Source organism: Rhizobium sp. AN5 (assembly GCF_900215255.1).
Classification (GTDB): Bacteria; Pseudomonadota; Alphaproteobacteria; order Rhizobiales; family Rhizobiaceae; genus Agrobacterium; species Agrobacterium tumefaciens.
The window spans coordinates 2,330,001-2,387,671 of record NZ_OCMJ01000004.1; the positions used below are offsets into that span (position 1 = coordinate 2,330,001).

At 58.7% G+C, this 57,671-nt stretch carries 49 protein-coding genes and 1 riboswitch (2 of these 50 cut by a window edge); of the genes, 30 read left to right on the forward strand and 19 right to left on the reverse strand.

Going from position 1 to position 57,671, the window contains the following annotated elements:
* The 4 genes from CRP02_RS24125 to CRP02_RS24140 form a co-directional block, all read left to right on the forward strand.
* Positions 1–232: the final stretch of a TetR family transcriptional regulator gene (locus tag CRP02_RS24125; RefSeq protein ID WP_097172496.1), read on the forward strand. It extends 428 nt beyond the left edge of the window; only the last 232 of its 660 coding nucleotides appear in the window; its start codon lies beyond the left edge, outside the window; its stop codon occupies positions 230–232.
* Between the two features lie 198 nt (positions 233–430).
* Positions 431–1,633 carry an efflux RND transporter periplasmic adaptor subunit gene (locus CRP02_RS24130; RefSeq protein ID WP_097172497.1) on the forward strand — a complete coding sequence of 401 codons (1,203 nt, stop codon included), beginning with the start codon at positions 431–433 and terminating at the stop codon, positions 1,631–1,633.
* 53 nt (positions 1,634–1,686) lie between these two features.
* The gene (locus CRP02_RS24135) at positions 1,687–4,776 is read left to right on the forward strand and encodes an efflux RND transporter permease subunit (protein WP_097100884.1); all 3,090 of its coding nucleotides are present in this window, start codon (positions 1,687–1,689) and stop codon (positions 4,774–4,776) included.
* Positions 4,777–4,925: 149 nt separating this feature from the next.
* Positions 4,926–6,368, forward strand: a complete 1,443-nt coding sequence (locus CRP02_RS24140; RefSeq protein ID WP_097172498.1) for an efflux transporter outer membrane subunit — start codon at positions 4,926–4,928, stop codon at positions 6,366–6,368.
* A 112-nt stretch (positions 6,369–6,480) separates the two neighbouring features.
* On the opposite strand, the gene efp is transcribed toward CRP02_RS24140, so the two are convergent.
* Positions 6,481–7,050 carry an elongation factor P gene (gene efp, locus CRP02_RS24145; RefSeq protein ID WP_003516849.1) on the reverse strand — a complete coding sequence of 190 codons (570 nt, stop codon included), beginning with the start codon at positions 7,048–7,050 and terminating at the stop codon, positions 6,481–6,483.
* A gap of 250 nt (positions 7,051–7,300) precedes the next feature.
* Here efp and epmA point away from each other — a divergent pair, with 250 nt between their 5' ends.
* From epmA to CRP02_RS24160, 3 genes are all read left to right on the forward strand, one after another.
* Positions 7,301–8,365: an EF-P lysine aminoacylase EpmA gene (gene epmA / locus CRP02_RS24150; RefSeq protein ID WP_097172499.1), complete on the forward strand. Its 1,065-nt coding sequence runs from the start codon at positions 7,301–7,303 to the stop codon at positions 8,363–8,365.
* Entirely contained in the window at positions 8,362–9,426 is a 1,065-nt protein-coding gene (locus CRP02_RS24155; protein ID WP_097172500.1) for a lysine-2,3-aminomutase-like protein, read from the forward strand. The genes epmA and CRP02_RS24155 overlap by 4 nt, the downstream gene beginning before the upstream one ends.
* A 378-nt stretch (positions 9,427–9,804) precedes the next feature.
* Positions 9,805–9,993, forward strand: coding sequence for a hypothetical protein (locus CRP02_RS24160; RefSeq protein WP_003516843.1), 189 nt, complete (start codon positions 9,805–9,807; stop codon positions 9,991–9,993).
* 311 nt (positions 9,994–10,304) lie between these two features.
* On the opposite strand, the gene CRP02_RS24165 is transcribed toward CRP02_RS24160, so the two are convergent.
* Both CRP02_RS24165 and CRP02_RS24170 read right to left on the reverse strand, forming a co-directional pair.
* Positions 10,305–10,541 carry an Lrp/AsnC ligand binding domain-containing protein gene (locus tag CRP02_RS24165; protein WP_003516842.1) on the reverse strand — a complete coding sequence of 79 codons (237 nt, stop codon included), beginning with the start codon at positions 10,539–10,541 and terminating at the stop codon, positions 10,305–10,307.
* A gap of 119 nt (positions 10,542–10,660) precedes the next feature.
* Positions 10,661–11,569: a LysR family transcriptional regulator gene (locus tag CRP02_RS24170; RefSeq protein WP_097172501.1), complete on the reverse strand. Its 909-nt coding sequence runs from the start codon at positions 11,567–11,569 to the stop codon at positions 10,661–10,663.
* 130 nt (positions 11,570–11,699) lie between these two features.
* Here CRP02_RS24170 and CRP02_RS24175 point away from each other — a divergent pair, with 130 nt between their 5' ends.
* From CRP02_RS24175 to modC, 4 genes are all read left to right on the forward strand, one after another.
* Complete coding sequence (locus tag CRP02_RS24175) at positions 11,700–12,983, forward strand: NAD(P)/FAD-dependent oxidoreductase (protein WP_097172502.1); 1,284 nt, start codon at positions 11,700–11,702, stop codon at positions 12,981–12,983.
* Positions 12,984–13,113: 130 nt separating this feature from the next.
* Complete coding sequence (gene modA / locus CRP02_RS24180; RefSeq protein WP_097172503.1) at positions 13,114–13,905, forward strand: molybdate ABC transporter substrate-binding protein; 792 nt, start codon at positions 13,114–13,116, stop codon at positions 13,903–13,905.
* Between the two features lie 56 nt (positions 13,906–13,961).
* Positions 13,962–14,669, forward strand: coding sequence for a molybdate ABC transporter permease subunit (gene modB / locus CRP02_RS24185; protein ID WP_025594485.1), 708 nt, complete (start codon positions 13,962–13,964; stop codon positions 14,667–14,669).
* The gene (gene modC / locus CRP02_RS24190; protein WP_097172504.1) at positions 14,666–15,742 is read left to right on the forward strand and encodes a molybdenum ABC transporter ATP-binding protein; all 1,077 of its coding nucleotides are present in this window, start codon (positions 14,666–14,668) and stop codon (positions 15,740–15,742) included. The genes modB and modC overlap by 4 nt, the downstream gene beginning before the upstream one ends.
* Here the strand turns inward: modC and CRP02_RS24195 are convergent.
* The 6 genes from CRP02_RS24195 to thiC form a co-directional block, all read right to left on the reverse strand.
* Positions 15,711–16,109 (reverse strand): winged helix-turn-helix domain-containing protein, encoded by a 399-nt coding sequence (locus CRP02_RS24195; RefSeq protein WP_097172505.1) that lies wholly within the window; start codon positions 16,107–16,109, stop codon positions 15,711–15,713. The two genes, modC and CRP02_RS24195, sit on opposite strands and share 32 nt — an antisense overlap.
* A gap of 3 nt (positions 16,110–16,112) precedes the next feature.
* Positions 16,113–17,117 carry a P1 family peptidase gene (locus CRP02_RS24200; RefSeq protein WP_097172506.1) on the reverse strand — a complete coding sequence of 335 codons (1,005 nt, stop codon included), beginning with the start codon at positions 17,115–17,117 and terminating at the stop codon, positions 16,113–16,115.
* A gap of 61 nt (positions 17,118–17,178) precedes the next feature.
* Entirely contained in the window at positions 17,179–17,952 is a 774-nt protein-coding gene (locus CRP02_RS24205) for a thiazole synthase (protein ID WP_097172507.1), read from the reverse strand.
* A 4-nt stretch (positions 17,953–17,956) separates the two neighbouring features.
* A complete protein-coding gene (gene thiS / locus CRP02_RS24210; RefSeq protein ID WP_003516823.1) occupies positions 17,957–18,154 on the reverse strand; it encodes a sulfur carrier protein ThiS in 198 nt (65 codons plus the stop codon).
* Positions 18,123–19,127 (reverse strand): glycine oxidase ThiO, encoded by a 1,005-nt coding sequence (gene thiO, locus CRP02_RS24215; RefSeq protein ID WP_102026112.1) that lies wholly within the window; start codon positions 19,125–19,127, stop codon positions 18,123–18,125. The genes thiS and thiO overlap by 32 nt, the downstream gene beginning before the upstream one ends.
* Before the next feature lies 1 nt (position 19,128).
* On the reverse strand, positions 19,129–20,952 hold the full coding sequence (gene thiC, locus CRP02_RS24220; protein WP_097103071.1) for a phosphomethylpyrimidine synthase ThiC: 1,824 nt from the start codon (positions 20,950–20,952) through the stop codon (positions 19,129–19,131).
* Between the two features lie 94 nt (positions 20,953–21,046).
* Positions 21,047–21,158, reverse strand: a riboswitch (TPP riboswitch).
* Between the two features lie 180 nt (positions 21,159–21,338).
* Here thiC and CRP02_RS24225 point away from each other — a divergent pair.
* The 5 genes from CRP02_RS24225 to CRP02_RS24245 are packed head-to-tail and all read left to right on the forward strand — an operon-like array spanning position 21,339 to position 27,127.
* Positions 21,339–21,590 (forward strand): acyl carrier protein, encoded by a 252-nt coding sequence (locus tag CRP02_RS24225; protein ID WP_003492279.1) that lies wholly within the window; start codon positions 21,339–21,341, stop codon positions 21,588–21,590.
* Complete coding sequence (locus CRP02_RS24230) at positions 21,590–22,771, forward strand: acyl-CoA dehydrogenase family protein (RefSeq protein WP_097172508.1); 1,182 nt, start codon at positions 21,590–21,592, stop codon at positions 22,769–22,771. Before CRP02_RS24225 ends, CRP02_RS24230 begins: the two co-directional genes overlap by 1 nt.
* 4 nt (positions 22,772–22,775) lie before the next feature.
* On the forward strand, positions 22,776–23,684 hold the full coding sequence (locus tag CRP02_RS24235) for an amino acid--[acyl-carrier-protein] ligase (RefSeq protein WP_097172509.1): 909 nt from the start codon (positions 22,776–22,778) through the stop codon (positions 23,682–23,684).
* A gap of 6 nt (positions 23,685–23,690) precedes the next feature.
* Positions 23,691–24,674 carry a DUF1839 family protein gene (locus CRP02_RS24240; protein ID WP_097172510.1) on the forward strand — a complete coding sequence of 328 codons (984 nt, stop codon included), beginning with the start codon at positions 23,691–23,693 and terminating at the stop codon, positions 24,672–24,674.
* Positions 24,671–27,127 (forward strand): glycoside hydrolase family 2 protein, encoded by a 2,457-nt coding sequence (locus CRP02_RS24245; RefSeq protein WP_097172511.1) that lies wholly within the window; start codon positions 24,671–24,673, stop codon positions 27,125–27,127. Before CRP02_RS24240 ends, CRP02_RS24245 begins: the two co-directional genes overlap by 4 nt.
* Here CRP02_RS24245 and CRP02_RS24250 read toward each other — a convergent pair.
* Positions 27,098–28,915, reverse strand: a complete 1,818-nt coding sequence (locus CRP02_RS24250; RefSeq protein ID WP_097172512.1) for an alpha/beta fold hydrolase — start codon at positions 28,913–28,915, stop codon at positions 27,098–27,100. The genes CRP02_RS24245 and CRP02_RS24250 overlap by 30 nt on opposite strands.
* Positions 28,916–29,262: 347 nt before the next feature.
* Between CRP02_RS24250 and CRP02_RS24255 the strand changes: the two genes are divergently transcribed.
* The 4 genes from CRP02_RS24255 to CRP02_RS24270 all read left to right on the forward strand — a co-directional run bounded on the left by CRP02_RS24255 (position 29,263) and on the right by CRP02_RS24270 (position 35,433).
* Entirely contained in the window at positions 29,263–31,980 is a 2,718-nt protein-coding gene (locus CRP02_RS24255) for an ABC transporter ATP-binding protein (protein ID WP_003516808.1), read from the forward strand.
* Between the two features lie 43 nt (positions 31,981–32,023).
* Positions 32,024–32,479: a cyclic nucleotide-binding domain-containing protein gene (locus CRP02_RS24260; protein ID WP_003516807.1), complete on the forward strand. Its 456-nt coding sequence runs from the start codon at positions 32,024–32,026 to the stop codon at positions 32,477–32,479.
* Between the two features lie 188 nt (positions 32,480–32,667).
* Positions 32,668–33,528, forward strand: coding sequence for an MBL fold metallo-hydrolase (locus tag CRP02_RS24265; RefSeq protein ID WP_097172513.1), 861 nt, complete (start codon positions 32,668–32,670; stop codon positions 33,526–33,528).
* Positions 33,529–33,738: 210 nt separating this feature from the next.
* Positions 33,739–35,433: an adenylate/guanylate cyclase domain-containing protein gene (locus tag CRP02_RS24270; RefSeq protein ID WP_097172514.1), complete on the forward strand. Its 1,695-nt coding sequence runs from the start codon at positions 33,739–33,741 to the stop codon at positions 35,431–35,433.
* A 36-nt stretch (positions 35,434–35,469) separates the two neighbouring features.
* On the opposite strand, the gene CRP02_RS24275 is transcribed toward CRP02_RS24270, so the two are convergent.
* Together CRP02_RS24275 and CRP02_RS24280 are read right to left on the reverse strand one after the other, a co-directional pair.
* On the reverse strand, positions 35,470–35,952 hold the full coding sequence (locus CRP02_RS24275) for a class I SAM-dependent methyltransferase (RefSeq protein WP_003516804.1): 483 nt from the start codon (positions 35,950–35,952) through the stop codon (positions 35,470–35,472).
* A 79-nt stretch (positions 35,953–36,031) separates the two neighbouring features.
* Positions 36,032–37,372 carry a nucleotide sugar dehydrogenase gene (locus tag CRP02_RS24280; protein ID WP_174002390.1) on the reverse strand — a complete coding sequence of 447 codons (1,341 nt, stop codon included), beginning with the start codon at positions 37,370–37,372 and terminating at the stop codon, positions 36,032–36,034.
* A 127-nt stretch (positions 37,373–37,499) separates the two neighbouring features.
* Here CRP02_RS24280 and CRP02_RS24285 point away from each other — a divergent pair, with 127 nt between their 5' ends.
* A complete protein-coding gene (locus tag CRP02_RS24285) occupies positions 37,500–38,597 on the forward strand; it encodes a glycosyltransferase family 4 protein (RefSeq protein ID WP_097172515.1) in 1,098 nt (365 codons plus the stop codon).
* Positions 38,594–39,337 (forward strand): polysaccharide deacetylase family protein, encoded by a 744-nt coding sequence (locus CRP02_RS24290; RefSeq protein ID WP_097172516.1) that lies wholly within the window; start codon positions 38,594–38,596, stop codon positions 39,335–39,337. The genes CRP02_RS24285 and CRP02_RS24290 overlap by 4 nt, the downstream gene beginning before the upstream one ends.
* On the opposite strand, the gene CRP02_RS24295 is transcribed toward CRP02_RS24290, so the two are convergent.
* Positions 39,329–40,291 carry a glycosyltransferase family 32 protein gene (locus CRP02_RS24295; protein ID WP_179784119.1) on the reverse strand — a complete coding sequence of 321 codons (963 nt, stop codon included), beginning with the start codon at positions 40,289–40,291 and terminating at the stop codon, positions 39,329–39,331. The two genes, CRP02_RS24290 and CRP02_RS24295, sit on opposite strands and share 9 nt — an antisense overlap.
* A gap of 213 nt (positions 40,292–40,504) precedes the next feature.
* On the opposite strand from CRP02_RS24295, the gene CRP02_RS24300 reads away from it, so the two are divergent.
* The 7 genes from CRP02_RS24300 (at position 40,505) to CRP02_RS24330 (ending at position 50,187) form a co-directional block, all read left to right on the forward strand.
* Complete coding sequence (locus tag CRP02_RS24300; protein ID WP_097172517.1) at positions 40,505–42,397, forward strand: ABC transporter ATP-binding protein; 1,893 nt, start codon at positions 40,505–40,507, stop codon at positions 42,395–42,397.
* Positions 42,394–44,295 carry an ABC transporter substrate-binding protein gene (locus tag CRP02_RS24305; protein ID WP_097172518.1) on the forward strand — a complete coding sequence of 634 codons (1,902 nt, stop codon included), beginning with the start codon at positions 42,394–42,396 and terminating at the stop codon, positions 44,293–44,295. Before CRP02_RS24300 ends, CRP02_RS24305 begins: the two co-directional genes overlap by 4 nt.
* Before the next feature lies 1 nt (position 44,296).
* Positions 44,297–45,295 carry an ABC transporter permease gene (locus tag CRP02_RS24310; RefSeq protein ID WP_003516797.1) on the forward strand — a complete coding sequence of 333 codons (999 nt, stop codon included), beginning with the start codon at positions 44,297–44,299 and terminating at the stop codon, positions 45,293–45,295.
* Positions 45,292–46,467 carry an ABC transporter permease gene (locus tag CRP02_RS24315; RefSeq protein WP_097172519.1) on the forward strand — a complete coding sequence of 392 codons (1,176 nt, stop codon included), beginning with the start codon at positions 45,292–45,294 and terminating at the stop codon, positions 46,465–46,467. Before CRP02_RS24310 ends, CRP02_RS24315 begins: the two co-directional genes overlap by 4 nt.
* Before the next feature lie 72 nt (positions 46,468–46,539).
* Positions 46,540–47,748, forward strand: coding sequence for a glycosyltransferase family protein (locus tag CRP02_RS24320; protein ID WP_003516795.1), 1,209 nt, complete (start codon positions 46,540–46,542; stop codon positions 47,746–47,748).
* Positions 47,749–47,791: 43 nt separating this feature from the next.
* The gene (locus CRP02_RS24325) at positions 47,792–49,039 is read left to right on the forward strand and encodes a glycosyltransferase family 4 protein (protein WP_179784120.1); all 1,248 of its coding nucleotides are present in this window, start codon (positions 47,792–47,794) and stop codon (positions 49,037–49,039) included.
* Positions 49,036–50,187 (forward strand): glycosyltransferase family protein, encoded by a 1,152-nt coding sequence (locus tag CRP02_RS24330; RefSeq protein WP_097172520.1) that lies wholly within the window; start codon positions 49,036–49,038, stop codon positions 50,185–50,187. The genes CRP02_RS24325 and CRP02_RS24330 overlap by 4 nt, the downstream gene beginning before the upstream one ends.
* Here the strand turns inward: CRP02_RS24330 and CRP02_RS24335 are convergent.
* From CRP02_RS24335 to CRP02_RS24360, 6 genes are all read right to left on the reverse strand, one after another.
* Positions 50,153–50,893 (reverse strand): copper homeostasis protein CutC, encoded by a 741-nt coding sequence (locus tag CRP02_RS24335; protein WP_097172521.1) that lies wholly within the window; start codon positions 50,891–50,893, stop codon positions 50,153–50,155. The two genes, CRP02_RS24330 and CRP02_RS24335, sit on opposite strands and share 35 nt — an antisense overlap.
* Before the next feature lie 79 nt (positions 50,894–50,972).
* Positions 50,973–52,178: an MFS transporter gene (locus CRP02_RS24340; RefSeq protein WP_097100908.1), complete on the reverse strand. Its 1,206-nt coding sequence runs from the start codon at positions 52,176–52,178 to the stop codon at positions 50,973–50,975.
* A gap of 63 nt (positions 52,179–52,241) precedes the next feature.
* Positions 52,242–53,675 (reverse strand): M81 family metallopeptidase, encoded by a 1,434-nt coding sequence (locus tag CRP02_RS24345; RefSeq protein WP_097172522.1) that lies wholly within the window; start codon positions 53,673–53,675, stop codon positions 52,242–52,244.
* A gap of 12 nt (positions 53,676–53,687) precedes the next feature.
* A complete protein-coding gene (locus CRP02_RS24350; RefSeq protein ID WP_097172523.1) occupies positions 53,688–55,607 on the reverse strand; it encodes a beta-N-acetylhexosaminidase in 1,920 nt (639 codons plus the stop codon).
* A gap of 42 nt (positions 55,608–55,649) precedes the next feature.
* Positions 55,650–56,432: an SDR family oxidoreductase gene (locus CRP02_RS24355; RefSeq protein WP_097172524.1), complete on the reverse strand. Its 783-nt coding sequence runs from the start codon at positions 56,430–56,432 to the stop codon at positions 55,650–55,652.
* Positions 56,433–56,548: 116 nt separating this feature from the next.
* The gene (locus CRP02_RS24360) at positions 56,549–57,412 is read right to left on the reverse strand and encodes a MurR/RpiR family transcriptional regulator (protein ID WP_097172525.1); all 864 of its coding nucleotides are present in this window, start codon (positions 57,410–57,412) and stop codon (positions 56,549–56,551) included.
* Between the two features lie 243 nt (positions 57,413–57,655).
* Here CRP02_RS24360 and CRP02_RS24365 point away from each other — a divergent pair, with 243 nt between their 5' ends.
* Positions 57,656–57,671, forward strand: partial view of a hypothetical protein gene (locus CRP02_RS24365; protein ID WP_097172526.1) — the 5' portion only. The gene runs 470 nt beyond the window's last position; only the first 16 of its 486 coding nucleotides appear in the window; it begins with the start codon at positions 57,656–57,658; its stop codon lies beyond the right edge, outside the window.

Consider the following 57,671-nt stretch of genomic DNA (forward strand, 5'->3'; position numbering starts at 1 on the left):
TTACAAATCCGTCATCGCAAACCTGGTGGCCGACATTATTCGCGATGGCGTGGATAAGGGAATTTACGCCCCCGCCGACATCCCGCCTCTGGCGGAAACCGTTCTCCACGCACTCACGAGCGTCATCCATCCCGTCCTCATCGCACGGGAAGATATCGGCAATTTAGCAACACGTTGCGATCAACTGGTTGATTTAATCGAGGCAGGATTGCGCAATCCGCTTGCTAAGTGACGATTCTCAACTTACGTCACCTTCTCGCAATTGCTTGCGAAGCGTGAAAGCCTGCGCTTCTATGCGAATGGCGGTCCGAGCAGATTGAACGAATAAGGTCCACACAGGGCCTTCATCCATCGTCCCTGCACCCGGACCAGCATCCGCCGAGCGACACTGCGCTTATAGTTGAATGCGACCGATACGCAGGGAAGAACAATGAGCCGACGTATTTTACCCCTATTTGCTTCTCTGTGCATGACCGCAGTTCTCGCGGGATGCAGCGATGGCAGCGAAAGCAGCCAGACCGCCGGCCAGGGCGCCGCGCGTCCCCCGTCTCCGGTCAGCATCATCGTGATGAAGACCAGTGAATATCCCCTGACCACCGTTCTTCCCGGCCGCGCCAGCGCGTTCCAGACGGCGGAAATCCGACCGCGCGTCACTGGCATCATCCGCGAAATTCCCTTCAAGGAAGGCAGTGAGGTCAAGCAGGGCGATATTCTCTACCAGATTGAGGACAACACCTATCTGGCAGAAGTGGCGCAGGCCAAGGCAAGCGTGGCGAAAGCCGAAGCAAGCGTTCCGAGCGCCCAGGCGAACCTTGCCCGCTACGAGCGGCTGGTCAACAGCGGCGCAACGCAGATCGAATATGAAAACGCCAAGGTGACGCTGCTGCAGGCCGAGGCCGACGTGGCCCAGACCAAGGCTGCGCTGGAAACGGCTGAGATCAACCTCGATCTCACCAAGGTCCGCGCGCCTTTCGACGGCATCACCAGCACAACCGCTTTCAGCATCGGCAACGTGGTGACGGCGAACCAGACGACGGCTTTGACGACGCTGCGCCGCATCGATCCGATCTACATCGATCTGATGGAATCCAGCATCAATCTTCTACGTCTGAAAAAGGCGATCTCGTCGGGCCAGCTCGGCGGCGATACCAAGGAAACCGGAATTCACCTTACGCTGGAAGACGGCACCGAATACAAGCATGACGGCAAGATCGACATGTCGGACATGGCGGTGAGCGAAACCACGGGCACCTTCTCCATTCGTGCTCTCTTCGATAACCCGGACGATCTTCTGCTTCCCGGCACCTATGTTCGCGCAACGCTGACCATCGGTAAGGAAACGGGTTTCCGCATCCCGCAGCGCGCAGCGAGCCGGAACGCCAATGGCGAACTGACCGCAAAATTTGTCACCGCGGAAAACAAGGTGGAAACGCGCACCTTCGCGTCCAGCCAGCAGTCGGGCAATGCCTGGCTGGTGACGGAAAACGTCAAGGATGGCGACAAGCTCATCGTTGACGGCTTCCAGTGGATTGCCGACGGCGCGACGGTCGCGCCCGTGGAAGTGACCATCGACGATCGCGGTATCGTCGTTCTGCCGCAGCAAGCTCCGCCTGCCGCCGCCCCCTCGAAATAAACATGAGCGCGAAACCCTCGGTCGAAGCTCGTAAAAGGTAAGGCAGGACTGCCATGGCCCATTTCTTTATCAGGCGCCCCGTTTTTGCATGGGTTATCGCCATCGTCATCATGCTGGGCGGCGCTCTGGCAATTGTGACGCTCTCCATCTCGCAATATCCCGATATTGCCCCGACGACGGTCCGCGTCAGCGCAACCTATAATGGCGCTAGCGCGGAGACGGTCGAAAAATCGGTGACGACCATCATTGAGGACGGCATGACCGGCCTCGACGACCTCACCTATATGACCTCGTCTTCCTCGACCGGCAGCGCCGAAGTGACACTGACCTTCGGCAACAGCATCCTGCCTGACATCGCGCAGGTTCAGGTGCAGAACAAGCTGCAGCTCGTGCAGTCGCAATTGCCCGACACCGTGCAGCAGCGCGGTATTCAGGTCAGCCGCTCCACATCGAGCATTCTGATGGTGGGTGCGCTGATCTCGACGGACGGTAAGCGCAATTCGGCCGATCTCGGCGACGTGTTCTCCTCGCGCGTTGAAGACCAGATCAAGCGCCTTGAAGGCGTGGGCAGCATCAACGTCTTCGGTTCCGAATATGCGATGCGCATCTGGCTCGATCCGTTCAAGCTCAACAAATACCAGCTGACCACGGCTGACGTTACCGGCGCCATCGAAAGCCAGAACACCCAGGTTTCGGTCGGCTCCCTCGGTGCCGTTCCCGCCGTCCAGGGCCAACAGCTCAATGTGACGGTGACGGCGCAGAGCCAGCTCACCACCGTCGCTGATTTCGAATCGGTCATCCTGAAGGTTGAGAAGGACGGTGCAACCGTTCGCCTGAGCGACGTGGCCCGCATCGAAATCGGCCAGGAAACCTATGGCGGTGATTCCCGTTCGAACGGCCGTCCTTCGGCCGGTTTCGCGGTCAACCTCGCCACGGGCGCCAACGCGCTCGACACCGCAGCGCGTGTCAAGTCCGCGCTTACCGCCGTTGAGGGCTCGCTGCCTGCAGGCGTCTCGATCGAATATCCCTACGACACGACACCCTTCGTGAAGCTGTCGATCGAGAAAGTGGTGCATACGCTGATCGAGGCGATCATTCTCGTCTTCGTCGTGCTGCTGGTCTTCCTGCAAAACCTGCGCGCCACCTTCATTCCGATGATCGCCGTGCCCGTCGTGCTCCTCGGCACGTTCGGCATCCTCGCAATAACCGGATATTCCATCAACACGCTGACCATGTTCGCCATGGTTCTGGCGATCGGCCTTCTCGTGGATGACGCCATCGTCGTTGTTGAAAACGTCGAGCGCATCATGTCGGAAGAGGGCCTGTCGCCGGTCGAGGCGACGGAAAAATCGATGGGCGAGATAACCGGTGCCATCATCGGCATCGCGCTCGTCCTGACCGCCGTGTTTATTCCCATGGCCTTCTTTGGCGGATCGACTGGTATCATCTATCGCCAGTTCTCGATCACGATCGTTTCGGCCATGCTGCTTTCGGCGGTGGTCGCCATCGTTCTGACGCCGGCGCTGTGCGCAACAATGCTGAAGCCCATCGACCATACCAAAAAGCAGCGTGGACCGGGTGCCTGGTTCAATCGCGGCTTCGGCAAGACGACGGACGGCTATGTTTCGTCGATCGGCTATCTGCTGAAGCGGCCCCTGCGTGTGACGATTCTTTTCCTGATCGTCGTCGGCGGCTGCGCCTGGTTCTTCACCAAACTGCCAAGCTCCTTCCTCCCACAGGAAGATCAGGGCGTGCTGCTGACGATCATCCAGACACCGACCGGTTCGAACATCGAACGCACCAATGAGGTGGTAAAACAGGTCGAAAGCTACTTCCGTGAAAAAGAAGCAGCCAACGTCGAATCGGTTTTCGGCGTGCTTGGATTCAGCTTCAGCGGTTCAGGTCAGAACAACGCGATCGTCTTCACCAGGCTCAAGGACTTTTCCGAGCGAACCGCACCCGATCAACACGCCGCCGCCATTGTGCAGCGGGCCATGGGTACGTTCTTCGGCTTCCGCGATGCACAGGTATTCCCGCTTTTGCCGCCTGCAATTCAGGGCATGGGCACGTCGAGCGGTTTCTCCATGTATCTCGTGGATAGCGGCCGCAACGGCACCGACGCTCTGACAGCCACCTCCAAGGACCTGATTGCGCTTGCAACAAGCAATCCGAAGATCAGCTCTCTGCGAAGCGACAGCCAGGACAACGAAACGCAGATGAAGATCATTCTCGATCAGGAAAAGATGGGGGCCATGGGCGTCGATCTCTCCTCCGTGAACCTCATGCTGTCGACGATCTTTGCCGGACGTGATGTCAACGACTTCACCCTGAACGGCGAACTCAAGCCGGTCTATGTTCAGGGCGATGCGCCCTATCGCATGCAGCCGGACGACCTGAAGTTCTGGTATGCCCGCAACACCAGCGGCGAAATGGTACCTTTCTCTTCCTTCAGCGAGGTGAAGTGGATCAACGCGCCACCGTCACTGGCACGCTACAACGGTACGGGCGCGATCTCGCTTGAAGGCACCGCCGGCGCAGGCGTTGCTTCCGGCGAAGCCATGGACGAGATGGAACGTCTGACGGCAAGCATGCCAGGCGGTTACACCGTGGCATGGCAGGGCATCTCCTATCAGGAACGCCTTTCCGGCTCGCAGGCGCCCATGCTGTACGCGCTGTCGGTTCTCATCGTGTTCCTTTGCCTGGCTGCCCTTTATGAAAGCTGGTCGATCCCGTTCTCGGTCATTCTGGCTGTCCCGGTGGGTGTCCTCGGCGCTTTGACTGCGGCCCATTTCTTCGGCCAGACGAACGACGTCTACTTCAAGGTGGGCCTGCTGACGACTATCGGCCTTGCCGCGAAAAACGCGATCCTGATCGTTGAATTCGCCAAGGAGAGGCAGGAGCACGGGTTAAGTCTGGTGGAGGCGGCACTGGAGGCGGCGAAGCTGCGCCTGCGTCCGATCATCATGACGTCGCTCGCCTTCATCCTCGGCGTCGTGCCTCTCGCGATCGCAACCGGAGCGGGTTCTGCTGCGCAAAATGCAATCGGTATCGGGGTGCTGGGTGGTATGCTTTCTGCAACACTGCTCGGAATTTTCTTCGTTCCGTCCTTTTTCGTCATCATTCGTCGCCTTTCAAGGCGTTAACAAAACAAAAATGGGCTGTGCCAACCGTTAATACGCTGCTAGAAATATGGCCGATTTGGCAAACGCACGTTTCTAGGGCATATCGACCGCACAGCCCATTTGTCAGCAAGCCGCGCTTGGTAAGCCAACCAGAGAATTGGGAAAATTATATGCTGTCTATTCGCGCTACTATTCCCCTGACAATGCTACTGCTTTCGGGCTGCGTTGTCGGACCCGACCACAAGACGCCGGAAATTCAATTGCCGGGAAAGTTCGCGGAAGCCGGAAAAACCAGTAATGGCGACATCAGCAGCGTTGCATGGTGGACGGCCTTTAACGACAACCGCCTGAACGGTTACGTCTCCACTGGCCTTGCGCAGAACCTCACCGTGATGCAGGCAATCGAGCGCATCAATCAGGCGCAGGCCCAGGTGATCGTGGACGGCGCCGGCGGCCTGCCGAGCCTGACGGGCAGTGGCAGCCACACGACCAGCGAGACCAAGGGCAGCTACCGTGACGTTCCCGTCACCAACGTGTCCAACGGCAGCCTTAGCGTTTCCTGGTTCCTCGACCTGTTCGGTCGCTATCGCCGTGCAACGGAAAGCGCCGATGCGTCGCTTGACGCCGCGTACTCCACCGTCGACGTTCAGCGCCTGACGCTGATTTCGTCAGTTGCCGCGGCCTATATCGACGTGCGCTATTATCAGGAGCGCCTGGCGATTGCCCGCCAGAACCTGGGTTCACGCCGCGAAACGCTCGATCTGACGAAGCTGCAGCTCGAAGCGGGTGCAGCCTCGCGTCTCGATGTCGTCCAGTCCGAAGGTCTGGTCAATTCAACGCTGTCGCAGATACCTGGCCTCGAAACCAGCTTCCGCAAGTCAGCCCACCGCATCGCGACCCTGCTCGGCATGCCGGCCTCGTCGCTCATCTCCGAGCTGCAGAAGGGCGCACGCCAGCCTGTTGCGCGCGCAGTTCCCCGCACCGGCATCCCGGCCGACCTGATCCGCAACCGTCCGGACATCCGCGTCGCTGAACGCAATCTCGCCGCTGCGGTCGCGACGATCGGTGTAACCGAGGCACAGCTTTATCCAAGCATCGAGCTTGGTGGCGCGATCACCCCGAGCTACAATTTCCTGAGTGGCGGCGGCAGGGGAACGGCCAATAGCTGGTCCTTCGGTCCGAGCCTCACTCTCCCGATCCTCGATGGTGGCAGACTGCGCGCCAATGTCGACATTGCGAACTCGCAAGCACGCGAGCAATATCTCGTCTGGAAGGCAACCGTTCTCAACGCGGTTGAAGAAGTCGAAAACGCCCTGGCCGCCATCAATCGCGACCAGCGTACCGTCGACGCGCTGAGAAAGACTGTCTCATCCTACCAAGAAGCGCTGCAGCTCTCGACAGCCAGCTATCGTGACGGTGCTTCGTCTCTGCTCGACGTTCTGGATGCCCAGCGGTCGGTCTCCGATGCGCAGGCAAACCTTGCAACGGCGATCCAGACGACCGCGCAGGATTATGTCTCGCTCAACGTGGCTCTCGGTGGCGGTTATGCCGTTGGCCAGCCTGCCCCGAAGAAGTCCGCCGGCCCAACCGTGGCCGCTGCAAAGGGCATGTAAGAAACGCCTCAAGGCAAATGAAAAGCCCGCGTCGAGACGCGGGCTTTTTTGTATTCCAGACACAAAAAAAGCACCGGTCGCCCGGTGCTTTTTGTTTAACCTGCCGTCAGACTCAGTTCTTGGCGCGCTCGACGTAGGAATTGTCTTCCGTCGCGATGACCACGCGGATACCGGCGTCGATATGCGGCGGCACCATGGTGCGGATGCCGTTGGAAAGAATTGCCGGCTTGTAGGAAGAAGAAGCCGTCTGACCCTTCACAACCGGTTCCGTTTCCACGATTTCCAGCGTGACGTGGCGCGGCAGTTCGACAGCCAGCGGATTGCCTTCGTGAATGGAAAGAACGCAGGTCATGCCTTCCTGCAGATAGGCCTTCTGGTCGCCCATCGTCTCGACATCGACAACGACCTGGTCGTAGTTTGCCGGGTTCATGAAGTGGAAGCCTTCGCCGTCTTCATAAAGGAACTGGAAGTTCAGGTCTTCGACGAAAGCGCGCTCGACCTGTTCGGTCGTGCGCCAGCGCTCGGAAACCTTCACGCCGTCAACGATGCGGCGCATGTCAACCTGCGTGACCGGCGTGCCCTTGCCCGGGTGAAAGTTCTGCGCGGTGAGAACAACGTAGAGCTTGCCGTCCACGTCGAGAACATTGCCCTTGCGGACGGATGAGGCGATAACCTTGACCATATGACTTCCTTGTAACTCGATGAAATGCGTCGTAAAGGACTGCGCGATAGCACCGGCCCGGCAGACGTTTTGTCTTTTTTCTGGGGCGCAACTACCTTAAATCCGCGCGAATTGCCAGCCTTCTACAGCAATTCGCGGAAGAGTGCCTAGCGGTTTTCCGCCCGGAATTGCTTTAAATGATGCGATCAGGCGTTTTGCGGGCCGTTTATCCGTAACAAGGCCAGCAGGTAAGACGGAAAAGAAAAAAGAGATGGGCTCAAGCAACGAGACAATGTCGCCCTGGTGGACGCCCGACGTCCATGCCGACCGCCGCGCCTTTCTGCTTGGGCGCAACGCGATCCAGTCGGAATTTCGCAGCTATTTCTCGCGCGCGGACTTTCTCGAGGTCGACACCGCCACATTGCAGATTTCTCCCGGCAACGAGGCACATCTGCACGCCTTCGCCACCCAGGGACTGACGCCGGCCGGCGACGCCGCCCCGCTTTATCTCCACACCTCGCCCGAATTCGCCTGCAAGAAATTGCTCGCGGCCGGTGAAGAACGCATTTTCTGTTTCGCCCATGTTTATCGAAACCGGGAAAGAGGCCCCCTGCACCACCCAGAATTCACGATGCTGGAATGGTATCGGGTCGGCGAAACCTACGAGACCCTGATGAAGGACAGCGCTAATCTTCTGGCGCTGGCGGCAGAAACCGCCAAAACAAACAATTTCACCTATCGTGGCCGCAGCGTCGATCCGTTCCTCGAACCGGAACGTCTGAGCGTCGCCGAAGCCTTCGATCGCTATGCGGGAATTGATCTTCTGGCGACGATTGACCGAAACGGCGAGACGGATAGCCAGCACCTTGCCGCAAGCCTCACCAATGCCGGAATTCGTGTGGCTAAGGACGACACCTGGGCGGATATGTTCAGCCGCGTTATCGTGGAGCGGGTGGAACCCGAACTGGGCTTCGGCCGCGCCACCATTCTCGATGAATACCCCACCAGCGAGGCTGCGCTTGCCCGCAAATCGCCTGGGGATGCGCGGGTGGCGGAACGGTTCGAGCTTTATGCGTGTGGCGTGGAACTTGCCAATGCCTTTGGCGAATTGACCGACGCTACTGAGCAGAGACGGCGTTTCGAAATGGAGATGGTTGAGAAGCAGCGGGTTTACGGCGAGACCTATCCTTTGGACGAGGATTTTCTGGCGGCGCTGGCGATCATGCCGCCGGCAAGTGGCATTGCACTCGGTTTCGACCGACTGGTGATGTTGGCAACCGGCGCGCCCCGCATCGATCTGGTCATGTGGGCACCCGTCGCGGAATACGGACGATGACAAGGCTTGAAACCATCAAGACACCTGAAGCACTTCTCGAGGCGGGGTTGATCAAGCCCGAGGCGCTCGAGGACCTGCGCGCGGTGACGCAGCGTTACGCGTTGGCCATCACACCGACAATGGCCGATCTGATGGACAGCCGCGACCCGCAGGACCCCATCGCGCGGCAATTCGTGCCGGACCTAGCCGAACTCGTCCACCTTCCCGAAGAACGGGACGATCCGATCGGCGACGGTGCACATAGCCCCGTCCATGGCATCGTCCACCGTTATCCGGACCGGGTGCTTTTGAAGGCGGTGCATGTCTGCCCCGTCTATTGCCGTTTCTGTTTCCGCCGCGAAATGGTCGGGCCGCAGGGCAACGGCATGATGAGCCCGGAAGAACTGGACGCCGCATTCGACTATATAAAAGCCAATCCGGCCATCTGGGAGGTCATCCTCACCGGCGGCGATCCGCTGGTGCTCTCGGCGCGGCGATTGTCCGACCTTATGACGCGGCTGAAAGACGTACCACACGTCAAGATCGTTCGCTTTCACACCCGCGTACCGGTCGTCGATCCCGAACGAATCGACGGGCCGCTGATCGAGGCATTGAAGGCCAGCGGCAAAACCACCTATGTGGCCCTGCACGCTAACCACGCACGCGAACTTGGGCAAGCAGCCAGAAGTGCTTGCGCGCGGCTGATCGATGCCGGCATTGCCATGGTCAGCCAGACCGTGCTTTTGAAGGGCATCAACGATGATCCGGCAATTCTCGCCGAACTGATGCGCGCCTTTGTCGAGAACCGTATCAAGCCCTATTACCTGCACCACCCCGACCTTGCGCCCGGCACCAGCCATTTCCGGCTGACGATAGAAGAAGGTCAGCGAATCGTTTCCGCCTTGCGCGGGCATGTCTCCGGTCTTTGTCAGCCGACCTACGTTCTCGACATTCCGGGCGGTCACGGCAAGGCCACGATCGGCCCGAATGCGGCCGAAAAAACCCGCGATGGCTGCTATTCTGTCTCCGACTTCAACGGAAACGATCATATTTACCCGCCGCCTGCATCCGGCGACGATTAAAAAAAGCATAAAAAGCCCGCCGTGCCGGGCTTTTCAAAGCGGCGTCGAACGAAAACAAAAATTTCACATTTCCGCCCCTCTCCTGTCATCATAAAGAAAAATATTCTACCTATAACAATCAGCATTGATTTTAATGGTGGTCTGGATTATCAGTGTGGAACTGGAGAGCGAGTCTCCTGATTCCGGACCAACACCAATACAGGGAGTGTGTCATGTCAAAATATATTCGCATCAACGCAATCCTTGGTCTTGAGTCCTGGAATGCTGGATTTAAATCCACGTGTTCCCGCTGCTGTCGAATGTGACCTGACGGTCTCAATTTTCTGAAAATCAGTTCGACAACATGCTGTGTTAATGAGCCACAGCGGGAGTATACCTATGCAAAAGCAAGTTATTGAATTCGCTGGCGAACCCGTCGGCATCGTCATACCGGACAACGACCGGCTGAAGTTCATCGCGGTGAAGTTCCACGTTCACGACCTGGACGAACAGAAGTTCGACAGCGCCGACGATGTGCGGATTGCAATTCGCAATCTCGTGCGCAGCCGGAACCTGGCCGCGGCCTGATGCGGGAAACCCATCACCCGCTCACGGACCTGTCAAAACCAAAGCGCGCCCAATATCGGATCCCAAATACCGGGTCGATGGCGCGCTTCTCTGTTGCCTGACAATTCGTCCGCTGGTCTGTCGTAAACCACGACGGGGTGTATCAATACGCCCTGCACTAAGTTGAAATAGCTTTTTCAAATCCGAATTAGAGTGCAAAAGCCACGCACGCTCGTGGAATTCACACCTCTCCTCATCCCTGTGACAAGCACAGGAATCCAGCCAGCCGAGATCCTTGGGCTGAAAAGACTCTCTCGCCGCCCAGACGCGCGTCAGAACGCGGTAAAGGTCAGCGTCGTCAACGAGCGGACGATGCCCGGAATATTGACGATGTTCTGGTTGATGAACTTGCCGATATCCTCTTCCTGCGGAAGATAGATCTTTAGCATCAGATCATATTCGCCGCTGGTGGAATAAAGCTCGGAAACCAGCTCCGTTTTATATATGGCATCGGCGACATCATAGGTCTTGCCGGGCTCGCATTGAAGCTGGACAAAAATGGGCTTCATGGACATCTCCCGTATTGGAACTTGCGGTGCGTGGCTCTCCGCCACACGTCATGGCGCACTATTGGCTTAGCTGCGCCGGTCTTGCAAGACCGCCTGCCGGTTTAGGCCGAAATGTCTCATCAACTGCTACCAGCCCCGATTGCGGCCTGAGAAACGATCCAGCTTCGAAAACTTTCAAGCGGAGCGTAACCGGCGCGATCCGGCATGCAGGCGAGATAATAGGCCTCTTCGCTCTCCACCTCGCCGGTAACCGCCGCGACAAGCCGGCCGCTTCGCAGCTCCTCCTCGATCATGAAGGACGGAATGAGCGACGCCCCGACCCCGGCACTCGCCGCCTCGGCAATCGTCGTGAACTGATCGAAAAGCATGCCATGCACATTGTCGAAAACCACATCATGGCTGCGAAACCATTGTTCCCAGGCATCCGGCCGCGTCGTCATGTGCAGCAGCGGCACATGCAGCAGATCGCCCGGCTGTGAAAGCCCGTAGCGCTCCCTGAAAGCGGGACTGCACACCGGAATGACTGTTTCATGCATCAGAAAAACGAGCTCAGTACCCGGCCAATGCGGCAAACCGAAATGGATCGCCGCATCGACGGTATCGGTACGGAAATCGAACAGCGACGAACGCGTTAGAAGATTGACCGAGACACCCGGATGTCGGGCGATGAAATCGGGAAGACGCGGCACCAGCCAGCGTGTGCCGAAGCTTGGCAGAACACCGAGATTGAGCGTGCCGCCATCGGGATTGGCGCGCAGATTGAGCGACGCGGTCGATATTCGCCGCAGGGCCTCCCGGATTTCCCGCGCATAACCCTCCCCCGCCCGGGTGAGCCGGATCGTCTGCCGCTCGCGCAGAAACAGCGCCACGCCAAGCTGCTCCTCAAGCGCAAGGATCTGCCGGCTGACCGCGCCTTGAGTGAGCCCAAGTTCTCTCGCCGCCGCGGTCACGCTGCCCGTGCGCGAGGCGGCTTCAAAGGCCGCAAGAAGCGAAAGCGAAGGTAAGAAGCGGCGAGGCGGTAGAACCATATTCCCTCACGGAATGAACTCTTGACGATATGTCGATATTCAACAGGTGAGACCGCTTGTAAAGTCTCATAAACAAGGGCTTGTCACTCATACGGAAAACAAATGAACTCGCCCGGAAAATGGTGGAACGATGTATAATGACCCCCGCTCGCACGGCCTCTGGGAAAAGACCGCGCCGCAGTCGCCCGCAACGCCTGCACTGCAAGGCGAGACGGTTGCCGATGTGGTGATTGTCGGCGGCGGTTTCACCGGACAATCCGCCGCCCTTCATCTTGCTGAAAAGGGCATGGATGTCGTTCTTCTCGAAGCCAGGGAAATCGGTTTTGGCGGCGCCGGCCGCAATGTCGGTCTCATCAACGGCGGCATGTGGGTCATGCCAAGGGAGTTGCCTGGCGTGCTGGGCGAAACCTACGGGGAACGGCTTCTCAGCCTTCTGGGTGATGCGCCGTTGCTGGTGCGCGAATTGGTGGAAAAACACGCGATTCCCTGCGAGATCGAAAAGAATGGCACATTGCATTGCGCCGTCGGTGAAAAAGGGCTCGCCGAAATTCGCGAGCGTTGTGAACAATGGGCAGCGAGGGGCGCTCCCGTCCGCCTTCTCGATGCCGATGAAACGGCAAGACGCACCGGCAGCACCGCCTATTCCGGCGCACTTTTTGATACGCGTGCCGGCACGCTTCAGCCGCTTGCCTATGTCCGTGGTCTGGCTGCCACCGCGCAAAAGGCAGGAGCACGGCTGCACACCGCCAGCCCCGTCGTAGCGACCGAACGTAGTGGCGAAAAATGGGTGGTAAAAACGCCGCAGGGATCGGTGACCGCCAACTGGATCGTCGTCGCCACCGAAGCCTACAGCACCGGGCCGTGGCAGATCGTCCGCGACGAACAGACCTACCTGCCCTACTTCAACTTCGCGACCAGACCGCTTAGCGACAATCTGCAAAAGAGTATCCTGCCGAACCGAGAAGGTTGCTGGGATACAAAGGAAATCCTCTCATCGTTCCGCATGGACAAAGCGGGTCGGCTGGTTTTCGGCAGCGTCGGCGCCTTGCGCAGCACGGGTGCCGCCATTCACCGGGCATGGGCCAAACGGTCGCTGAAGCGGCTTTTCCCGCAATTGGGCGAGACGGAATTCGAATGCGAATGGTACGGCCAGATCGGCATGACGGACAATGCCGTGCCGCGCTTCCATAAATTCGCGGAAAATGTCGTCGGTTTTTCCGGTTATAATGGCCGCGGCATCGCACCCGGTACTGCCTTCGGCAAGGTGATTGCGCAACATATTCTCGGTGATATCGCCGAAAACGACCTGCCTCTTCCCGTGACCGAACCAAAAGCGCAGGCCTTCCGGGCAGTGAAGGAAGCCTATTACGAGGTGGGGGCACAGATCGCCCATTTCGCCGGTGAACGCTTCTAATCAACAGGCCGAAAGCGGCCGGTCGTGGCGGCTTTTTTAAGCGGCATCGATATATTCTTGAAAATATAATGATTGCCCTATAGGCCTATCGATATATTCATCAGGATATCTCGAACCGGGGGAACACACCATGAGACTCTTACGCCGCACCTTCTTCAAAACCATCGCCGCAGCAACATCCTTCTGGGTGGCGGCATCCTTTGCGGTGGTTCCCGCCCATGCCGCCGAAAAAGTCACGGTGTTTGCTGCCGCGAGCATGAAAAACGCACTTGATGCGATCAATGCCGAATGGGCGAAGGAAAGCGGCAATGAAGCGACCGTGTCCTACGCCGCAAGCTCCGCGCTCGCCAAACAGATCGAGCAGGGTGCACCGGCGGATATCTTCATTTCCGCCGACCTCGCCTGGATGGATTATGTTGCCGAGAAGAAGCTGATCAACGTCGAAAGCCGCTCCAGTCTGCTTGGCAACCGCATCGTTCTCGTCGCCCCGGCCGACAAGGCCAAGCCGGTCGATATCAAAAAGGACTTCGATCTCGCCGGACTGGTGGGCGATGGCCGACTGGCCATGGGCGCGGTCGATTCCGTTCCCGCAGGCAAATACGGTAAGGCCGCGCTGGAAAAACTCGGCGTCTGGTCCTCGGTGGAGAAGAAAGTCGCGGGCGCGGAAAGCGTGCGCGCAGCGCTGCTGCTCGTGTCGCGCGGCGAAGCGCCCTATGGCATCGTCTACCAGACCGATGCGGCCGCCGATCCGGGCGTGAAGATCGTCGGCACCTTCCCGGAAGACAGCCACCCGCCGATCATCTACCCCGTCGCCATTCTCTCGGAAGCAAAATCTCCGGCGGCAAAATCCTATCTGGATTTCCTGAAGTCCGCCAAGGCTACGCCCTTCTTCGAAAAGCAAGGCTTTACCGTTTTGAAATAAACTGCGTTTCGCGGTCCCATCCCGTATGGGACCGCGAGAGATGACGATTGTAGGATATGGCTTTGCATTGGTGGACACTCAGCCCTGAAGAATGGACGGCGATCAGGCTCAGCCTGTGGGTATCCTCCATCGCCATGTTCGCCAGCCTGCCCTTCGGCATTGCGGTTGCCGTCGCGCTGGCGCGCGGGCGCTTCTGGGGCAAGTCGCTGCTCAATGGCATTGTCCACCTGCCGCTCATTCTGCCGCCCGTCGTCACCGGCTTTCTGCTGCTCGTCCTCTTCGGCCGCAGAGGCGCCATCGGCCAGTTTCTAGACAGCTGGTTCGGCATCGTCTTTTCCTTCCGCTGGACGGGGGCGGCGCTCGCATGCGCCGTCATGGCATTTCCGCTGATGGTGCGCTCCATCCGCCTCTCCATCGAAGCGGTGGACAGCAAGCTGGAAGAGGCGGCCGGAACCCTGGGTGCAAGCCCCCTATGGGTGTTCCTCACCGTCACGCTTCCCCTGATCCTGCCCGGCATCATCGCGGGCATGATCCTCGCTTTCGCCAAGGCCATGGGCGAATTCGGCGCGACCATCACCTTCGTTTCCAATATTCCCGGCGAGACGCAGACGCTGTCTGCCGCCATCTACACTTTCACGCAGGTTCCGGGCGGCGATGCAGGCGCATTGCGGCTGACCATCGTTTCCGTCGTGATTTCCATGTCGGCCTTGCTCGTCTCGGAGTTTCTGGCCCGCATCATCGGCAAACGGGTGAGCATGGAATGACGCTTTCTGTCTCCACCCGCCACCGCCTCGGCTCCTTCGAACTCAACGCGTCATTTACCTCTGATGGCAGCGTTACAGCGCTTTTCGGACGCTCTGGCTCCGGCAAAACCTCGATGATCCGCATCATCGCAGGTCTGCTGCGGCCAGATAGTGGTCAGGTATCGCTCGATGGCGAAGTGCTGGCCGATAGCGGAAAGCGCCTGTTCCTGCCGGCGCACAGGCGCCGTTTTGGTTATGTTTTTCAGGAAGCGCGGCTGTTTCCCCATCTCAGCGTCGCCCAGAACCTGAACTACGGCAAATGGTTCGCTACGGAAAAAGCGGAGCGGGCGAATGAAAACCGCGTCATTGACATGCTTGGCATCGGCCATCTTCTCCAGCGTCGTCCGAACAAGCTTTCCGGCGGTGAAAAACAGCGGGTCGCCATCGGCCGCGCACTCCTGTCATCGCCCAGACTACTGTTGATGGACGAACCTCTCGCCTCACTGGACGAGGAACGAAAGGCCGAGATCATCCCTTATCTGGAACGGCTGCGAGACGAGACGAAAATCCCGATCGTCTATGTCAGCCACTCCATCCAGGAGGTCGCCCGCCTTGCCGACCGCATAGTTGTTATGAAGGACGGCAAGGTGGAGGCACAGGGAAAAGCGGCCGATGTGCTGTCGCGGTCGGATTTCAGCGCACATCTGGAGCGACGAGAAGCGGGCAGCATCCTTTCGGGACACATCGAAAGCTTCGATGAAAGGCATGGGCTTGCTGCCGTAAGGCTCTGCTCGTCGCTCCTGCAGGTTCCAGCAAAAAGAGGAACGCGCCGCACCCCGGCACGCGTGCTGATACCGGCGCGTGATGTCATGCTCGCCACGGCAAAACCCGAAGGCCTGAGCGCACTTAACATCCTCGAAGGCCATATTGCCGGCATCTCCGCCAGCGAAGATGGCATGGTAACCGTTCAGGTGGATTGCGGCGGCGATATTATCCAGTCGCGCATCACCGATCTGTCGCGCGAACGTCTCCAGCTGGAACGCGGGAAACCGGTACATGCGATCATAAAATCGGCGGCTCTCGATCCATATTAATGATGGCGGCATCCGGATTGCGGTTGGCCTCAAGCCAGTCGATATCCTTGCGCAGGGCCTCATTCATCCGCTTTTCCATGCTGCGATACCGTTCAAGCAATTCGGCACCGAATGCGGTCAGCGCAGCCCCACCACCCTGCTTGCCGCCCCGCTGGGATTCGATCACCGGCTGCCTGAACATATGGTTCAGCGCATCCACAAGCAGCCATGCACGGCGATAGGACATGTCCATCGCTCGCCCGGCGGCCGATATCGAGCCGGTCTCGACAATCAGCTCCATCAACTCGATCTTACCGTGGCCGAGACGATCTCCGGGCGGAAAATCGATGCGGAGAACGGGCTTCAGTGGCTGATGTATATTGCTCATCGGCTAGAAACCCCGGCCATGAAGATCGTGATAGGCTTTCTGCGCACCGTGCTGCGGCAGAGCCGTCGCCTCGTAAACACCGCGCGCCACTGCGCGCGCCATAACGATGGTAGCGAGATGGCAGAGTTCCGCGAAATGAGCGCCGCCCTCAAGCGGCTTCTCACCGGTCGCAGCCGAAAACATGGTGTCGCCGTCGCTCGGCAGATGGGCGGGCAACACGGCGCGCGCCAGCCCGTCATGCGCCATGATGGAAAGGCGGTGCGCCTGCGCTTTGGTAAGGACGGCATCGGTGACCACGGCGCCGATGGTCGTCGCGGTGAGGTTGACGCCCTTGAGACGAAGCGCGGTATGATCCGGTTCGAAACGATCAGGAAAGCCGCAGTCGCCGAACTCGCCCTGCTCTTCAAAAGGCGCAGACCAGAAATGGCGGCTGGTGCCAACGGTTGCCGAGCCAAGCGCATTGACGGCGACGATCGCCGCCACCTTGTAACCGCCGGAACTGACAGCGCTTGCCGAACCAAGTCCGCCCTTGAAGGTGGCGGTGGTCGCCCCCGTTCCCGCGCCGACTGTTCCAAGCCCGAAGGGCTCCGCACGCGCCGCCCTGAAAGCCGCATAGCCCATCTCGCGATAGGGCGAATGCAGGCCCCACTCCTTGTTGCCACCATTCAGCAGATCCATGAGGATCGCCTGCGGCACAATGGGAACACGGGTGGAACCGACTTGCAGGCCACGCCCGATCTCGCGCAGACCGGCCTGAACACCACCCGCCGCATCCAGCCCGAAGGCCGAACCGCCTGAAAGTGCGAAGGCATCCACGGTTTCCACCGTCATCGCCGGGTCGAGCAGGCCGGTATCACGACCACCGGGCGCCCCGCCAAGAACCGAACCGGAGGCGATTACGGGTTTTTCGAAAACGATTGCGGTGACGCCGGAGCCGAGTGCAAGATCGGTGACATTGCCGACCAAAATCCCATTGATATCCGTCAGAAGATTATTGCGTGCCGCCATGCCGTTCCCCTTTTCTCCCGGTATCCCGCCGCCACGGGGCACTGTCAACGCAAAAGGTGAATCAGGAAAATACCGCCGTGCCAATCACCGGTGTCGAGGGAATGGCCATATCTCTCGGCTCCAGCGGCCCCGCCACATAAGCCTGATGCCCGGCCTCAATGGCGCGGGCGAAAGCTTCCGCCATGCCGACCGGGTCACCCGCCCCCGCGACCGCCGTGTTGAGCAGAACGGCATCGTAACCAAGCTCCATCACCGTCACGGCATGTGACGGCCGGCCGATACCGGCATCGACGATCAGCGGCACATCCGGAAAACGCGCCCGCATGGATTTCAGCGCCATCAGATTAAGCGGCCCCATGGCGCTGCCGATCGGCGCGCACCAGGGCATCAGCACCTTGCAACCCGCATCCAGGAGCTTTTCCGCCACGACAAGATCATCAGTCGTATACGGAAAGACTTCGAAACCATCGTCGCACAGAATTTTCGCCGCTTCGACAAGCGCAAACACATCAGGCTGCAAGGTGTCGTGATGGCCGATGACCTCCAGCTTGATCCAGTTGGTGTGAAAAACCTCACGCGCCATCTTGGCCGTTAGCACCGCTTCCTTCACGGTATGGCAGCCAGCCGTATTGGGCAGAATGTAACGATCCAGCTCGCGGATCAGCTCAAAAAACTGGCCACCCTTCTTGCCGCCTGCCGTTTCCCGACGCAGCGAAATCGTCAGAATATCCGTGTTGCTGGCCCGCACTGCATCGGCAAGCACGGCGGGAGACGGATAACGCGCCGTGCCGAGCAGGAGGCGCGACGAGACCTCACGGCCATAAAGCGTCAGCATGGCCTCAACCTCCCTGCATCGGTGAGAGGATTTCGACCCGGTCGAACGCCTTCAATCGATAATCGGCGCGCTCTTCCGAATGCACCAGATCGCCATTGACCGCCGTCGCCAGCCACTCGCCTTCATAGTCGAGGCTGGTGAGTAACCCGGCCAGCGTCTCGGTGGCGAGATCAAGCTCGTCGCCATTCACCAGAAGTTTCATGATCCTGTTCCTTTCCAGAGATATTTTGGCAGACGATTTCGGCCGCCTGCCGCGCCATCGCCGGCGACAGCAGGAAGCCATGCCGGTGGGCGCCGTTGATGAAGACGGTCCGGCCGTCCTGCGTAACTTTCGGCAGATTGTTGGGATAGGCGGGGCGCACGCCCGTTCCGGTCTCGATGATTTCCGCTTCGCCGAAGGCCGGATGTACGGCATAGGCGGCGTTCAGAAACTCCATCATCGAGCGCGCTGAAATGGCTCCGGCATCCTCTGTCTCGATCATCGTCGCACCCACCATGAAACGGCCCGGCTCGCGCGGCACGATGTAAAGCGGAATGCGCGGATGTAAGAGCCGGACGGCGCGCGACAGGGAGACCTCTGACGTGGCGAGATAGAGCATTTCTCCCCGAACGCCGCGAAGGTTGGCAATCTCGCCCACCGCCGCAGCGCCGGTGCAATCCACCACCCGATCGAACCGCTGCTCATCCACCGGAATACCCATATGAAACCGCACGCCCAAGCCGCAAAGCCGCGTAAGCAGCGATTTGAGCGCAAGGCGCGGATCGAGATGCCCCTCGCCCGTGAAATAAAGCCCGGAGCGGAACCGCCCGGCAAGGTCAGGCTCCAGAGCGGCGATTTCGCCCTCATCCACCCGCTGGTATCCAGTGGTTCTGGATGCAAACCGCGAAAGCTCAGCTTTGTCGCGGGGGGGCGCGACGACCAGCGTGCCGTGTCTGGTGACAAGGCCTGGGGTCGCCTCATCCCACCAGTCGAGAGCCGCCTGGCCGAGCGTCAAAACGGCCTCTTCCGCGTTTTCGCGCTCGCACCATGGCGCGAGCATGCCGCCCGCATAAAAGGATGCGCCGCGCGAGGCTTCAGCATTGCGCTCCGAAACCTCAACGGTCACGCCGTTTCGCGCCAGTTCGAAGGCCGCCGTCAGACCGGCGACCCCCGTTCCCTTAACAAGGACACGCATGCTACTGGCCGTCTGCCGGGGTCGCGAGCGGCATGTAAAGCTCGCCACCTTCCTTGAAGCGCGCGGCCATGGCCTCCAGCCCCTCCTTCTGCGCCTCGGCGCGGATGTCGTGGGAAATCCGCATCGAGCAGAATTTCGGCCCGCACATCGAGCAGAAATGCGCGACCTTGTGCGCCTCCTTCGGCAGGGTCTCGTCATGGAAGGAGCGCGCCGTGTCCGGATCCAGCGACAGGTTGAACTGGTCTTCCCAACGGAACTCGAACCTTGCACGCGACAGCGCATCGTCCCGCACCTGTGCTGCCGGATGGCCCTTGGCGAGATCGGCCGCGTGAGCCGCGATCTTGTAGGTGATGACACCGACCTTCACGTCGTTACGATCAGGCAGACCGAGATGTTCCTTCGGCGTGACATAGCAGAGCATCGCCGTGCCAAACCAGCCGATCATCGCTGCCCCGATGCCGGAAGTGATGTGGTCGTAACCGGGGGCGATATCGGTCGTTAGCGGCCCAAGCGTATAAAAGGGCGCCTCACCGCAGGTCTTCAACTGCTTGTCCATGTTCTCCTTGATCTTGTGCATCGGCACATGGCCGGGGCCTTCGATCATGACCTGGCAATCCTTCGCCCATGCGATCTGTGTCAGCTCACCGAGCGTCTCCAGCTCGGCAAATTGCGCGGCGTCATTGGCGTCGGCAATCGAACCGGGCCGTAACCCGTCACCCAGCGAGAAGGAAACGTCATAGGCACGGCAGATGTCGCAGATCTCGTCGAAATGCTCGTAGAGGAAGCTTTCCTTGTGGTGATGCAGACACCACTTCGCCATGATCGAACCGCCGCGTGAGACGATGCCGGTGACACGGTTGACGGTAAGCGGAATGTAATGCAGCCGAACACCGGCATGGATGGTGAAATAATCCACGCCTTGCTCCGCCTGTTCGATCAACGTATCGCGGAACACCTCCCAGTTGAGGTCCTCGGCAATGCCGTTGACCTTCTCCAGCGCCTGATAAAGCGGCACGGTGCCGATCGGTACCGGCGAATTGCGGATGATCCATTCGCGGATATTGTGGATGTTGCGCCCGGTCGAGAGATCCATGACTGTATCGGCACCCCAGCGGATCGCCCAGACCATCTTCTCCACCTCTTCGGCCATGGAGGAGGTGACGGCGGAGTTGCCGATATTGGCGTTGATCTTGACCAGAAAATTACGGCCGATGATCATCGGCTCAAGCTCGGGGTGATTGATGTTGGCCGGGATGATGGCGCGACCCGATGCGACTTCCTGACGGACGAACTCCGGCGTCACATAATCGGGTATCTGCGCGCCAAAACTCTCTCCATCACGAGCCAGCTTCTCCTTCGCCGCTTCGCGCCCCAGATTTTCGCGGATGGCGATGAACTCCATTTCCGGCGTGATGATGCCTGCCCGCGCATAGGCAAGCTGCGTTACGGCTTTTCCTTCCGTGGCCTTAAGCGGCTGGTGGCGCACGGCAAACTCCGGCGTCAGGCGTTCACCGGTGGCAAAGCCGTTATCCTCCGGCTTGACATGCCGCCCGTCGTAAGCCGCGACATCGCCGCGCGCTACGACCCAGTCGTGACGCAGGCGCGGCAGACCCTTTTCGATCAGAACGTTATGCAATGGATCGGTATAGGGGCCTGAGGAATCATAGACCGTGACCGGCGGTTCGCCCGCCGTCGGGTGGACGGCGATTTCGCGCATCGGCACGCGAATATGCGGATGCAAAATTCCGGTTTTGTGGATTTTCGTGGAGGCGGGATGCGGCCCGGTTGTGACGACAAGCGGGATATTCTTGGCAACGATATTCATCATGAGGCTCCAAAGTTTGACAGTGGAGACCCAGTTCGAGCCGGAATGATGGAAAATACCGACGCGTCGGCAGCGCAAGTTACACGCAGTCCGACCTTCGGTCTTTGCACCGTCCCTACGCCAGTATGAACTGGATCAGGTTCAACGGGTCACTGCGCATAAAAGCAGAATCTCAGCCCCTTGACGGGACACCCCTGGTGAATGGACACAAGAGAAAACACCGCCCGACATTTGTCAAGGGTGCTGCTGATGGCTGGCAAAGGTGGACGAACAACAAAAGCGCCGTTAGTGGTAATTAACCTAACGGTTTAGGCGAATATTATCGTTTTCAAATTAACGATAAGCACAAACCATCCTGATGTTAAATTCATGGGAGATAAGTCGGAATGAATGCGACTATTCGTGAAATACTGGCAAAATTCGGCCAGCTTCCTACCCCCGTCGATACGATTGAAAACGAAGCAGATCTTTATGCCGCAGGCCTTTCTTCCTTTGCATCGGTGCAATTGATGCTGGGTATCGAGGAAGCTTTCGATATCGAATTCCCCGACAACCTCTTGAACCGCAAGTCCTTTGCCAGCATCAAGGCCATCGAAGACACCGTTAAGCTCATTCTGGATGGTAAAGAGGCAGCCTGATGAATGTGACCGTTGCGCCGCAGGATGAAACGCTGTCCGCGCGCGCAGGCCGCGTCGCAGCAATTGCCGCCAAACATGCGGACGAGGTGGACTTCACCGGTCGCTTCCCGGAGGAAGCCGTCAAGGCGCTGAGACAAGAGCGCCTTCTCGGCATTCAGGTCCCGTCCTCTCTTGGTGGCGAAGGCGCATCCATACAGCAAATCGCCGATATCTGCGCCCGGCTTGGCCAGGCCTGTTCGGCAACCGCAATGATTTTCGCCATGCACCACATCAAGGCATCGAGCCTTGTGGAACACGGCGAGACAAGCCCATGGCATGCGGGCTTCATGAGCAGCATCGCAAGCGAACAGCTTCTGCTCGCATCGGCGACGACCGAAGGCGGAATCGGCGGCAATCTGCGCAATTCCATCTGCGCGATTGAGGTCGAAGGAGACATCTGCCGGCTGGAGAAGGACGCCACCGTCATTTCCTACGGCAGCAATGCGGATGCCATCCTCATCACCTCGCGCGCCCACAAGGACGCCGCCCCGGCCGATCAGGTGATGACTGTCTTCCTGAAAGATCAGTACACGCTCGAGAAGACCCATGTCTGGGACACACTCGGCATGCGTGGCACCTGTTCGGACGGTTTCCTGTTCCGCGGCGAGGCACCGGCGGTGCAGATATTCCCAAAACCCTTTGCGGAAATCGCCGCGCAATCCATGCTTGCAAGCTCGCATCTTCTGTGGAGCGCCGTGTGGTATGGCATCGCGTCGGATGCGGTGCTGCGCGCGCAATCCTTCGTCAGGACGGCAGCACGCAAGTCGCCCGGTGTCACACCGCCAGGCGCTATCCACATTGCCGAAATTTCCACCAAATTGCAGGTGGTCAAATCCAACGTCATTGCGGGCGTAAAGGCTTACGCGGACACCAAGAGCGACCCGGACAAGCTGATGTCCATGGCGTTCGCGGTTGCCATGAACAATGTGAAGATCTGTTCTTCGGAAACCATTCTGGAGATCATCGACCAAGCGATGCTGGTCTGCGGCATCATGGGTTACAAGAACGGTACGCCCTACAGCCTTGGCCGACATCTTCGCGACGCGCATTCCGCGCGCCTGATGATTTCCAACGACCGTATTCTCGGCAATTCCGCCAATCTCCTGCTGGTTCACAAGCAGGACACCAGCCTCTTGGGATAAGACCATGGATATGCAAACATCGTTTCTCGATCGACTGTTCGAAGAAGGCCTGCTGATTGAAACGGGTGTCGATGGTCTTTATGGACGCAGCGGCCAGTTCGAGGATGTCATTGCCGCATTCGAACGCCTGATCGACCGCACCGGCGGCCCGGACAGTGCAGAGGCGATCCGCTTCCCGCCCGGCATCAACCGCGCCTATTTCGAAAAGAGCGGTTACATGAAAAGCTTCCCGCAGCTTGCCGGCACAGTGCATTCCTTCTGCGGTTGCGAACTTGACCATGTCAGCCTTCTCAAATCCATGGATGAGGGCGGCGACTGGACAAAGGACCAGAAAGCAACCGATATCGTGCTGACGCCGGCCGCTTGCTACCCTCTTTATCCGACCATCGCCAAGCGCGGCGCATTGCCTTCCGGCGGCGGTCTCTACGACATCCAGTCCTATTGTTTCCGCCATGAACCCTCCAAGGACCCGGCACGTCAGCAGCTGTTCCGCATGCGGGAATATGTACGCATGGGCACGGAGAGCGATGTGACCGAATTCCGTCAGACATGGATGGATCGCGGCGTGGCGATGATGGAAGCCGTGGGCCTTGAAGTGACCATCGACGTGGCCAACGATCCCTTCTTCGGCCGCGCGGGCAAAATGCTCGCCAACAACCAGCGCGACCAGAACCTGAAATTCGAACTGTTGATCCCCGTCACATCCACCACCAACCCGACGGCCTGCATGAGCTTTAATTACCATCAGGACGCCTTTGGCCAGAAATGGGGATTGAACCTCGACAATGGTGATGTAGCTCACACCGCCTGCGTCGGTTTTGGCCTTGAGCGCATTGCGCTGGCACTTTTTGCGCATCACGGTCTGGATGTAAAAACATGGCCCGAAAAGGCCTTGAAAACACTCTGGGGCTAACCATTCATGCGGCAGATTTTCCCCGGTCTCGATCCCAAAAACTATGTGCAGCACCCGCTTCATTCGTCGGAAAGAATGTGGCCGGAGACCAATTGCTACATCGATTTGTGGATCGAGGTGCTGGCCTCGAAAGGGTTGCCGCCTGAGGCCATGTTCGGTTTCACCCTGACGCAGGATTTCGAAGGCGACCAGTTCACTTTCTTCAAGGTGCCGCTGGAAGATCTGGAAGCACTTTATGGCGTTCGCGCCACCGAACTTGCGATCTTCGACCGGGTGGAAAACCATATCGAAGCACAACTGGAACGCCGCCGCATCTGCCTGATCGAGATGGACAGCTTCTATATGCCCGATACCCACGGGGTGGGCTACCGGAAGGAACATGGCAAGACCACCATCGCCATCAACCGGCTGGACCTCGCAAACCGGGAACTCGATTATTTCCACAATGCCGGCTTCTTCCACCTGTCGGGCGAAGATTTCGACGGCCTGTTCCAGCATCACCTGTCAGAGAGCGAGCCGCCCTTCCTGCCCTATACGGAATTTGCAAAATTCGCAGACAGCAACCCTTCGCCGGCGCATATCCGCAAAACGGCCGAACGGCTGCTGAAGTTTCATTTTTCACGGCGACCATCCAACAATCCGGTCAGGGCTTTTGCAGCCGTGTTTCCGGCTCAGGTCGAGAAGGTGGCAGACCGGCCGTTCGGCTTTTTCCACAAATATGCCTTCAATACGCTGCGCCAGTTCGGCGCCAATTTCGAACTGGCGGCGAGCCACCTCGAATGGCTGGACAAGAGCGAATTTGCTGAAGCGAGAGACCACGCGCTGCGCATATCCGAGGTCGCCAAGACCGTGCAGTTCCAGCTCGCTCGCGCCGTCACGCGCCGTAAATTCGACGCGCTCGCCTCTGTGCTCGATCCGGCTGCGGATGCATGGGATGGTGTGATGGAAGCCCTTGCGGCAAAATTGTCGAACACCAGCGAGGCCGCGTGAGGACTTATCTTCCGCGCGAAAGCGAAAAATTACTAAGCGAAGGCTGGACGCTGACAATGACGTCCGCCAATGCCTGCGAAACGCCCTCGGATATTCCCGCAACCCTTGAAAGCCTTCACGTGTCCGTTCCCGGAACAGTGGCGCAAGCTCTGGAACTGGCCGGAAAATTTGACCGTCTCAATCCGACACCATTGAACGACAAGGATGCCTGGTACCGTCTGACGATGATTTCCGATGTGCGGGAGCGGGCGATCCTGCGCTTCGATGGCCTGTCCACGATTGCAGAAATCTTCCTCAACGGCGAACTGATCGCCGCCAGCCAGAGCATGTTCGAAAGGCTGGAAGTACCGGTGGAACTGACGGGCGCGGACGAACTATCGATCTGCTTCCGGGCACTTTCGCCAAGGCTCGAAAAAACCGGTCCGCGCGCCCGCTGGCGTCCACAGATGATGAACACCCAAGGTCTGCGGCTGATCCGCACCACGGCGCTCGGATATATGCCGGGCTGGTGCCCGGAAATCCATGCCGCCGGCCCATGGCGACCCATCAGCCTTATAAGACAGGCAGGCGTGCTCTGCACAGTCCGGTCCTCGCTCGACGAAACCGGGACGGGAACGGTCAACATCGCCCTGGAGGCGAGCCACGACATTCCATCCGCACGGCTCACCTGCGCGGGCTACGGCGTCGATCTTTCCGGGGCTGAAAACGGTAGGCTCCTAGGCCAACTCAACATACCTGATGTCGAGACGTGGTGGCCGCATACCCACGGCAGACCGACGCTCCATGAAGTCGTTCTGGAACTGGATGGTAAGCAACACAGGCTCGGGCGCACGGGCTTCAGGCGCGTGGAGGTCGATTACGGCGAAGACGGCAACGGTTTCGGCATCCAGATAAACGGGCACCCCGTTTTCTGCCGTGGCGCAGTCTGGACGACCGCCGACATCGTGCGCCTGCCGGGAACAAGACCGGACTATGAGCCTTGGCTTCGAAAAGCTGCCGAAGCCGGCATGAACATGATCCGCGTCGGCGGCACGATGGCCTATGAAACGCCGGAGTTCTTCGCGCTCTGCGATGAACTCGGCATCATGGTTTGGCAGGACGCCATGCTTGCCAATTTTGATTATCCAGCAAAGGATGAGGCGCTCAACCAACACATCGTTACGGAAATCTCGCAGTTCCTCGAGACGACCGCCCTTTCCCCTTCGCTGACCGTTTTTTGCGGCGGTAGCGAAATGTACCAGCAGGGCGCGATGCTCGGTCTGCCGGAACAGATATGGAAGGGCACGCTCACCGAGACAATTTTGCCCGACGTCCTGACCGAAAAACGGCCGGACGCGGCCTATGTGGCGAATTCCCCTTCAGGCGGCGCCTTGCCCTTCTTCCCCAATGCCGGGGTTGGTCATTATTACGGTGTGGGCGCCTATTGCCGTCCGCTGGAAGATGCCCGCCGGGCCAATCTCCGCTTTGCTGCAGAGTGCCTGGCCTTCGCCAATATTCCCGAACAGGAAACGCTGGACAGACATCTTCCCGCACTGGCGGTGCATGATCCGCGCTGGAAGGCGCGCACGCCACGCGATCGCGGCGCTTCCTGGGATTTCGAGGATATTCGCGACCATTATCTGAAGCTGCTTTACGATGTTGAGCCGGACGTGCTGCGTCGGGAGGATGGCGGTCTCTATCTCGACATGTCTCGTGCCGTCACTGCCGAGGTCATGGAAGCAACCTTCGCCGAATGGCGTCGCGACGCGTCCTCTTGCCGGGGCGCCCTGGTCTGGACCTTGCAGGATATCGTTCCCGGCGCTGGCTGGGGTATCATCGATGCCACCGGCAGACCCAAATCCGTCTGGCATGCGCTGAAAAGAGCGTTTCGTCCCATCCAGGTCAGCCTTTCCGATGAAGGCACCAACGGGCTGGACATTCATGTCATCAACGAAACCGGCGACAACCTTGAAGCCATGCTGGAACTGACCTGCCTGCGCGATGGCACGCAACCCGTCGTCCATGCCAAACGGCCGCTCACGCTCTCGCCGCGACACAGCCAGACCATCGCCGCGACCGATTTGTTCGGTGCCTTTTTCGATACGACCTATGCCTATCGTTTCGGCCCGCCCTCCCATGATGTGACGGTGGCCCGGCTCCGCGATGTCGCGACCGGATCTGTCATCGCCGACGCATTCCATTTTCCTCTCGGTCGGAAAAAGGCACTGCACGCCGCCAACCTTCAGGTGGGGGTGAGCGAGGCGAACGGCATCTGGTCGCTCGAGATCGGTACGGACCGGCTGGCGCAATCCGTCCATATCACGGCGCAAGATCACCGCGCCTCGGAAAGCTGGTTCCATCTCGCACCCGGTGAAACCAGAAAAATCGACCTTCTGCCGGAGACAGCAACATCCGAAACGCCCCCTTCCGGCGATGTCGTCTCGCTAGGCTCCAGCCGGCGATTTTCCTTTTAGAGCCATCAGTTTCACCGCATCGATGTAGGCTTTTCTGGCCTCAGGCGTTGAAAGATTATGGTCGGCGTCAGGAATAATCGTCAGCGACACATTCCGATAGGCCGACAGGCCCCTGCCATCGGCGTTGAAATAATACCGGAAATGCTCAAGCCCGTCGTCATTGTCGCTGTAAAGCAGGCCGATGGACACATCCCTTGCCTTGAGCTTGTCGAAAGCACCGTAGACGGCACGCCCTTCCTCGCTCCCCCGGCGGGAAAGCCTTGCCGTTTTTATCGAAAGCTTCTTGAGCGTCGCCTTGGCGATATTGCGACCGGCGCTCACCACATCGACATCGCCGCTGACGAGACGCTTGAACGTAGCGCCCTGGCGAAAACGCTGGCTGTATTCCCCAAAGGAACGTGGCGGTTTGTGCAGCGCTTCATCGACCGAGCGGCCTTTGCGCCAGTGGAACACAACCGGATTGACCGCAACCACCCCGCTGATCCGGTCATCGGCAAGCGCGCCATTGAAGGCGAGGTAGGCGCCGCTGCAGCGCCCAGCAGCAACGACGGGTCCTTTGCCACGCCGACTGAGAAAATCGAGCGCGGCGGCCACGTCGTCATTCTGCGCCGCATCGTAAAGAACCTGATCGGGCGCGTTTTTGACCGGGGGGCTGTCGGCAATATTGGCCGCGTCGAACCGTAGCGAAGCGATACCCTCCCGTGCGAGCGAACGGGCCGTTTGCACGGAAAGCCTGCCCCAACCCGCATGCCGGTCGTAGGCCGCGCCGAGCAGAAGGACCGAGGAGACCGCCAGCCGATCGTCAGGCTCGCAAAAAACACCGAAAAGCCGGCCGGCTTCGCCAAATTGCACCGGCTGTTCCAGAAAACCGCGACCGCGCTGCGGAGCGTTGACGATGAAATCCTCCTGCGGACCCGCCGCATCTGTGGTCTGGGTCTTGGACAGGACCCAGTCCCGAAGCCGCTTCACCACATCGCCGGGTATTTTCGAGAGTGTGGGACTGGATACGAGATCGTCATATCCCTCAAATTCCGCCTCCCCCACCTCCGCACCAATCGAGGCGAGTTGCTTGGCAAAATCGCTGTCGCTCGCACGGCCCGGTCTCGACAGCACCAGAATGCTCCGCGCAGGAGCGGCATCCAGCTTTGCAAGATTGACCTTCTTGATAGCATCAGCAACACCCACCGGCATGGCCATGCCTGCAATCGCCCCCGCCTCCGCCATGCGCTGCCCGGGACGAAGACCAAGACCATCGTCGATCATGGACGACCACATCGCCAGTTCGCGAAGATAGCTCCGGCCGGAGACGACGGGCGCCAGAAGCGCCATGGAACCGACGTCGGCCGTATCGGCGAGCGCCTGTATGGCGATCAGACAGCCGAGACCCTGAGCGATGACGACCACCCTGGAACAACCGGAAAGACGTTTTAGATAGTCGAGCGCCGCTCGCGTGTCGGAAAGCCAGTCCGCCGCACGTACGACGTCCTCCGGATCGAGCGCGTCCCCAGCGCCATGATAGTCGAACCGCAGGCTGGCGACGCCGGCCGCCGCCAGCCGTTCAGCCACAACCCGCTGAAACTTTCGAGTGCACAGTTCCTCCATGCCCCAGGGGCTGACGAAAAGAACCGCATGGTCCTGTTTGACCTCCTTGCGCGCCGGGTGAAAAATACCCGTGCATCCTTGAAAGGAAACCGGATGCGCGATCGACCCATCGGATGCAATGCCCGAAAGCGACAACATGTCAGGGGACGGTTCACCGCTTGCACGCTCTGAAATATCTATCGCCATCGACCTTGCAATCACTACGCCTGTGTCGGCTCAACCATTTGCGGGATAACTATACTGGAGCGTCTTAACGTCCTGTTCCTACAGTAAAACCAATAACATTAGGGAAGTCTAAAAATGTAGTCGTCTCAATATCGAATGTGGAACGCGCGTTACAAAAACAAATATCGGGGATCGTGGGCCAGCCTCGGCACGGGCGCTATTTTGCTCGAAACCGCTTGAATATACTGATAAATAGCGAGTCACATACCTATTTGCAGGAGGGGATCCCGCCACCCGGCAGCCTGACCGTCTTGACACCGCGCAAACCAACACGCCGGGCCCTGCCCGACAGGTCATAGAAGTTTTATATGGAACAAAGCCTTACGCGTTATATCTGGTCGCATACGAAGCGGCAGCAGCTTTTCATTCTGCTGATCGTCGCCCTGTCCATGATCCCCTATTTCCTCGCCTTCGATCTGCCCAAACAGATCGTCAACGGCCCCATTCAGGGAGACGGCTTCGAAGGGGCAAACGCGACACAGCTTTTCATGCATCTCACGGTCGATATTCCCTATTGGGGCACCGTGACGCTCTTCCCCGGCCTCGAACTCAACCGCATGTCGATGCTGATGGCGCTCAGCCTCACCTTCCTTGCGCTTGTCGTCATCAACGGGCTTTTCAAATATTATATCAACACCTTCAAGGGCCGCCTCGGCGAGCGGCTTCTCAGGCGTATCCGTTTCGAACTTATCGACCGGATCCTGCGGTTCCCGCCCACGCATTTCAAGCGGGTTAAGGGCGCTGAAATCTCCAGCATGGTGAAGGACGAGGTCGAGCCGCTGGGCGGATTTACCGGTGACGCCTTTGTGCAGCCGGCGCTTCTCGGCGGTCAGGCGCTCTCGGCACTCTTCTTCATTCTCGTGCAGAATTTCTGGCTGGGTCTGATTGCGGCTTTCATGGCCGCCATACAGGTCGGCATCATCCCCAAAATGCGCCGTCGCCTCATCGAACTCGGACGCCAGCGGCAGCTGAGCGCACGCCAGCTTGCCGGCCGCATCGGCGAAATGGTCGACGGCATCGGCACCATCCACGCTTATGACACCTCCAATTTCGAGCGTGCCGATGCCTCGCACCGGCTCGGCGACATCTTCAGGATCCGCTACGATCTCTACCAGTGGAAGTTTCTGGTCAAATTCATCAATAACTTCCTCGCGCAGCTCACCCCTTTCTTCTTTTATGCACTCGGCGGTTATCTCACGCTCAAGGGCAGCCTCGATGTCGGGCAGCTGGTTGCCGTCATCAACGCTTATAAGGAACTGCCAGGACCACTGAAGGAGCTGATCGACTGGGATCAGGCGCGTCAGGATGTCCAGGTAAAATACGAGCAGGTCTTCGAGCAGTTCGATGCGTCGAACATGATCGACGACAAGGTGCAAAAACTGTCACCAGGAGCAGTCGCGGCAATTGCCGCACCGATCGTCGTCAGCAATCTGACGCTGGAAGACGATAGCGGCAGCCGGCTTCTGGAACAGGCTTCGTTGAAGATCGAGGCAGGCGAGGTGATCGCCATCGTCGGCGGATCGGGAGCAGAGGCGCTCGCGGATGCTATCGGCCGCACGCTTTGGCCGACCTCCGGCAAGGTGAGCATCAACGACGTCGACATATTGGAATTGCCTGAATCGCTGACGGGCCGGCGCATCTCCTATGTGTCCTCGGACAGCTATTTTTTCCACGCCAGCCTGAAGGACAATCTGCTTTACGGTCTCAAGCACGCACCGCTTGTCGAAAAGCAATACGAAGGTGCAGCGCTGGAGCACCGCAAATGGGAAATCCGCGAAGCCAAGCTTGCGGGCAATCCGACGATCGACATCAACAGCGAGTGGATCGACTACGCTTCAAGCCCGGCCGGTGACGGCAAGCCGGAAAACCTCATCCAGGCCGTTCTGGCTGTGCTCGACAGCGTGGAACTTTCGCAGGATATTCTGGAATTCGCGTTGCGCTCGACGATCGACCCTTTGACCGACCTGCATCTTGCGGCCCGCATTGTGGAACTGCGACATGTCCTGCGCGCCGAACTGGAAAAGGAGAACCTGAGCGGCCTCATCGCTCCGTTTGAGCTGGAGAGCTACAACAGCGAGGCCACCGTGGGCGAGAACCTGTTGTTCGGTACCATGCGCGACTCATCACAGTCGATCAGAACCGTCATCGAAAGCGAATATTTCCGTTCGCTGATGCGCGAAACAGGCCTCGTCAAAACCCTGTTCGAAATGGGGTATACGATTGCCGAAAACATCGTGGAAATCTTCGCCGACCTCCCGGGTGACCACCCCTTCTTCCAGCAGCTGACATTCATGACGCCCGACGATGTTCCGGTCTATCAGCAAATGCTGCAGCGTCTTCAGAGTAGGAGTTTCGACGAGGCCAATGAAAGCGAAAGACGCGCGATGCTGCGGCTGAGCTTCTTCTACATTGAGCCCCGGCAGCGTTTCGGCCTGCTGTCACCGGAAATCATGAACCGGATCGTTGAAGTCCGGCACATGTTCCATGAAAACCTGCCGGACAGCCTGAAGAACGTGATCGAAATCTACGATCCGACAAAATACATGAGTGCCACCAGCCTTCTGGATAATATTCTCTTCGGCAAGGTCAGTCATCGTTATACCGACGCATCACGGCGCATCACCCACATCGTGGCCGAGGTCATGCGCAAGCAGGGCGTCTATGAGCGTGTGCTTGCGGTGGGTCTGGATTTCAACCTCGGCGCTGGCGGCAAGCGGCTCGGGCCACTCCAGCGGCAGAAGCTCAATCTCGCAAGGGCGCTGATCCGCAAGTCCGACTATTACGTCTTCAATCGCCCCCTTCCCGGCCTCGATCCGCGGCAACAGGAGGAAATTGTCGAACGGGTCATCACATTCCTGAAACAGAATAATAATAACCCGGCGATCGTGTGGGTTCTGTCGAATGCGACGCTCTCGCGCATGTTCGACCGGGTCATCGTCGTCCATCAGGGCCTTATCAGCGCTGATGGAAGTTACGAGACTCTTGCGCAGGAAAACGGTACATTCAAGGATATGGTCGCAACATAAATCCAAGAAAGTGACCGAGGTGGAACAAGAACAGGGTAAGGCAATGCTTTTCAAAGACGAAATTCAAATGCTGAAACGCGTCCCGTTTTTTTCGGAAATGGAACCGTCGAAGCTCAAACTTCTCGCATTCGCATCCGACCGCGTGTCCTATCACACCGGCGACATGCTTTTCCGGCAAGGAGATGTCGGCGATGCGGCCTACGTCCTTTTGACCGGCAAAGTGGATGTTCTGGTTGATTCTCCGTCGGGCACGTTAAAAGTGGCCGAAATGACCGGCAATGCGATCGTCGGTGAAATCGCCATTCTCTGCGACAGCGTCAGAACCGCAACCGTGCGCGCCTCCACCAACGTGGAAGCCCTGCGTATCGGCAAGGAACAGTTCTTCAAGCTCATGTCCGATTTCCCTGACATTACCATCAAGGTCATGCGCGTTCTTGCCGAACGTCTCACCCAGACGACGACGGAGCTTAGCAAAGCGCGTGCAAACGCGAGGACATGAACCGCAATTTCTTGCTACCGTGGATGGCGATGTTGGAAAAATAAATGTCGCACCATTGCAATATAAATGAAATGCTGACTGAATAAGGGTAAGGGCGTCCGCCAAAAGAGAGCGGATATAATAATCTGTAGAGACAACGGGCTTCATGGGAGGAAGCGTGCAAGATTCCGTTGTAATCGGGGTGTGTCATGGCGTTCGATTCCGACATATTAAGTCGGGAAGGTAATAAAGATTTTCGGGTAAAGATCTGGGGTGCGCGGGGAACGCTTCCTGTTTCAGGTGAAAACTTCCGAAAATATGGCGGGAATACCATCTGCATCGAGGTACGATGCGGAGATCATGTTCTTTTGTTCGACGCGGGTTCGGGGTTACACCCTGCTGGTCTGGCGTTGCGCGCGGAAGGTATTACCGACGTCAACCTGTTCTTCTCTCACTGCCATTACGACCACATCGTCGGCTTTCCCTATTTCAAGCCGTTCTACAATAGCTCCAATGATGTCGCCATCTGGTCGGGTCATCTTGCTGGCACGATGACAACGCGGGAAATGCTCAAGGACTTCATGAGCCCGCCATGGTTCCCCGTACCGCTGGAAGTTTGCTGCGCAAAAATGGCAACCCGTGACTTTATGCCGGGCGACGTCCTGGATGTTCATCCGGGCCTCTCGATCCGAACCGGAATGCTCAATCATCCGGGCAACGCCATCGGGTATCGCCTGGACTGGGCGGGAAAGTCATTCGCCATCATCACCGATACTGAACATGAACCGGGCAATATCGACAAGAACGTGCTTGATCTGATCAAGGACGTCGATCTCTTCCTCTACGACGCCATGTTTACCGATGAGGAGATGGGCCTTTATCGCGGTTATGGCCATTCGTCCTGGCAAGAGGCAATCCGCCTTGCCAAACTGGCAGGCGCAAAAAATGTCGGCTTCATCCACCACGCCCCAAGCCGCAGCGACGACGAACTGGACGATATCGAAAAACAGGCAAAAGCCCAGTTCAGCGGTGCATTCGCGACAATGGACGGCCAGATCATCGACCTGTGATCGCGGTCACCAATCTCGTATTGCTGGCCTGCGTTTGACGCTTTTTTGAAGCCTGATTTGTTATCATGCGGCGAACCGACGTTCGAACACGCACAATTGACCATCGCTAGCCCATTGCTCCACGATTTTGCCACGAGATACCCTGCACTAAAGACATCAGAGCACACTTAATGATGATTCTGCGCCAAATGACCGCATGATGGGATTTGCATGATCCGTTTCTTTTCGGAGACCAATTTGAGACGCGCCCGGATCTTGTCCGGCCTCATCATTTTTGCCTTTGTATTTTCCCATCTTTTCAACCATTCGCTCGCTCTCATCTCCATCGACACCGCCGAGCGGGCGCGAAAATGGTTCAGCCTGATCTGGCTCAATCCCGTCAGCAGCCTGCTATTTTATGGGTCGGTTGTGGTGCACGTCTGTCTTGTCCTGCGCTCTCTTTATCAGCGCCGGACATTGCGCATGCCGCTTCGCGAAGCGCTGCAAGCCATACTCGGCCTGTCGATCCCGTTTTTGATCATCGGCCACGCCGTCAATATTCGCGTGTCGCACATGATCTACAACATCGACGTGGGATATTACTCGGTCGTTCGCCGGCTCTGGATCAACAACCCGATGGCAGGCGCGTGGCAAAGTCTCGCACTGATCGTGATCTGGACCCACGGGTGTATCGGCCTGTTTTTCTGGTTGCGTTACCGGGACTGGTATCCAAAAATAGCCGGGATATTCATGACTGTGGCGGTGATGCTGCCTTTGTTGGCGCTTCTGGGCTTCAGCGATGCCGGCCGCTGGCTGGAGGAGGTGGACAGAAAATACTCACTTCCTCCCGGGCTTGCAGATACCACCGTTCAAAGAGACGACATACCGTTGCAACGGGAGATGGAGACGCGTATCCGTTTCGTTACCGACGCAACGGAAGCGATTTTTGTCGGCGCGGTCATGCTGGTATTCGTCTTGCGCGGCGTGCGCAGCTGGCGGCAGAGATCGACGGCTATCGAAATCCGATATGAGCATGGTGCGCAAGCGCGCGTCCCTGCAGGGCTCAGCATTCTGGAGGCCAGCAGACTCGCGGGCGTACCGCATTATTCCGTATGCGGCGGCAAAGGACGCTGTTCGACCTGCCGGGTCAGGATTGTCGAAAGCAAAGGCCCGCTTCCGCCTCCCGGAGATATCGAACAAACCACTTTGAGGCGCATACATGCCGATTCAGATGTGCGGCTCGGCTGCCAGTTGCGGCCCACTCAGGATATTGGAATAGCGCTTCTGGTATCACCGCCCCAACAGAGCGATCTGCCAGCGGATGCGCAACCGGCCCGGCCGGGCAAGGAAGAGGAGATCGCCATCCTCTTTTGTGATATACGCAATTTCACCGCGCTTTCCGAGGCGAAACTGCCATATGACGTCGTGTTTCTTCTGAACCGCTACTTCACCATCGTCGGACAGGCCGTCGAACAGGCCGGAGGACATCTCGACAAATTCATCGGTGATGGCGCCATGGCTCTTTTCGGACTTGGCGACGGTGCAGAAAATGCCTGCCGCAACGCCATGAAGGCCGCCGCTATCATATTGCGGGAGCTTTCAATCCTGAATGAGGGACTGGAAAAACAATTTGCCGTCCGGCTGGAAGTGGTAGTAGGCATCCACGCCGGCCCGACGATCGTCGGCGTCATGGGCTATGGCGCAGCGAAAACCCTAACCGCGATCGGTGACACCGTGAATGTGGCAAGCAGGCTGGAATCCAAGGCCAAGGAATTCGGCGCCGCCATCGTCGTTTCCGAACCCGCCATCATTCAGGCGGGACAGGAGATTGCCGATCTGCGAAGCGAAAAAATCGCCATTCGCGGGAGAAACTCGCAAATGAAAGTTTTCCTGCTCTCGAAAGAAGAGAGCGAGCGCTACCTATAAGGCAACCCCGGCCCTCTCGCTGCGGGCCATCCGGCCTCAAATCTTGCGATAGAGAAAATAACGGTCGGTCGGCACGCTTTCCGGCACCGGCAGAGGCTTCAGCATGGGATGATCCAGAGGCAGACCGCTGACCGCAACGCCACCTTTTGCCAGCATGCCCGCGGCAAGGTCCGGCAGCCATGTCAGGGTAATGGCATCCTTTTCGGGGTAGCCCGTGCCGATATCAGCATGCACCATGGCCGCCTCCACACCGATGAAGGCCGGAGCGGTTTCCGATATTTCACCGATGACGAGATCTTCCTGCGCCGGAACAGACGAGGCGTGTGCACCCATGGCCCTGTCGAAGGCAACGATACGGCGTTGCGGAAACAGTTCCCGCAAATGATTGAACGTGCGCCCGTTTCCAAGGCCTATTTCCATGATCGCACCTTCGTCAGGCAGATCAAGATCGGCCTTGACGTGGTTGAGGATATCCCGCTGCGCGGTCAACCGGCGAATGAAACTGTCCAATCTGCTCATAGTCCGTCCGTTCATGAATGCCGGGCATTTCCAGCAAAATCGCTATACGCTTTTACTGGAAATGCCCGGGAGAAGGCGATCAGGCCTTGATGATGTGTTTTGCGGCTATATCCCGACGTGCGAAGACGTTTCGCGTATCGATGATCAGCGGCGACCATTCGCAAAGAGCGGCATAATCCACATTGTCGTGATCGGTCGCCACCAGAACAGCGTCAAAGGCGCTGATGGTCTGCTTGTCCCAAGCCACGGATTTCATGCCCATCAGGTGGCTATATTCCCGGGTTTTCGGGATTTCTGCCACGTGCGGATCATAATAGGCCGCTTCGCCGCCGCGCTCCTGAATAAGTTCTATGAGTTTCAGCGAAGGACTTTCACGAATATCGGGCACATTCTTCTTGTAGGCGAGACCGACCACCAGCACCTTGGAGCGGCTGAGCGCCTTGCCGGAACGGATGTCGAGGGCTTCCGCAACCCGTCCGATGACATGACGCGGCATGCCGGTGTTGATTTCGCCGGCGAGCTCGATGAACCGCGTCGGCAACTCGTATTCCCGCGATTTCCAGGTGAGATAGAAAGGATCGATCGGTATGCAGTGCCCACCAAGACCCGGGCCGGGATAGAACGGCATGAAACCGAACGGCTTGGTTTTCGCCGCGTCGATCACTTCCCAGATGTCGATGCCCATGGCCTCATAGACGACCTTGAGTTCATTGACGAGCGCGATATTGACAGCGCGGAAGACGTTTTCGGTGATTTTCACTGCCTCGGCCGTGGCGTTTGTCGAGACCGGAACGATCTTCTTGACCACTGAGCCGTAGAATGCAGCCATCAGTTTTCCGGCAGCCTCGCCATCGCCTGCAACGACCTTCGGAATCGTCGAGGTCTCGAAGTCGCGATTGCCGGGATCTTCCCGCTCGGGCGAAAAACCGATGAAGAAGTCGACGCCGGAGACAAGTCCCGTACCCTCCAGAATGGTCTTCACAACTCCGTCGGTCGTGCCGGGATAGGTGGTCGATTCCAGCACCACAAGCTGTCCCTTGCGCAGATGCGCGGCAATGTCCCGGCAGGTCTTTTCGACATAGGAGAGGTCCGGCTCGCGATATTTCGTCAGGGGCGTGGGCACGCAGATGGCAATCACATCGCATTCAGCCAGTCTGGAAAAATCAGAAGTTGCGATGAAGCCATCATCGCGCCTGACGCTTGCCAGCACCTCGTCCGAAACCGCCTCGATATAGCTGCGGCCGGCATCGATCGCGACCATTTTACCGGGATCGATATCGAAACCGACGACCTTGAACCCGGCCTTGGCGATCGTGATGGCAAGCGGCAGGCCGACATAGCCAAGGCCGATCACCGCCGCTTTGGCGCTTTTGTTTTCGATGCTGGAAAGCAGGTTCTGGGAAACGACTGGGGAAGTCAAAGCGTGTCACGCTCCGCGCATGTGCAAAAGATGCCCTTCAGTTGGGCAAGAATGGTCAGGCTGTCAAGGCTCGGCCCTGTCAAATTCCGGTTGACGCCAGAGCCATGGGCGACGCACAACCATCCGGATGAGGATCGCTTTTTATTCACCGCTCAAATCGCCCAACCATCCCGTTCCCTCAGGAGACCGGCTGATGGCCCGCCTGCTGATGAAGGCGATGGCGATGGGCGGCCACGATGTTTCCGTCGCTTCCGAGCTGCGCAGCTTTCTCAAACAGGCTGACGATCCGGCGCGGTCCTTGCTTGCCGATGCGGCGACGCAGGAAATCGAGACCATCACGGAGCGCTGGCAGCGGGAAGGCGCGCCGGAACTGTGGTTTTGTTATCACCCCTATTACAAGGCCCCGGACTTGCTCGGGCCGGAACTGAGCAGACGTTTCGATATTCCCTACGTCACCGCCGAGGCCTCCTATTCCCCCAAGCGCAATGGCATGGGCTGGCAGGCGGTTCAGGACGAGTTACTGGCCGCATTGAACGCTGCGGCCATCAATGTCTGCTTCACCGCGCGTGATCGCGACGGGCTTGTCCGCGCCTCTCCCGCACTCCGCTCGGCGATGTTGGGGCCCTTTATCGACGCCAGTAATTTTCTTGAAATTGCTCCGCGCCCCACACCAGGAAAACTCATCACCGTCGCCATGATGCGGGCGGGCGACAAGTTCGACAGCTACCGCGCGCTTCGCGAAGCGCTTGCCCTGTTGCCGCAGGACTTGAACTGGACATTGGATATCATCGGCGACGGGCCGGAACGCGCTGCCGTGCAAGCCATGTTCAGCTCTTTCCCCGATCGCCGTCTTGTCTGGCACGGAGAAAAAAACGCAAACGAAATCGCAGAACTTCTTTCAAAAGCATCGGTTTACGTCTGGCCGGGGCATGGCGAAGCCTACGGTCTCGCCTATCTCGAGGCACAGGCTGCGGGCCTGCCCGTTATCGCCGAAGCGGTTGCCGGCGTTCCCGAAGTGGTAAAATCCGGAACCACCGGATTACTGACACCGGAAAATGATACAGCCGCCTATGCTGGAGCAATCGAAACCCTGCTCGGCGATGACAAACGGCGTGAGGACTTGGCAAGGACAGCCCGCCAATTCGTAAAAAATGAACGATCTCTGGAAAACGCCGCAAGAGAACTGAACGATATCCTGTTGCGAGCAAAGGCACGAACATCATGAGTCTGGAAACACTCGTCGCGGCACTGGATGAATGTGGACGACGCGGCATAACGGCCGATCTCTGGCTCAGGGACGACGATGCGGTAGAACCGACACCGGCGCTCGACACGCTGCTCGATCTTTGCAGCAGCTTTTCCGCTCCGGTCACGCTTGCGGTTATCCCCGAGATGACGACGGACAAGCTCGCGCAGCACCTGGATACGACTGACATTGCCCATGTCGCCGTGCATGGCTGGTCCCATACGAACTATGCCACCGAGAAAGAAAAGAAACAGGAACTCGGATCACACCGTGACCTGTCCATCGTTCTCGACGAGTTGCAATCCGGGCTGGAAAAACTGCACGATCTGCATGGCAGGCGTTTCGTGCCTATGCTCGTTCCGCCGTGGAACCGCATAGATGCCAATGTGGTGCAGGGACTGGCGGACCTCGGATATAGGGCGCTTTCGGTTTTCGGCCCGGAGAAAGACGCCGTGCCACCTTGCCTGAACACCCATGTCGACGTGATCGACTGGCACGGCAGCCGCGGTGGGCGCGAAGACGACATCCTTTTCGCCGAGACCGCCGCCCGCATCCTGCGGACTGCGGAGCGCGGTGGCACGACCGGCATCCTTACCCATCATCTCGTGCATGATGACAACGTCTGGCGTTTTCTGAAACGGCTTTTCGAGGTGACTGCCAGCCATCCTGCCGCGCGCTGGCGTTCCTCGGCGGAACTCATCAACCAAATATCACCATGACTTCCAGGCAATCAGCAAACCACCCGTCTCAGTGGCAAGTTCGCGCCTGACAGCTTCGACCTCCTGCAACGCGGCGCGATCGGCAAGAGAAGCGGCAACAAACCCCACCGGCGCAAGGCTGATGCTCCCAGCCCGAGCGATGACGGTAAAGATCAGCGGACCCGTCGACCACCAGGCTGGCGCACGCGGCATTTCCTCAAGAATCCTCGGAAACGCCTCCAGCATCTTGCTGAAGACCGGATGGCCGGCAGGTGTCGCAATGAAAGAGTTGGCAAGAAGCATGCTGCCCTGCCCGGTATCGCGCGGCGTTTCTTCATCAAAGGCCGTCAGCCCTACCAGTGGCAGGAAAGCATCGAAACTCGCATCATCCCGCGCCGGATACCAGTCGCAATCAAGATAGATGCCACCAAAACGCTCCAGCACGACATAGCGGGCCACATCAACAGCGCCGGGATAATCGCCGTCTTCCAGCATCGTCCTGAAGACGTCATTCGAAAACACGCCTTCCCGCTCAAGATCGGCCTCCCGCCAGAGGCGATATTCGTAGCCATGCGAGGCGGCATGGGCGGCCCAGGCCTTGACCGATACGGGCGGGGCCTTGTCTCCGATCCAAATCTGGTGGATGCGCCTCGGCACGTCCTCCCTGCTTTTCAGATTGATGGCGCGGTGCTCCTCCGGGGAAAAATGCGCATATTTTGCAAGCACCTGCGGCGGCGGAACCAGCGTATATTGATAGCCGATCCTCGCGACCACATCACCTTCAGCCTTGGCAAGACGCAGCCGTGCCGCATGCAACCTGCGCGGCACACCGAGCACTGTCCGCTCACCCATCAGGTGCCCGTCTTTTACTGCAACCAGCGATAAGAGAACCGCATGCGCTTCCGCATATTGTCCTTGGTTTTGCAACTGCCGGGCTCTATCCAGCTGGGCATCGTAATATTTCTTGTCGGACATGGATCCTCACCCGGGAACGTTCGTTAACATATCGCCAAACACAAGCCATCAGGCAAGCCATTGCAAATTGGAAGCCGGCTTTGAATTTGCTAAACAATTCGATGTTTCAGAGGCATAGACAGACAACAAACCCTACGATAACGTGCCTTTAAGCCCTCCTGAGCAAATTGTCACAAGACAACGATAAAGAGAGACGGCAAGGAACCTTTTAGCATGAGCGCAGGCGCAGATTTGCTCCGTATTGAAAATCTGCGGGTCTCGTTTTCTCTTATGGGTGGCACGATTGACGCCGTGAGGGGTGCCAGCCTTCGCATTCTTCCGGGAAAAGTGACCGCGCTTGTCGGAGAATCCGGCTCCGGAAAATCCGTCATCGGCCAGACGATCATGGGCATCCACCCCAAGACGGCGCGCGTAAACGGCCGCGTGCTGTTCACCGATCCCGCAAATGCCGCAGCCGGCCCCGTCGATCTGCTGCAACTGCCGAAGGACGGCCGGGAAATCCGCGCCATACGCGGAAATCGCATCGGGCTGATTTTTCAGGAACCCATGACGTCTTTTTCGCCGTTGCACACGATCGGCAACCAGATTGACGAGGCGCTGAGAATCCACAGCATCCTGTCGCCCGCCGAGCGCGCGGAAAAAATGTATGAGACGCTCGACCTTGTAGGGTTTTCCAACCCGAAGAAGGTCGTGAACATGTATCCCTTCGAATTGTCGGGCGGCATGCGCCAGCGCGCCATGATCGCCATGGCACTGATCTGTCGCCCCGCCCTTCTGATCGCCGACGAACCGACGACGGCTCTTGATGTAACCATACAGGCGCAAATCCTCAAACTCCTGCGCGATCTCCAGAGCCGGCTGAACATGAGCATGCTGCTCATCACCCACGATCTCGGCGTGGTGGCAAACATCGCCGACGAGGTTGCCGTGATCTATCAGGGCGAGATCATGGAAGCAGGAACGGTCGACGATATTTTCAAGGCACCGAGCCACCCCTATCTCAAGGGCCTGATGGCCGCCGTGCCGCATTTCGACATGAAGCCGGGTGAGAGGCTGAAGGCACTTCGTGAGATCACCGTCGACCACGAAAGCCTTGTCGGCAAGAAGACCGCCGCAGTGAACAAGACCCCCGGCCCGCTCTTGACCGTGGAGAATATCAGCAAGACCTTCACGACCCGGAAGTCCAGCTGGTTCAGCCGCCGCGATGCCAATGCCACCAAGGCGGTCAACAGCGTCAGTTTTGAAATTCGCCGGGGAGAATGCCTTGGCCTCGTCGGCGAAAGCGGCAGCGGCAAGACAACCGTCAGCAAAATCCTCATGCGCGCCGTTCGCCCGGATGAAGGCTCCGTGACCTTTCACCGGCCGCAGGGCGATATCGACGTCCTCAACGCAAGGGACGGCGATCTAAAGGAATTGCGGTCCAAGATACAGATGGTCTTCCAGGACCCGATCTCATCGCTTTCACCGCGCATGACCGTGCGCAATATTTTGAGCGAACCGCTTGAAATCCATGGACGGGGCGATGCGAAATACCGCGCGGAAAAAGTCCGTAATCTCGTCAAGGCCATCGGCCTTGGAGAAAGCGCGCTGAACCGTTATCCGCACAGTTTCTCAGGCGGCCAGAGGCAGCGTATCGGCATTGCCAGAGCGCTGGCGTTGGGTCCCGAACTGCTGATCTGCGACGAACCTGTTTCTGCCCTAGATGTCTCGGTGCAGGCGCAAATCCTCAACCTGCTCAAGGATTTGCAGAAGGACCTCGGACTTACCTACCTCTTCATCTCGCACAATCTGGCAGTGGTGGATTACATGGCGGACCGCGTGGCGGTGATGTGCGAGGGCCGCATCGTCGAGCTGGCGCCGCGGGAAATCATGATGCGCGCTCCGGTTCACCCCTATACAAAATCGTTGCTGGCGGCCGTGCCTTTCCCCGATCTCGACCGTCCGCTCGATTTCCGCACCATCGGCAAGATCAGCGCCACGGGCAAGTTCGACTGGGGCAAGCAATTCCGCGACGAGGGTGACGGCGAAATGATCTCTGCCGATCTTGGCGACGGCCATTTCGTTCTCGCAAACGGCAATGCCGACATCAGGGAGCTTCGCTCGTGATTACGCGCCGCACCACCCTTGCCTTGATGGCCTCCGTCTTTTTGCCGACCTATGCGCGCGCTGCCTATACCGACCCCACCTACTTCAAGGAAAAGCGGGAAAAAGGCGAGTTGCCTGATATTGCCGAGCGCTTGCCGAAAAACCCGCGCGTCATCGATATGAAGGCGCTTGGCCGGGAGCCCGGAAAACACGGCGGTTCCGTGCGCATGCTGATCGGCGGCCAGCGCGATATCCGGCTTATGCCCATCAGCAACTATGCCCGCCTTGTCGGTTACGACGAAAAATTCGAGCTTCATCCCGACATTCTGGAAAGCTACGACGTTCAGGACGAACGCATCTTCACCTTCAAGCTGCGCGAAGGCCATAAATGGTCCGACGGTAGCGATTTAACCTCCGAGGATTTCCGGTATTTCTGGGAGGATGTTGCTCTCAACAAGGAAATTCACAAGGGCGGCCCGCCAATCGAACTGCTGGTCAACAACAACCCTCCACAGATCGAAGTCATCGACCGGCTGACGGTGCGCTATACCTGGGAAGGTCCGAACCCCGATTTTCTGGCTAAGCTCGCAGCAGCATCGCCTGCGCGGCTTTTCCTGCCCGCCGCCTATATGAAGCAGTTCCACGTCAAATATCAGACCGCGGAAAACCTCGCCAAGCTCATCAAGAAGAACAAGGCGGATGACTGGAGCGGGCTGCATATCAAGATGTCGCGGCAGGTCCGTCCGGAAAATCCCGCTCTGCCGACGCTGGACGCCTGGCGCAATACGACTTCGCCACCGGCCGAACAGTTCGTTTTCGAGCGCAATCCCTATTATCACCGTGTCGACGAAAACGGCCTGCAACTGCCCTATCTCGACCGGTTCCTGCTGAACGTCACCTCTTCCGACATTATCTCGGCGAAGACAGCGTCGGGTGACAGCGATCTGCAATATTTCGGCCTCGATTTCGCCGACTACACCTTCCTGAAGGATGCCGAAAAGCGCTTTCCTCTGAAGGTGAACCTCTACAAGCGCTCTCAAGGGTCGCGCATTGCACTTTTGCCCAATCTGAACTGCGCCGATCCGGTATGGCGGAGCTGTTTCCAGGACGTGCGCGTGCGCCGCGCGATGTCGCTCGCTATAAACCGGCACGAAATCAACATGGTCTGCTTTTACGGGCTGGCCAAGGAAAGCGCCGACACCGTCTTGCCGGAAAGCCCGCTTTACCGGCCGGAATTTGCCGAGGCCTGGAGTGCCTTCGACCGGGCGATGGCCAACAGGTTGCTTGACGAAGCGGGTCTCGATAAGCGCGACGGCGCCGGCAACCGGCTTCTGCCGGACGGCCGCCCGGCCTATATCATCGTCGAGACCACAGGCGAAAGCACGCTCGAAACGGACGTGATGGAACTGGTCACAGACCACTGGCGGCATATCGGCATTTCGGTTTCGGTCCGCCCGACCCAGCGAGATGTCTTCCGCAAGCGCGCCATGGGCGGCGAGGTGCTGATGTCGGTGTGGATGGGCATGGACAATGGCGTGCCGACCCCCGACATGCTGCCTTCGGGCCTTGCGCCCACCGGCGACGACCAGTTGCAATGGCCGGTCTGGGGCATCCATTATCTGTCCGGCGGGCGTGAGGGCAAGGAGCCTGACCTGCCGGAAGCAGCGCATCTGCTCGATCTCCTGAAAAAATGGCGCCGAAGCGTCACCGAGGAAGAGCGCGAGGCAATCTGGCTGGAAATGCTTGGTATCTACACGCAGCAGGTATTTTCCATCGGCATCGTCAACGGCGCGCTGCAACCCGTCGTCCATGTCAAACGCATGCGAAACGTGCCGGAAAAGGCGCTTTTCGGCTTTGAACCCACATCGTATCTCGGCATCTACATGCCGGATGCCTTCTGGTATGACGGAGACGCCTGATATGCTGCGGTATATTCTCAAGCGCATCCTCGTCATGATCCCCACGCTGATCCTGATATCGATGCTGGTTTTCACCATCATCGAATTGCCGCCGGGCGATTATTTCGAAAGCTACGTCGCCGAACTGCGCGCCATGGGCGAGACCGCAAACCTTGCCGAAATCGAGGAGTTACGCGTCCGCTACGGCTTCGACCAGCCGGCGCCGATCCGTTACTTCCGCTGGGCAACCGGCATGCTGGTCGGCGATTTCGGTTATTCTTTCGAATATCAACTGCCGGTAAACGAGGTTGTGGGAGACCGTCTGTGGTTGACGGTTCTGGTGTCCTTCGTCACCATCATCGTCACCTGGATTCTTGCCTTCCCGATCGGCATCTACTCCGCCACGCACAAATATAGCTGGGGTGACTATGGCCTGACCTTCCTCGGTCTGCTCGGCATCGCCATCCCCAACTTCATGCTGGCGCTGATACTGATGTATTTCGCCAATATCTGGTTCGGCATCTCCATCGGCCATCTGATGGATCGGGAATATCTAAACCAAGCGATGAGCTGGCCAAAGTTCAAGTCGATCCTCGAACATATCTGGATACCCGTTCTCATCATCGGAACGGCGGGCACGGCCGGCATGATCCGCCGCCTGCGCGCCAACCTCTTGGACGAGTTGCAGAAACAATATGTCGTAACCGCCCGCGCCAAGGGGCTTCACCCTTTCAAGGTGCTGATCAAATATCCGCTGCGCATGGCGCTGAATTTCTTCATCTCGGACATCGGCTCGATCCTGCCCGCCATCATATCAGGCGCGGAAATCACCGCCGTCGTGCTGTCGCTCGAAACAACCGGTCCGATGCTCATCCGGGCGCTGCAAAGCCAGGACATGTACCTGGCCGGCTCCTTCCTGATGTTCCTTGCTTTCCTCACGGTGATCGGCGTTCTTGTGTCGGATATCGCCCTTGCCATACTTGACCCGAGAATCCGCTTCGGAGGTGGTAACGTCAAATGACTTCATCCATCCCGACTTCCGGCGAAGTACTGCCCCACTACGTTTCCACGGCGCCGTTCGACCCGTCGCTCATCGAACCCAATACGTCCGGAATGGCGGCCTTCAGCAAGGCGTCACAGCTGCGGCTCATGTGGTGGCAGTTCCGCCAGCACAAGATCGCCGTCTGGTCCGGCGCCTTTCTGGTGGTGCTTTATCTTTCGATCCTGATCAGCGAGTTCCTCGCGCCTTACAATCTTCACACCCGCAATATCGAGCATATCTACGCCCCACCCCAGGCCATTCACCTTTTCAATGACGGAAAATTTGTCGGGCCCTTCGTCTATGGGCGCGAAATGACACTCGACATGGACAATCTGCGGCGTGTCTACCGGGATGTGCCGACGGATATCCAGCCGCTGCGTTTCTTCTGCAAGGGCGATACCTATCATTTCTGGGGCATGATCGAGGCTAGAACTCACCTCGTATGTCCGGCCGAAGGCGGTGAAATGTTCCTGCTCGGCACCGACCGGCTTGGACGAGACGTGCTGTCGCGGATCATCTATGGCGCGCGCATCTCGCTGACGATCGGCCTTCTCGGTGTCGCCATGAGCTTCGTTCTCGGCATTGTGATCGGCGGTCTGGCAGGTTATCGCGGCGGCACTTTCGATCTCATCGTCCAGCGTATCATCGAAGTCCTGCAATCCATTCCGAGCATTCCGCTGTGGCTCGCACTCGCAGCGATCATGCCGGTGACCTGGAGTCCGATCCTCGTCTATCTTGGCATCACCATCATTCTCGGCATGCTGGACTGGACGGGACTGGCGCGCGCCGTGCGCTCCAAATTGCTGGCATTGCGCGAGGAAGACTATGTTTTGGCTGCACAACTGATGGGCGCCGGTACGCCGCGCATCATCGGCAGGCACCTTATCCCCGGCTTCATGTCACATCTGATCGCCTCGGCGACGCTGACGATACCGGGCATGATTCTCGGCGAAACCGCGCTGAGCTTCCTTGGTCTCGGCCTCAGACCGCCGATCACAAGTTGGGGAATTCTGCTCACGGAGGCGCGCAGCGTCAGCGTCATTGCGCTATATCCGTGGCTTCTCATCCCGACGATTCCGGTTGTTCTCGTCATTCTGGCCTTTAATTTCTTCGGTGACGGACTACGTGATGCTGCGGATCCCTTCAGATAAAATGGAACACGCCTTGATAAACTGCTCTTCCGCCATCGCCTTTTTTGGGAAAGGCAAAAAGAGGTGTGGCCGATGACCTCCCGTCTGAACGACGCACGCATCCTCATGTACAGCCACGATTCCTTCGGCCTCGGACATCTGCGGCGCTGTCGCACGATCGCTCACGCGCTGGTGGAGGATTATCGCGGCCTCAACGTGCTTATCATTTCGGGTGCGACTATTGCCGGCGCCTTCGATTATCGCGCTCGTGTCGATTTCGTGAAAATCCCGAGCGTCATCAAGCTGCGCAATGGCGAATACACCTCCATGGACAGGCATATCGATCTTCAGGAAACACTGAAGATGCGCCGCTCTATCATCTATCACACTGCCGAAAGCTTCCAGCCGGATATCTTCATCGTCGACAAGGAGCCCATGGGTCTTCGTGGCGAGGTGGAGGAAACGCTTGCGTATCTCAAGGGACAGGGAACTAAGCTTGTCATCGGCCTGCGTGACGTCATGGATGCACCGCAACTGCTTGAAGCGGAGTGGAAGCGCAATGACGTGATGACCAAGATCGGCAAGTTCTATGACCACGTCTGGATTTATGGCCCGCCGGATTTCCACGACCCCTTGACGGGGCTCGACGTTCCCCAGACCGTTCGCGACAAGATGGATTTCGTCGGCTTCCTGCAACGCTCCAAAACGCAGGCGGAAACCGTGGCGCACCGGCCGGAGGGCGACTATCTTCTCATCACCACCGGCGGCGGCGGTGACGGCAGCGAATTGATCGATGACGTCATCAACGCCTACCGTCATGATAGCGAACTGACGCACAAGGCGCTCGTGGTGCTCGGCCCTTACATGCCGGCAGACCAGCGCCAGCGCTTCATGAGCAGCGTTGCCGATATTCCGTACATCGAGATCATCGAATTCGACAACCGCATGGAAGACCTCGTTGCCGGCGCTCAGGCCGTCGTGTCAATGGGCGGCTACAACACCGTCTGCGAGATATTGTCGTTCGACAAGCCTGCCCTCGTCGTGCCGCGCACGGTGCCGAGGGAAGAGCAGCTTATCCGCGCAAGCCGCGCGTCGGAGCTCGGCCTGTTCGACATGCTTTTACCTGAGGATGCCGAGAATCCGGCAAAAATGGCGGCAGCTCTTAAAGCGCTGCCCAACCGCGCGCCGCCTTCCGTCAATTCGCAGGACCTGAAGCTCGATGGTCTGGAAAACATTTCGAAACGGATAGCTGAATGGCTGCCGCCCGAGGGCGACAAGGTGCCAATAACGCTGACAGCGTGACCGGCTCCCCGACAACCACCGCTTCAAAAGAGACACGCGCAACGTGACCGACACAAAAAAAATCGTGGTGCTCCTCAAGGGCTATCCGCGCCTGTCCGAAACTTTCATCGCCCAGGAACTTCTGGGGCTTGAAAAGGCTGGCCTTACGCTGGAACTCATGTCCATGCGCCGCCCGACGGATAAAAAACGCCACCCCGTTCACGATGAAATCCGCGCACCCGTGACCTACCTGCCGGAATATCTGCATGAAGAGCCCATCCGCGTGCTGAAGGCCCTGTGGGCATGCCGCAAAAAGCCAGGCTTCACCAAGGCGCTGCGTCGGTTTTTTAGCGATCTGCCGCATGATCTCAGCCGCAACCGCTTCCGCCGTTTCGGGCAGGCGGCCGTGCTGGCGCACGAATGGCCTGTAGATGCCGGGTGGCTCCATGTTCACTTCATCCACACACCCGCCTCGGTCGCCGCCTATACCCATCTTATCACCGGCACGCCCTGGACGATTTCGGCCCACGCCAAGGATATCTGGACCTCCAGCGACCGGGACCTTGCCGCAAAGCTGGAAAGCGCCCGCTGGGCCGTGACCTGCACCGCAAGCGGCTTTCAGCATCTTCGCACCCTTTCCGGCGTCAAACAGAATGTGCATTTGAGCTATCACGGTCTTGATCTCACCCGCTTCCCGCATTTCGACACGCCGCGTCCGCAAAGAGATGGATCGGACGCTCATGATCCGGTCAGGATTTTGAGTGTCGGACGGGCCGTCAAGAAAAAGGGCATCGATATTCTGTTGCAGGCTTTGACCTCGCTTCCGCAGGGCATCCATTGGCGTTTCACCCATATCGGTGGCGGCGACGAACTTGTCGGGTTGAAAAAACTCGCCGACGAGCTTGGCATCGCCGACAAGATCGTCTGGACCGGCGCCATGGACCAGAAACAGGTGCTGGAGAATTACCGCGAGGCCGACCTCTTCGCCCTTGCCTGCCGCATCACCAGCGATGGTGACCGCGACGGTCTTCCCAATGTGCTGGTCGAGGCCGCCAGCCAGGCGCTGACCTGCATTTCCACCAATATATCAGGCATTCCGGAATTCTTCGTGGACGGTGAAAACGGCCTGCTGACGGAGCCCGAAAATCCGGTTGCCTTCGCCGAGGCTCTGCGCACGGCGATTACCGATCCGCAATTGCGTGAGCGTCTGGGTAGTTCGGCGGAAAACCGTGTGCGAACCGCCTTCGACAACCGCACCAGCATTGCCGAGTTGAAGACGCTGTTCGAAACCGAGTGGGAAAAAACGCCATGACCGATACGGAAAAGCGCCCTTCCGTTTTCTTCTACGTCCAGCACCTTCTGGGCATCGGCCATATCGCCCGCGCCAGCCGCGTTGCCAATGCCCTTCAGGCTGATGGTTTCGATGTCGTTCTGGTGACAGGCGGCACCCCGGTTCCGGGCTTCCCGGGCGAAGGCATCCGCCATGTCGAATTGCCGCCAATCGCCGTCAGCGATGGCAGCTTTTCCGGCCTTGTCGACAGTTCCGGCAAACCGGTCGATGACGACTTCAAAAAGCTTCGAACGGATATGCTGATCGGCGCCTATCACGGTGCAAAGCCGGATATCGTCATCATAGAGGCCTTCCCCTTTGGCCGCAGGCAGGTACGTTTCGAATTGCTGCCGCTTCTGGACGAGATCGAGGAGAGTGAACCGCGCCCGCTCGTCATGACGTCGCTGCGCGATATTCTGCAGGAAAAAACCAAACCGGGCCGGGACGAAGAAACCGTGTCGCTGGTGAAGAAACATTTCGACGCGGTGCTGGTCCACGGAGATCCGGATTTCGTCCGGCTGGAGGAGACCTTTCCCCTTGCCGGCGAAATCAGCCAGCGCGTTGTCTATACCGGCCTCGTCGCGCCGCTGCCATCGCCGGAACCGGCGGAAAAGTTCGATATCGTCGTTTCCGCTGGCGGAGGTGCCGTTGGTGCAGCCCTTATCCGGGCCGCACTTGAGGCATCGCCTCTGCTGGAAGAGATCAAAAGCTGGTGCCTCATAACCGGCCCCAACATGCCGCGGGCAGATTTCGATGCGATCTCGGCGCAGGCGCCCGAAAATGTGTCCATCTTCCGCTTCCGCAAGGATTTCGCAAGCCTGCTTGCCGGCGCGCGGCTTTCGGTTTCGCAGGCCGGTTACAACACCGTCTGCGATATTCTACAGGCGAAATGCCGCTCGCTTCTGATCCCGTTTGCGGCCGATGGCGAAACGGAACAGAGCGCCCGCGCCGAAAGGCTGGCGCGGCTGGGACTGGCACAGGTTCTGGAAGAGAAGGATATCTCTGCGCAATCCATGGCCGATGCCATCAGGGCGGCATTGGCCCTGCCGGGACCGGACGTGATCCACCTCGATCTCGATGGCGCCGCAGGAACGGCTAGAGCTTTGCGCCGCCTTTTTGATGAGCGGTGAGGATCGCCTTTAATTCTCGAACGGCCTCTTCATCCGTACCCTTGCGCCCCGCGCCGGTGAAACCGAGTTTCGCCACCCGGCTTTCCGGATCGTAAAACGGAATGGCGGAACAGGATGCGTGGATCTCCGTAATGGGAAAGCGGTCCAGCAATGTCTGCACGACTGGTGGACGCACCCCGGCCCCCGGCATGATGACAATCCGCCCGGCGGCAAGCTCGGATAATCGCGCCAAGGTCTCGATACCCTCAAGCGCCGAACGCGCGCCTCCGGAGGTCAGAATTCTCGGGAAACCCAGCGCGATAGCGGCCTCCAAGGCCTCATCCATGTCGGGAACAACGTCGATCGCCCGGTGCAGCGTCATATCCAGCCCGTCTGCGTGGCGGCTCAGTTCTTCGAGCAGGGAAATATCAAGCGAGCCATCGCCAAGCGAGGCACCGAGCACCACGCCGGAAAGCCCCGCCGCGCGCGCCGCATCGATATCGCGTTTCATCACATCGGCTTCGTCGCGCGTGAACACGAAATCCCCGGCGCGCGGCCTGATCATCACGCTCACCGGCAGGGCGTAGGCCGCCGCCCGGTGCATGAAACCCGCAGACGGCGTCACACCGCCACCGGACAATGCCGCGCAGAGTTCTATTCGATCGGCCCCACCCCTGACCGCAGCTTCCAGACCGGCCACGTCGTCCACGCAAATCTCGAGAATCATCGTAACCTCTTTCTTTTGAATGTACCGTGTTTTCGCGCCGGCTTATCCGAAAACCGCCCACACTTTTCGGTCCGACGCTCTACCTGCGGCGGCCCTTCCCATCAAGCGCGTAGAGCATGTAAACGCCGCCGAGACCCACAACCGCTCCCAGGATTGAAGTTCCTGAATAGCTCGTGACGAGCGTGCCGACGGCAAAAATCAGCGCACCCAAACCCGCGCCGAGGAAGATGTTGACGGCAATCAGCGAGCTTCCAAGTCCCGGCCGATCCGCAATCAGCTCCTGCAGATAGGTGATCGGGATACTGATGATGGCGGCTGCGCCGAGCGCGCTGATCAAGGTCTGCGCGTAGATATGCCAAGGTGCCGTCGCGAGACCCTGCAGGATGAGGTAGATGGCATAAAGCCCCGCTCCCGCCGCAAGGGTCAGCGTTTGCGGCACCTTCTTTTCGATCCAGCCCCACAGCAGAATGAAAACGATTTCCAGCGCGGCAACGATGCCCGCGACGATACCGATATCCGCGACCGTTCCCTTTGCCTGACCCGTTATGATGAGCGAGCGGATGGAATCATTGAGATGCAGCATCGAGCAGATGAGCGCGATGGCGATGATCCGCAGCAGAACCCGTCGCTCCCCGATTTCCGCAAGTGAAGCGCGGACACCGAAGCGTGCCTGCGTGTTCACCGATGCCGGCGTGGCCGTGCGCGGCAGGCAAAAGGCCACAAGCAGAAAGCAGATAAGCGCGCAGATGCCTGAAAACAGGAAAGCCATCAGCATATTGCCGGAGTTTACCAGAAAAATACCGACGATGCCCGGCACCAGCACCCATGAAAGCGAAATCGTGGCCCGCATGATCGAATTCACGGCGATCATGTCGCCCGTCGAAAGATTGCGGGCATCGGCGCGCACATGCGCGAAAATCAGAGAGTTCATCGCCCCGAAAATCGGCAGGAGCAGCAGCTTTGCGGTCACGAAGGCGGTGGCATTACCAACGAGGTAAACCAGCAGATAGCCGCTGACGCCGAAAAGCGCAATGAGCAGCATGGGTTTGCGATATTCGCCGAGCCGGTCTGCAACGATGCCCATCAGCACGCTGGCGCTGACATTGATGATGGCGGCAAACAGCATCAGCAGGGAATAGACGGTGTTGCTGAGCCCGATTTCGCGAATGCCGATCACCGCCTGATAGGGGGCGGTCGCGGCATTCGAAAAACCGAAGAACAGGATGGCGAGCGCCCCGATGCGGATCGACGGATTGTTGAAAACGATGGAAAGAGCCGACGGCATGAACGTTCGCCTGAGATGATCCGGCACAGCCGGATCGCTGAATGAAATGCTATCGAACCGCTGTCATCGCCAGCGGGCCGAAAGGATGGGTTTCGGGATATAGTTGAAATGCGGTTTCCATGGGTAAAAATCGCCATCCCGGCGGCGATTGGGGAGGTTTTCGATATCCTGATTGATAACCCCCTCCGTCAACGCCATGAGATTGGGATTGGCGATGGGCGCAAGTTCCGGCGAAAGATAACCTGACTTGACGACCAGCAGCCTTACCGCCTTCGGATCGAAGCCCAGACGGGTGAAATCCGCGATCATGTGATAGGGCCTGCGCCTTGCAGCCAGAATGACGGTAATGCCATCGATGACGACTACCGCCTGCCGCTGATCGGAAGCACCTGGATCGTCCAGTTTCAGGACCTCGGCTTCGACAGTGATGGAAGGGCTCTCCGGATCGAGACTGCCGCCGATCTTCAGGGAAAGCGCCGCGCCCTCGCCCGCCGCAAAACAGGCCTCGACCGCCGGCTTGTCAGTGATGCCGCCGATCAACGCGCCCTGCCAATTGCGCGCAATCAACGCCGCCAGAACATCGGCGCGATCGCCTACCCCGCCGCCGGTCGGATTGTCGCCGGAATCCGCCAGAATGATCGGGCAGGTTGTTGTTTTTTCCGCAATATCCATGATGACCTCGAGCGGTTCGGTCACGGAGCCGAAACGGAAATCCTGACGGGCATTCCAGTAGGATTGCGCAATCTCGGCCGCGACCGCCTGCGCGGCCTCTCTGTCCGTCCCGGTCACGACAGCGCAGGCCGTAGCTCTTGGTTCGTCGGCCCAGACGTAACCGATCATGAAATTCGCATCCCAAATACCGGGTCGGGCATCGTGTTCCGGCAGAACGGCATAAAGGCTTTTTGCGGGTTCATCTTCCGTGGATGTCTTTTCGCCCGGCAGCAGAACGGGGATTTTCGCCCAGGCCACACCAGGCTTCTCGCCCGTTTTCAAGGCCTTGAGCAGCATCGTCCACGCCCGCACCATTGTTTCACGCACGTCGATATGCGGCGCTGTTCGGTAGCCGGCGAAAATATCCAATTGGTCGATGATCGTCTGGCTCACATTGCCGTGCAGGTCGTAGCTGGCGGAAATGATCACATCCGGCCCAACTACGGCGCGGGCGCTGGAAATCCAGTCCCCTTCCGCATCGTCCATTCCCTCGACATTCATCGCGCCATGCATGGCGAGATAAAGCCCGTCGAGCGGCAGGCAAGCCTTGAGACGCTCTAGGAAGTCATGCTTGAACGCATCATAGGCCGCGCGCGACACCGGACCACCCGGCACCGCCCGCGCATGCAGAAGCGGCAGCACCTCTGCCCCGCCTTCGCCCAGAAAATTGAAATACTCGGCCTCCAGCAACTCCGCCCCGCGAAAAACGCGAAAATCCTGCTGCACCATCAGCACCGGCGAATAGGTGCTGCATTCGGTATGAATACCACCAACGGCAATACGCATCTCGCCTTCCTCTCAATAAACCGGGCTCAGGGGGACGATGGCGGAGAAACGCAGCCAGTCCTTCTGCGCTTTCGGCGTCCACGCCGCCTCGGCAATGGCGGGCAGTCTCGGGAAAACCAGATGGTTGAAATAGGCGCGATTGAGGAAATGTTCCGACCAGATGCAGGCCTGAACGCCCTTCATCCGCTCCTTTAATTCCTCGGGAAACTCACCGACTGCCTCGTAAGCATATGTGTGCGACGGCGGAACGGTGCCGGCCCAGCTTGCGCCCGGCTCCTGCCAGGCTTCATCCTGCACCATGTCGAGATAATAGGCCTGTCCCGGCGTCATCACGACGTCGTAGCCCTGCTTTGCAAGCTCAAGGCCAACTTCCGGCTTCTGCCAGGCCATCAGCAATGTTCCCGAGGGATCAACGCCGCCGCCGTGCGAAACTTCGTCCCAGCCGGCAAGCTGGCGGCCGCGCTCATGCAGCATCCCCTGAATACGTTTCATGAAATAGGACTGGATACCGAAGGTGCCGTCGAGGCCTTCCTTTTCCATCAAGGACTTGGCAAGCGGCGAGGCAAGCCAGGAGCCATCTGCCACCTCGTCGCCACCGATATGGATCAGCCGCGAGGGGAAAAGCTCCACCATCTCGTCGAATATCTTGCCAAGGAATTCATAGGTCGGCTCGATGGCGGGATTGAGCGCATTGTTGGGATAGCCCTGTACGGAGCGATAGCTATCCGGCGCTTCCTGCCCATCCGTCAGCTCCGGATAGGCAACGAGAGCCGCCGTGCTGTGGCCGGGAATATCGACCTCCGGCACGATTTCGATGTTCAGTGCCGCCGCATGCGCGACGACCATGCGAACATCATCCTGCGTGTAATAACCGGAAACCGGCTCCGCCCCATTGCCGAGCTGCGGCAGAAGCGGCGCATCCGGCCCCCGCGTCGCGCCGACGGTCGTCAGCAGCGGGTAAGCCTTGATTTCGAGACGCCATGCCTCGTCATCCGTCAGGTGCCAATGGAACCGGTTCATGCGCAGCCATGCAAGAATGTCGATAAGCCGCACGACATCACCGGTCGGATAGAATTGTCGCGAGACATCCAGATGGCAACCGCGCCAGCTGTAACGCGGCGCATCGGCGATGGTGCCTGAAACCGGGAAGCGGAATTTGGTATCGGTGCGCGCGCCGTGCAGCAATTGCGCGAGAACAGTCAGGCCGTACTGCAAGCCGGCAGCGGCCGAATATTCCACGACGACGGCGTCATCAGAGAAAGACAGGCGATAACCTTCCGCTTCCAGACCGCTATGTTGCTTGAAACGAAGCGGTTTGCCCTCATGAACAGGCGCGAGGCTGAAAGGCACGTGACCAACGGCAAAAAGCCTGCGGAACAGCGACGAAACAGTCTCCACCGCAAGCACTTCTTCCTTGCCTGCCTCTTCCGTCGGGAAGAGTGCGACGGGGAAGCCGTCGCCCGGCACGGCATCGATTTCGGCAGGCCAGGGCTGGATGGCGAAGGGCAGATCGAGTTTTCCTTCGGGAAGCAGGGCGGGCGCCGGCTCGCTATGGCGCCCATCCAGCATCAGGTCAGCGACATCAACCGCGCGATGTGTGCCGTCGGCAAGGCTGATATAGGCGGATTTCGCACCGTCTGTGCGATGGCGGGCAGGCCTGAGCAGGCCGTCAACAGTGAAACGCCACGATTTCCCGGCTTCGAGCACGAAACCCGGTGGCGGCGCAAATTCGTGGAAATTGGCATTGCGGCGCAGATAGACGGCATTGCCGCAAACGGGCTTGTCGATGGTCCGCGTCAGCGACGTATAGACGATCCGGAAATCCTTCACCGGCTCGCTGGAAAGATTGAACAGGGTGAAGGTGAAGCCACCCGATGCGGAATCTTCGAGCGGATGCCATGAGTTTTCGAGACGATATTGTGCGAGCGCCATGATGCTCCCCTTTATTGTGCTTCAAGCCCGAGAGGACTTCGGTCAGTAGTGTTCGGATTGTGAGAAAGTCCGGGCGAGCGGCGCCTGCCCTGCCGTCAGGCCGCAATCGACCGGCAGGCACACGCCGCTGATGGCCGCTGCCTGTGGGCCGGCCAGAAAAGCGACGGCGTTGGCGACATCCTCAGGCCTCACGATGCGCTGCAACGGATACCAGTGCTTTGCTTCCTCGAAGACCTGCGGATTGACCGCCGCCCGCGCTTCCCAAGCCTGCGTGCGCACGGTTCCCGGAGCAACAGCATTGGAACGGATGCCGAATTTTCCGTATTCGACAGCGATCAGCTTCGTCAGATGGATCAAGCCTGCCTTTGCCGCGCTATAGGCGGGATGGCCGAACACAGCCATGCCGTTGACGGAGGTGATATTGATAACAGACCCTTGCGTGCGCTTAAGCGCGTCCTCGAAAGCCCTGAAGCAGAGAAACGGTGCTTCCAAGTTAAGGGCATTGTCCTTGCGCCATATCTCTGCGGTCGTGTCGTGCAGGCTGACGGCCCTTGCAGCACCAGCATTGTTGACGAGCGTCGCGACATCACCCAGCTCCGCAACCTCCAAGGCCAGCCTTGCAAGATCCTGCGGATCGGTGACGTCGCAGGTTTTCGAAACGAAGCCGGAACCGGAAAGCAGGGAAAGCGCATTGGAAAGGGCGTCGGGATCGATATCGACCAACACCACCTTCGCGTGGCTTTCAGAAAGCGCCGCGGCAATTGCCCGGCCGATGTCGCCCGCCGCGCCCGTTACGACGGCGACCTGGTCTTTCCTGTCCTGCATGTCATGCTACTCCTTCGAAGCTTTCCAGAGCGGGTTTTGAGGTCAAGCCGCTCTACATCTTTGTTTTTACGCATTTTCCGGACGTGAAACCGCTACGCGGGCTCACTGGAAATGCTCTAGTCACCCAGCAATTGCCGGTCGTCCGGATCGCGATGCTCCACAAGCTGCTGCTTGATGTGCCGCAGGGTCACCATCGACCGCTGCCGGTGGTGATAGGCAGCAAGCGTCGCCAGAACATCAACCGCGGCCAGATAGGCATAACGCGATGAGGTAGGGCGGAAGATATTGTTTCCTTCAGGAACGTTGACGGCCACCACCATATCGGCGGCCATGGCGACGGGCGTATCGCTCTGGGTCAGCGCGATGGTGGTAACCCCCATTTCCCGCGCAAGCCTGAAGCACTTCACCAACTCCATGTTGCGGCCGGAAAAGGAGGATCCGATGATGACGTCTTCCTTCCGCGCAGCGGCAGTCATCATCAATTGCATACTGTGATCGGCGCTGGTCGAAACGCGCAGGCCAAGGCGAAACAGCCGGTTCTGGATTTCCGAGGCGATCATCGAGGAATTGCCACCGGCTCCAAACGCGTAGATCATGCCGCTATTGGCAATCCGGACGGCCGCTTCGTCGGCGAGGGCGGGATCGAGCGTCTTGTGCAGCAGGAAAAGCGCCTCCTGCGCCTTGGCAAGCACCTCCTCGGCGACATCCGACGGGCCCGTGCTGGTCGGTTCCGAGGTGAGGTAGCGGATGCCGACATAAGCGGTCTTGGCAAGGCTGACCTTGAAATCCGAAAAGCTCTGGCAACCCAGACGGCGGCAGAACCGCGTCACAGTTGGCGGGGAAACCTCGGCGCGGGCGGCAAGCTCGATGATCGATGCATTGACCGCAAACTCGAAGTCCGAAACCAGGATATCGGCGATCCGCCGCTCCGATTGCGAGAACTGTCCCCTGTCGTCTTGAATCTTTGCGAAAATATCCATGCTCACCGGTCTCCGTTCCGCCAAAACTTAAGGCTTGGCCCCGTTTCCGATGCACCCTAATCCGAGACGCCCGTCAACCGTACACACCCATGAATCGACCATGTTTCGCCCCGTTGACGACACGCCGGACACCTTTGATTTGAAAATTATTTTCTCTGTTGATTGCAAGATGAGCATATGCCAACAATATTCGCCAGAGAAATATCCAAATCTTGAAAATAATTTCAACAACGGACCTGAATCATGCGCGACCCATTCA

Bases quoted from the DNA above. Each gene is read 5' to 3' on its own strand.
- CRP02_RS24135 (WP_097100884.1), top strand. From the start codon at position 1,687: ATGGCCCATTTCTTTATCAGGCGCCCCGTTTTTGCATGGGTTATCGCC.
- CRP02_RS24200 (WP_097172506.1), bottom strand. From the start codon at position 17,117: ATGGCGGCACGCAATAATCTTCTGACGGATATCAATGGGATTTTGGTC.
- CRP02_RS24170 (WP_097172501.1), bottom strand. From the start codon at position 11,569: ATGGTTCTACCGCCTCGCCGCTTCTTACCTTCGCTTTCGCTTCTTGCG.
- CRP02_RS24260 (WP_003516807.1), top strand. From the start codon at position 32,024: ATGCTTTTCAAAGACGAAATTCAAATGCTGAAACGCGTCCCGTTTTTT.
- CRP02_RS24275 (WP_003516804.1), bottom strand. From the start codon at position 35,952: ATGAGCAGATTGGACAGTTTCATTCGCCGGTTGACCGCGCAGCGGGAT.
- CRP02_RS24165 (WP_003516842.1), bottom strand. From the start codon at position 10,541: ATGAAGCCCATTTTTGTCCAGCTTCAATGCGAGCCCGGCAAGACCTAT.
- CRP02_RS24155 (WP_097172500.1), top strand. From the start codon at position 8,362: ATGACAAGGCTTGAAACCATCAAGACACCTGAAGCACTTCTCGAGGCG.
- CRP02_RS24340 (WP_097100908.1), bottom strand. From the start codon at position 52,178: ATGCCGTCGGCTCTTTCCATCGTTTTCAACAATCCGTCGATCCGCATC.
- CRP02_RS24225 (WP_003492279.1), top strand. From the start codon at position 21,339: ATGAATGCGACTATTCGTGAAATACTGGCAAAATTCGGCCAGCTTCCT.
- modC (WP_097172504.1), top strand. From the start codon at position 14,666: ATGACGCTTTCTGTCTCCACCCGCCACCGCCTCGGCTCCTTCGAACTC.
- CRP02_RS24230 (WP_097172508.1), top strand. From the start codon at position 21,590: ATGAATGTGACCGTTGCGCCGCAGGATGAAACGCTGTCCGCGCGCGCA.
- CRP02_RS24195 (WP_097172505.1), bottom strand. From the start codon at position 16,109: ATGAGCAATATACATCAGCCACTGAAGCCCGTTCTCCGCATCGATTTT.
- thiC (WP_097103071.1), bottom strand. From the start codon at position 20,952: ATGAATATCGTTGCCAAGAATATCCCGCTTGTCGTCACAACCGGGCCG.
- CRP02_RS24290 (WP_097172516.1), top strand. From the start codon at position 38,594: ATGAGTCTGGAAACACTCGTCGCGGCACTGGATGAATGTGGACGACGC.
- CRP02_RS24350 (WP_097172523.1), bottom strand. From the start codon at position 55,607: ATGGCGCTCGCACAATATCGTCTCGAAAACTCATGGCATCCGCTCGAA.
- CRP02_RS24345 (WP_097172522.1), bottom strand. From the start codon at position 53,675: ATGCGTATTGCCGTTGGTGGTATTCATACCGAATGCAGCACCTATTCG.
- CRP02_RS24240 (WP_097172510.1), top strand. From the start codon at position 23,691: ATGCGGCAGATTTTCCCCGGTCTCGATCCCAAAAACTATGTGCAGCAC.
- thiS (WP_003516823.1), bottom strand. From the start codon at position 18,154: ATGAAACTTCTGGTGAATGGCGACGAGCTTGATCTCGCCACCGAGACG.
- CRP02_RS24315 (WP_097172519.1), top strand. From the start codon at position 45,292: ATGACTTCATCCATCCCGACTTCCGGCGAAGTACTGCCCCACTACGTT.
- CRP02_RS24335 (WP_097172521.1), bottom strand. From the start codon at position 50,893: ATGATTCTCGAGATTTGCGTGGACGACGTGGCCGGTCTGGAAGCTGCG.
- CRP02_RS24175 (WP_097172502.1), top strand. From the start codon at position 11,700: ATGTATAATGACCCCCGCTCGCACGGCCTCTGGGAAAAGACCGCGCCG.
- thiO (WP_102026112.1), bottom strand. From the start codon at position 19,127: ATGCGTGTCCTTGTTAAGGGAACGGGGGTCGCCGGTCTGACGGCGGCC.
- modB (WP_025594485.1), top strand. From the start codon at position 13,962: ATGGCTTTGCATTGGTGGACACTCAGCCCTGAAGAATGGACGGCGATC.
- CRP02_RS24355 (WP_097172524.1), bottom strand. From the start codon at position 56,432: ATGCAGGACAGGAAAGACCAGGTCGCCGTCGTAACGGGCGCGGCGGGC.
- CRP02_RS24330 (WP_097172520.1), top strand. From the start codon at position 49,036: ATGACCGATACGGAAAAGCGCCCTTCCGTTTTCTTCTACGTCCAGCAC.
- CRP02_RS24140 (WP_097172498.1), top strand. From the start codon at position 4,926: ATGCTGTCTATTCGCGCTACTATTCCCCTGACAATGCTACTGCTTTCG.
- CRP02_RS24285 (WP_097172515.1), top strand. From the start codon at position 37,500: ATGAGGATCGCTTTTTATTCACCGCTCAAATCGCCCAACCATCCCGTT.
- epmA (WP_097172499.1), top strand. From the start codon at position 7,301: ATGGGCTCAAGCAACGAGACAATGTCGCCCTGGTGGACGCCCGACGTC.
- CRP02_RS24270 (WP_097172514.1), top strand. From the start codon at position 33,739: ATGATCCGTTTCTTTTCGGAGACCAATTTGAGACGCGCCCGGATCTTG.
- CRP02_RS24205 (WP_097172507.1), bottom strand. From the start codon at position 17,952: ATGCTGACGCTTTATGGCCGTGAGGTCTCGTCGCGCCTCCTGCTCGGC.
- CRP02_RS24160 (WP_003516843.1), top strand. From the start codon at position 9,805: ATGCAAAAGCAAGTTATTGAATTCGCTGGCGAACCCGTCGGCATCGTC.
- CRP02_RS24130 (WP_097172497.1), top strand. From the start codon at position 431: ATGAGCCGACGTATTTTACCCCTATTTGCTTCTCTGTGCATGACCGCA.
- CRP02_RS24250 (WP_097172512.1), bottom strand. From the start codon at position 28,915: ATGGCGATAGATATTTCAGAGCGTGCAAGCGGTGAACCGTCCCCTGAC.
- efp (WP_003516849.1), bottom strand. From the start codon at position 7,050: ATGGTCAAGGTTATCGCCTCATCCGTCCGCAAGGGCAATGTTCTCGAC.
- CRP02_RS24265 (WP_097172513.1), top strand. From the start codon at position 32,668: ATGGCGTTCGATTCCGACATATTAAGTCGGGAAGGTAATAAAGATTTT.
- modA (WP_097172503.1), top strand. From the start codon at position 13,114: ATGAGACTCTTACGCCGCACCTTCTTCAAAACCATCGCCGCAGCAACA.
- CRP02_RS24310 (WP_003516797.1), top strand. From the start codon at position 44,297: ATGCTGCGGTATATTCTCAAGCGCATCCTCGTCATGATCCCCACGCTG.
- CRP02_RS24295 (WP_179784119.1), bottom strand. From the start codon at position 40,291: ATGTCCGACAAGAAATATTACGATGCCCAGCTGGATAGAGCCCGGCAG.
- CRP02_RS24300 (WP_097172517.1), top strand. From the start codon at position 40,505: ATGAGCGCAGGCGCAGATTTGCTCCGTATTGAAAATCTGCGGGTCTCG.
- CRP02_RS24255 (WP_003516808.1), top strand. From the start codon at position 29,263: ATGGAACAAAGCCTTACGCGTTATATCTGGTCGCATACGAAGCGGCAG.
- CRP02_RS24320 (WP_003516795.1), top strand. From the start codon at position 46,540: ATGACCTCCCGTCTGAACGACGCACGCATCCTCATGTACAGCCACGAT.
- CRP02_RS24360 (WP_097172525.1), bottom strand. From the start codon at position 57,412: ATGGATATTTTCGCAAAGATTCAAGACGACAGGGGACAGTTCTCGCAA.
- CRP02_RS24235 (WP_097172509.1), top strand. From the start codon at position 22,776: ATGGATATGCAAACATCGTTTCTCGATCGACTGTTCGAAGAAGGCCTG.